Genomic DNA, 57,671 nt, shown 5'->3' on the forward strand with positions numbered 1-57,671 from the left:
GCGGCAATTAATTTTTGCGCTAAACGGGTAAAAAACTGTTGGTTGTCTAAGCTACGTCGGCAGCCCTTGGTTTCTCCGCTATAAGGATAAACAAAAATTAAGTCGATGTCAGACGAGAAGTTAAGCTCTTTTCCGCCCAGTTTGCCCATACCATAAACAAGTAACTGTTGAGGTTGGTCGTCATTACTGGTTGGTACGCCCCACTTTTCTTGGCAAAATTCGGTTAACCAATGCAAACTTGTTTGAATAAGAGCATCTGCCAGTAACGACAATCTTTCTAACGATTTTTCAAGATCAATGTTTAGTACTAAGTCTGCAACAGCAATATTAACCATTTGCTGTAATCGAAAGTTTCTTAAAATCTTATGTAGTTGCTCTTCACTTTTACAGTCTACTAATAAATCTTGCAGTAACGTTTCGTAGGCTGGTGTGGTGGTAAGGTAAACACTTTTACTTACAAATAATTCGAACACTAATTCAGGCGCTTGCAATGCACTTGCTAATATAAAGTCGCTTAAGGTAATTGCGATTTTAAAGTGTTCAAGCTGCTGTTGTGTTAGTATTTGATAACTGTCAGCGTGCTGCTGGCTAAACTGCTGCCAACTTTTATGTTGCTGCTGTTCAAGTAACTTATTATCATTAAGTTGAGACAAGGTGAGAAGTGACAAAAGTGTTCCTTTTTATTTAGTTAAGTTAAGATAAACAACCAAGACAATAGACATAATATGTCGTTAGTGCTATTAATACGACATTAACTATTAACTTAAGAATAACATAGCACTTTATGGAGATGATGGCAGTAATGCAAAAGCTAATATACTCTTTTCCTCAGCAGTTTTTTAAAAATATGTGTACTAAATCAATATTTATAGTCACTATTTTATTCTTGTCTGCTTGTGGAGATCCAATTAAAGAACAAGCTTTACAACAATTGCCTATTACCGAGCAACGTGTTGCACAGTTGGGCGATGCCCTAGCAAGTGGCCAAGTTCGTAATGCCGTTTTAATTCAGCAATATGCACAGAAGGTGTTGGCGATAAAGCCAAACTTATCGACATTAATTAATGAATTTAAAAAAGATGCCACGGTACAAGGGCCAATGTACTTATCCTTACTTGATCGGGTTAATACAACAAAAAATAATCCGCAAATGTTTGCGTCAAGCCAAGCACTTTATGATGAATTACTTAATATTTATCAAGCAGCTGATCCTACTTTATTTTCTGAAGCATTAAGTGATCCACTCAATGTTTTAGCTGATATGTCTGATGGACAACTACCGCGTGTTAATTCGTTGTCGAAAGCACAAAGCCAAAGTGCCAATAATGCACAAGATTTTGGTACCGGTGAACAGCTAATTGGTAACCCAAGTTATGGTAGTTGGCAAACAGGCAGTAATGGCATGTCGTTTTGGGCATGGTATGGCATGTATTCAATGATGGGTGATTTACTTGGTCGTCGTACTTCGTACAATGACTGGGGCAGAAGTCGTAATTACAGCTATTACAATGATTATGGTAGAACCCGTTATAGCTCGCCTAGCCAGTTAAATAATCAAACTAAACTTGATGAACGTACTAAAAAGTCATTTGCTAGCAAGGGACAAAAATACTCAAGTCCTTATAGTAAAAACCGTACTGGCTCTTCGAGCTTATCAAGTAAGAGTAAAACCGCACAAACTAGCGCTAATCGCTTTCGCAGTAATACTGCTAAAAAAAGCAGCTTTGCCAGTAAAAGTAGCTATTCAAACAAAAGCAAAAGCTCAAGTTTTAGAAATTCAAATACCAACACTTCACGCAGTTTTCGACGTGGCAAGTAACCAGTAATAGGAACCAAATATATTATGAATACATTAATTGAGCTTGTTGGTGTAAATCAAGAACTACTCATTTATTTAGCTATAGATATCACGATTGCCATTGCGCTTTTAGGTGCTATGCGCTTTTTATTAGGATTAACGAGCAAAGTTAATACCACTGAAGAATTAGCCCATAAAGATAATTTTGCTTTTGGTGTAAGTGTTGCGGGTAGTATTTTAGCGTTAGGTATTGTGCTAACTGGCGCAATCACTGGTGAAAATGCCCCAAGTTACTTGATGGAAATAATAGGCATGCTTGCCTACGGTACTTATGGTTTAGTTTTAATTAAAGTTGGCCGAATTGTTCAAGACAAAATTGCATTACAACATTTAAATAAAACTGAGTTAATAAAAGAGCAAAACCTTAGCATTGGTATTATTGATGCAGCAGGTGCTATTGCAACAGCAATTATTATTCGCTCGGTACTGCTTTGGGTGGACGGTTTAAGTATAGCTACCTTTATCGCCATTACTAGTGGCTTCATTGTTGCTCAAGCGGTGCTGGTATTAGTGACGCGTATTCGCGAAGGTAAATATGCTAAAAACAATCAAGAAGATTGTTTGCAAGAAGCGTTAAGTGAAGGTCAATTAGCACTTGCGATACGCTATAGTGGTCAAGTTATTAGTACAGCGCTTGCGGTTACAGCTGCTAGCCACTTCCTTATTTACAGTCCGGACACCTTGATAGTAAACCTGCTTGGCTGGTTAGTATTCGGGCTTATTATGACGGTATTAGTATCGCTGTTAACATCGCTCGCAAAACGCATTGTATTATGGGGTATTAATTTAGTAGAAGAAGTTGATCAACAACATAATATTGGTGTTGCTAGTATTGAAATGGCTACCAGTATTTCTATTGCCTTAATTTTAACGGCGTTAATGGCTTAGTTAGTTATCTGTACTAACTTATGAATGCTAAAGAGCCTTGACGTGTTAGTTAGTTAACACTGTAAGTAGCGAGTATTTTAATCACAAGTACTCGCTACTTTTTCGTTGTGAACTCACCTTTATTCTCATTTATTTTACTGAATTTTCTTATATGCTTTCAAAAGACTCACGCCTGCTTGACGATATACTACTGATTTTAACTATGGCTATTCTCGCTGGCTGTGGATTAATTTATGAATACCTTCTTTCTCACTATGCCGGTAGAGTGCTTGGTGTAATGGAGAGCACTATTTATACTATGATTGGTTTAATGATAGTGTCGATGGGTTTAGGTGCCTTTGCTGCGCGTAAGGTACGTTGTGCGTTTAATGGCTTTGTTTATTTAGAATTAATTATCGCCTTACTTGGCTCAAGCGCTATTTTATTTATCGGCGGGTTAATCGCCGTTACCCAAACGTTACCCCATCTTATTGCCGATATGTTCGCCCTACCGCCTGATATGTTACCGCAAGGTGGCCTTTTTAATACTCTAAGCTTCCTCGCTATTAAAAGTCCTTATTTTTTTGGTGTTGTTATAGGCTTTTTCATTGGTATGGAAATTCCATTAATTGCCCGCATACGTGAGCAAATTCATGGTCAACACCTTGCTAATAATCTAGGTACTATTTATGGCGCTGATTATATTGGTGCTGGTTTAGGTGCTGCTATTTGGGTTTTATTTCTATTGAGTATTGATATAAGTAAAGCTGCTGCTTTAACGGCTAGTTTAAACTTAATTGCGGGTGCATTTTTTATTATGCGCTATTGGCGACACTTACATTGGCCAAAAATGTTTGTTGTGGGTCATGTGTTTTTAGCTTTGCTTATCGTTGTGATGTTTAATTATGGTAATCAATGGCTCAACCAAATGAATAGCCTACTCTATTTAGATAAAGTTGTTCATGTACAAAAAACAAATTATCAACAGCTTACTTTTACTGAACGAGAAATGGGATTAAATACCACAGATTCAGCGTTAGGTAACACACAAAGTACAATTATTAACTTTTATATTAATGGCCGTTTGCAGTTTTCTTCTATTGATGAACATATCTATCACGACTATTTAGTTGCGCCTGTTTTAGCAGGCTCAGCGCGCCATGATAATATTTTAATTATTGGTGGTGGCGATGGTTTAGCGTTACGCGATGTACTGAAATATTCCCCGAAGAATGTCACCTTGATTGATTTAGATAGTGAACTAATTGATATATTTCAAAACCCAGAAGATCACTTAAATGCAGACTTGGCGCGAAAAATAGCTTATTTGAATAAAAGTAGTTTACAAGATGAGCGCGTAACTGTTTTACGCAGTGATGCCTTTCTGACCATTAATACCTTACTTAAATCTGGTCAAATATTCGATGCTATTATTGTAGATTTGCCTGATCCTAGCCATCCTGATTTAAATAAGCTCTATACCGTTAATTTTTATGCTCGATTAAAACAATTACTTTCGGGTGATGGCATAATCGCGATCCAATCTACAAGTCCGTATCATGCAAAAGAATCCTTTATTTCTATAGGTAAAACCTTAAAAGCAGCCGACTATAATCATGTACAGCAATATCATGATAACGTACCAAGCTTTGGCGAATGGGGTTGGACTATTGCAACCAAAATGGGAGCGAGCCCTTTAGCGCGACTTAATAAGTTGGATAAACTACCGGTAGAGCATACTTGGCTTAATTTAGAAATATTGAAAGCGGCCTTTATTTTTCCAAATGACTTCTATAAAAATGAAGAGAATATTGATATAAACACTCTAGGCAGCCACACCTTATATCAGCTTCATCAAAAAGCCTGGACTAATCAACAAGGTGTTCAGTAATGGATAGTACTTAGATTAATGTTTAAGTTAATGCTCAGGTAATGTTTAAGTATCGACCTAGAGATTAAAAAGTAAGTTAAGTAAAAAATTATTAATAGTAAATAAAATAACTTGACATAATATGTCAAAGTGATAAATTAAACCTCGTTGACATAATATGTCAACCGAAAGAAAATAAATTGAGGATAGGAAATACATGAATATTCATACTATAGCCGATCATTTAAATGGTTTAGGCGACAACTCAGAAACTGGAATGAACTTTGATTGTCAACCAATTTCAGGTGAAGTCGATGTACTACAGATTACTATTTTAGGTAGAGAAGAGTTACCAATTTTTGTTTCAGTAACTGATGACCAAGTATTATGCATTAGCTACCTTTGGGGCGTTGATGAAGTAAAACCTGATAGCATTCCAGCAATGCATGAGAGTATGTTAGAAATGAACATTCCTATGCCATTGTCATCTTTTTCGAAAATAGGTGATAAATATGTGGTTTTTGGCGCGCTTTCTATCGGCTCAAGTTTTAACGATATAGAACACGAATTGGCGGTATTAAGTAATAACGCTGTTGAAGTTATTGATGATATGAGTGACTACCTACTTTAACCAACTATTGAAGTTGATATTAATTGTAGAGTTACCTTATTTAGGAGAGAAAAAATGAGTATATTTAAAAAAATTATGACCGCAATTCGTGGTGGCGCTTCAGAAGCTGGTGAAGCAATTATTGATGCGAATGCAACCCGTATTTTTGAACAAGAAATTCGTGATGCTGAAAATCATTTAACGAAAGCTAAACGTGATTTAACGGGTGTTATGGCTGAACAAATGGCAGCACAACGTGAAGTAACACGTTTAGAAAAAGAAATTACTGAGCATGAAGGTTATGTAGCTCAAGCACTAGAAAAAGGTGATGAAACATTAGCATTAGCCGTTGCTGAAAAAATCTCAACCTTAGAAAGTGATTTAACAGCACAACAACAAGCACATGACAGCTTTGCGGGTAATGCTGAAAGATTAAAAGAATTAGTTAAGAAAAGTGAACGTCAAGTAAATGAGCATAAGCGCCAATTGTCTATGGTGAAAACCACAGAAAGTGTGCAAAAAGCAACGTCTGCTATTACTGATAACTTTTCGTCAAGTAATTCTAAACTGTTAAGTGCTAAAGATTCTTTAGAGCGTATTAAAGCTAAACAGCAGAAATTTGATGATAAAATGAAAGCTGCTGAAGTACTTGAATCAGAAGATTCTGACACATCATTAGCTGCACAACTTAAAGCTGCAGGTATTGGTTCACAAAATAGCAGTGCTAATTCGGTATTAGACCGCATTAAAGCGAAGCAAAAATAGTAATAAACAATACGTTTATAACAGCGAGTAACGATTAAATACGTTACTCGCTGTTTTGTTATTGTGGCTTTAAATATTGAAGACAATGTTTGAATAAATAGTTAAAGCCATTATTTAACAAGTGATGACTCAACTGATAATGATTTTAAAAGTAGTTATTTAAAAGTAATAATTGAGAAGGTAATATTTGATGAGTTTTTTAAAAAAAATATTCAATAAAGACAAACCCGTACAACGTAAACTAACTCACGTAGATCAATTATTAGTTGGTGATATTATTGTATTAACGGATAGTTTTGCGTTACCTGAGACCTTACGCAATCAACAACTACAAGTAACAGCGGTAAACAGTTACGAATATGAAAATAATATTCAAACAGAATGGACCTTACAGGGAAACGATGATCTACTATTATTTTTGTCTTTAGATGTTGATGACGCGACTGAATTAAAGTTCGCCCTAAAGATTTTACCTGAAGATGTTGAAACATTATTTAATTTAGACGAATTTTCTGAAATTTTTGATGAGCCAGGTGAAGCTTTTTTAACGAAAAAAGCAGATAATAACTTAACAACCAACTGGAGTAGCGAGCAGTATCAACAAAGCACCTTCGCCAAAGTAGGTTATTTTCATCGTAAAGATCATCGTAGCGAAAATATTAGTGAGTATGAAGGTAAAGATAGCGGTGAACAATTTGAGTTTTACGCACTTTACAATGAAGACCAAAGTAAAGGTGTTGATGTTGAAGTTTGGCAAGATGGTGATACCGATGTTTTTCTCACTATTTACCGTCCTTTAACTGACATTATAGATATGTACCCTGCAAGTTAATACGATAGTAATTGATGTAAGTAGAGACTCTTATGACAAATAAAATGCCTGAAAAATGGCAATCATCAATAAAGGCAATAAAAGCAGTTCAAGTCGCTTTTGACATGGATGAAAAAATACAATTGTCCATTAGAAAGCAAGCGCTTGATGCTGGTTTAAGCCCGTCTGATCAAATTCGTGATATTTTAGGACTTTCTATTAATAAACGCCCTAAGCGCCCTCGCCTTACGGTTAGTTTAGCGCCTGAAGATTATCAAGTGTTAGCTGAAAAATACGACCTAAAAGCGGAACAACAACTAGAGATAAAAAGAAAGTTGATGGATGAACTGATTCAACACGTAAAGTTAAGTGATAATCCGTAAGTTCAACAGCTAGACAGCATAACGAGTGGGATTCTGAATCAAGTTCAGAATGACGACTGAAGTCGCCCCTACATACGCCCTAACAAAAACATTGTTAGGCGAAGGTGAACAACATCACCGTAGGGGCGAATTTATTCGCCTAATAATAGGAACAGGCGACTGAAGTCGAACCTACATTCACCCTACATATGCACTAACAAAAACATTGTTAGGCGAAGGTGATCAACATCACCGTAGGGGCGAATTTATTCGCCTAATAATAAGAACAGGCGACTGAAGTCGAACCTACATTCACCCTACATACGCCCTAACAAAAAACATTGTTAGGCGAAGGTGAACGACCTCACCGTAGGGGCGAATTTATTCGCCTAACAATAGGAACAGGCGACTGAAGTCGAACCTACATTCACCCTACATATGCACTAACAAAAACATTGTTAGGCGAAGGTGATCAACATCACCGTAGGGGCGAATTTATTCGCCTAATAATAAGAACAGGCGACTGAAGTCGAACCTACATTCACCCTACATACGCCCTAACAAAAAACATTGTTAGGCGAAGGTGAACGACCTCACCGTAGGGGCGAATTTATTCGCCGAATAATAGGAACAGGCGACTGAAGTCGCCCCTACATACGCCCTAACAAAAAACATTGTTAGGCGAAGGTGACCGACATCACCGTAGGTCACTTAATACGGAATCCCATGCGTATGGTTGTTCAGTGTGATGCATAGTTTTCAGGGTGAAAAATATTACTTCTAAAGACAAAAAACCTACTATTACTTAGGTTTGTTTATTTTATCGTAATATAAAGCATACCCACGTGCAGCTTTGCTTATATCAGAAGGTTGCATTGACACAATATTTAACAATTGTTTTGCTAAGGTAAATAACGCTTCTTTATCACCCTTCACTAATTCAATTTCAATCTCGTTAATCACGAAACTAGGTTGCTCTGGTGTAGTCAAAATATCACCACTGTCTAAGGCTAATTCAATAATATTTTCATCTTGAGAAATAAGCCAAGTGTGTCGTGAGAAGTTAGTTGAGAATAGTACCTGTAAACTCTGTTGTAATGCCAGAACATCGACATTTTCAGGCCAGATATGAGATGGAAACAATGCTAGGTTTACTATTCTGCTTTCAATATCAACATTATATTCTGGTCGTTGATGCAAGCCATCTTTAACTATCCCAGCGGTTTTAATGGTTTGTTCATGTTTAGAGCCCTTCGTTCGAATTCTCAAACCAAAGTCCATTTTTCTTAAATCTAAAGTATCATTATCATAGTAATCATTGATGAGTTGATTTTGATTTGTTTCAAAAGTAATGTTTTTAGTATTAAGCATATCGGTTATAGCGGTAACAATTTCACTATTGTCTTTATACTTACTTGATAGCTGGTATTTTAATTCTATTTCTGTTGTCATTTTCTCAAACTTTTATTTTGTTCAATACTCAATAGAATACACTTTGTTTATCAAGAGACCAAAGGATTCTTAATCTTAACTTGATATAAATACGCCAAACACATAATATCTACTTTTCAATGATTTAATTTTACTTAATGGCTGCTCAATGAACTCTCCTATACTACATTTAAAAAAACTAATTAAGCATAATACTATTAGTTTTATCATGGCTTTTCTTGCTGTTTTTTCAGCTCAAGCACAAGAAAATCAACAAGGTTATATTATTGATGACTTAAGCATTTTTATGCATGCAGGCCCTGGTACTAACTATCGTATTTTAGGTTCAATAAATGCAGGGGCTCAACTAAAAACAACCGGTAACACCTCGAACGATTATAGTGAAATAATTGATGACAAAGATAGAGTGACTTGGGTGGAAACGAAATATATTACTCGCCAACCTGGATTAAGTTTTGTTGTTACAGATATCAAAGAAAAACTAGTAAATGGTAATGACTACACTGCTCAACTTGATGGTGAGGTTAATGAATTAAAAAGTAGTATTGATTTAATTAACGAAGAAAAAAATCAGTTACAGACGGAACTTAAACAAGTAAAAACTGAGCTAGTAAAAACACAAAACAAATTAAAAGGCCAAGACACAGCCATTAAGAAAGAATGGTTTTTTAACGGCGCTATTGTTCTAGGTTTGGGCTTAATTTTAGGTCTTGTGTTACCTAAACTATTTACTCGTCGCAGAGCTTCAATGGATAACTGGGGATAAGACTTAATTCATATAGACTTAGTTTATATACTAAGTCTATAAAGCACTAGCTTATCAAGACTTACAAAGTTACTAAAAAATGGTAAATAATCACGGATGATATTACACATAAAGTAGAGATCTGCTCTCTATTACTCGATAATAATCACTAATTAAGAATCGAACTAGTTAATGAAAACAACCAAGACTTTCGCACCAAACTGGTATAACACTTATGCCATACATTTTTTTCGCTTAATTCTGAAGCATATATTACCTGCTTCTTGGTTTCGCTCGGCCCTACCAAAAATTGAAGAACGCACAGCTGTTGATGGCTTTTTCAAGTTAGAAATTGTTAGTCATTGTTGGGGCTATTCCAACATGCTTGCTTATCAATTGAGTTCTTTTGTTAATTATCCACCAACAAAATGTGCATTAACCGTTACTATTTTTTATGCTAAGGAAGACACTAAATGCCAAGCGGTTTTAGACTTTTTTGGTCAAAAAAATGTAGATAATGTAACGTGGAATTTTCAAGCCCTTTCTAAAGAGAAGTTATTTAGACGTGCTATCGGCCGAAATATGGTAGCGCGCTCTACCGATGCCGATTGGTTATGGTTTACTGACTGCGATATTATTTTTCATGAAAATTGTTTAGATTCGTTAGCTGAACAGCTACAAGGAAAACAAGAAGCCTTATACTATCCAAAACAAGAACGTACTACTGAAATGCTAGCACAGGATGATCCTATGTTACGTAAAGACAGTGAACCACAACTGGTTAATATTGATACCGCAGGTTTTAGCTTACATTCGCGCGATAAAGCAAAAGGCGCTTTTCAAATAGTTCATGGCGATGTAGCTCGTGCTATTGGTTACTGTGACGGTTTATCAATTTATCAAACCCTGTCTGAGCATTGGTGTAAATGTTATGAAGACAGAGAATTTCGTTGGTTACTTGGCTCGGAAGGTGTGCCACTTGATGTAGATGGCGTTTATCAAATTAGACATGTTTATAAAGGTAGATATAAAGAAAATACTTTTCGGTCAAAGTTGCGAAGTAAGATTAGGCGTATGCAAGAGTAAACAAGCGCAATTTCACTTACAATATACATATACCTGAGACTAGATATAGATAGGTATAAACAAAGAGCAATTGAGAGTTTTCAATAATCGTTATGACTAATTATTTTTTTATATCATCACCTTTACATTTTTTCATTGCGACTAATTTAGCTATTTCGCATAAAGGTGATCGCAATATTGCTATCTTCATTAGTAAGAACGAAGAAACAGCACAGCAGTATTCAAAAGCGACTCGACATTGCACCGACATTTTCCAACAAACTTATGAGCTATCGGTTGACGATGAGCAAGCAAAATTTTCTAAGCGAAAAGTACGCTTTGCTCAGTTAAAAGCGTTAATATCGTCAACAACACCTGACCGAATATTTACCGGTAGCGATAGAAGAATGGAATTTCAATTTGCTATGCATCAATCAAGAAAGTTAAATGCTGAGGTGGAAGGCGTTTATATTGATGATGGTACGGTAAGTTATCTTGGCCATAAATCTATCAATAGCATAGTGCATCAATATATAGACCCTACGCTAAAAAAACTCGTTTATGGTTTATGGTGGAAAAATGCATTAACTACAGGTAGCTCAAGTTGGATTTCAAAAGCTTATCTAGCGGTTCCTGAAGAGGCTCACCCGTTATTAAAAACGAAAGAGCTTATAGCACTTGATCAAGATATTTTTTCAAGTCAGGCTTTTCTAGATGTTAATGAGTTTTTAATTCAAAAGTACGACACATTAAATACAATAAACTTCAATGAAATAAAAGCGGTTCTATGTTTGCCTAATGAATCATTTTATTTAAAAAACCCTCAGTTTTTACAACAAATAAAAAATACCATTCTTAAACATTTTCAACCACAGGACATTGCGATAAAAGCACATCCTAAAAGTAAAGATATGGCGTTATTAACACAGATGTTTCCTGAGAGTATTGCCTTACCGAATACATTAGGAATGGAACTTCTTTTACCTAAGCTGTCTAACGACACATCGATTATTGGTGATGTATCAACAGCACTGTTAACCGCAAAGTGGCTTAAGCCCAAAGTAACGGTGCAAGCGTTTGAAGTGAATAGTGATATGTCAAAACAGTTGAAAAATTTATTCCATAGCTTAGGAATAACGTTTCTGTCGCTTGAGCCTGTTTAACGCTTTTTTGTTAAAGAAGTTTTCACTAAAAGCTTTTACTAAAAAGTTTTCACTAAAAATTCCAAAGGAATTAGTAAATGTTTAAAATTTTAGATTGTACCTTACGTGATGGCGGATACTATAATCATTGGGATTTTTCACCTGATGTTGTTCAAGCTTATATTCTTGCGATGGTCGCTGCCAAAATCGACTATGTTGAGTTAGGGTTGAGAAATTTTGCCCAACCGGGTTTCCTTGGCGCTTTTGCTTATACTTCTGAGGATTTCCTTAATCGCTTAGATTTACCTGATGGCCCAACTTATGGCGTAATGATAGACGCTAAAACTATTTTAAATGCCAACCTGTCAGTTGAAGATGCTATTGACGCCCTATTTGTTGACTGTGCTAAAAGTAAAGTCGACTTAGTTCGTATTGCTGCACATTTTCATGAAGTAGAACACTCAGAGCCTATTGTTAAAGCGCTTAAAGATAAAGGCTATATTGTTGGCTATAACTTAATGCAAGCGGGTGGCAAGCCTTCTTCATTGATCGCTGAAAAAGCAAAAATAGCACAAAGCTGGGCGGGTTTAGATGTTTTATATTTTGCCGACTCATTAGGCAATATGGATGGCAACGAAGTTAAACGTATCGTGTCAGCCTTAAGAGAACATTGGCAAGGTGAATTAGGTATTCATACGCATAATAATATGGCAAAAGCGCTCGACAATTGTTTAACCGCACGCAGTGTTGGTGTTAAATGGTTAGATAGTACAATTACCGGTATGGGTCGTGGTGCAGGTAATGCACAAACAGAAAACTTATTAGCTGTAGTTTCTCAAGAAGATAATAATTATGTTGCTGGTCCCGTTTATGAGTTAGCCATTCGTCATTTTGAAAAAATGCAAAAAAAATGTGGCTGGGGTAGTAATTTATTGTACTTTTTAGGTGCTCAAAATAACTTACATCCAACTTATATTCAAAACCTATTGTCTGATAGCCATTTTGGTACTGATGAAGTTATTGGCGCGATTGAGTATTTAAGCCAACAAGAAAATAAATCTTCTTATGTGAGCGATGTTTATCGTTCAGCTCTATCTTTCTCTGGAGAGAAAAAGCCGGTCAGCGGTACATCTGAGTTATGTAATATAGCGACCAATAAAGAAGTATTAATTATTGCCAATGGCCCTGGTTTACATAAATATTTGCCTGATGTCATTGCTTATATTCAGAAGAAAAATCCTATTGTAATCGCGATTAACGTCATTACTGAATTAAGTGATTTTGTTGATTATTATTGTTTATCTCACAACAACAAATTTCTTTCTGAGTCAGCAAGCTATAATACGCTAGTAAAGCCGGTAATTTTACCAAAACATAGATTTAGTAATGAAGAGCTAGCGCTATTTTCACCAAATTGCTCATTAATTGATTATGGTTTAGCAGTACAAACAGGTGAGTTTTATACTGAAGAAAAAAACTGTATTATCCCTTTTGATATAACCGTTGCTTATGCCTTCTCGGTTGCTGAAAACATGAAAGCCAATAACGTAACACTCGTTGGTTTTAATGGCTATGATAGCAATGATACACGTCAGTTAGAAATGCTTGAAACACTCAATTTAATGCATAAATTTCAAATTAATAATCATTTATTGGCATTAACACCAACAACCTACCCTATTGCTCAAGGATCAATTTATGCGCCCGTTTAGTGATTACAATCTACTTATCTTTGATTGTGATGGGGTAATACTTGATTCGAATACATTAAAAATTGACGCGATGAGAAGTGCGTTAACTGAATTTGATATAACAACCGATGAAGTAAACCGCTGTGCGCTATTTTTTGCTGAAAATTTTGGTAAGTCTAGGTTCTACCATGTTGATTATTTTGTAGAAAAGTTACTCAATATTAATGCATCAATGGCTGAGCAATTTAAAGCTGATTTATTAGCCTCTTATTCAAAGAAATGTAAAAGCTTATATTTACTGGCTAGCAGCACACCATTTGTCAATGATGTATTTGTAAAAAGCAGCGCAATAAAATATGTGGCGAGTGGGTCTGAGCAACAAGAGTTAAGAGATGTTTTTCAACAACGAGCATTAAACAATCACTTTAAAGAGATACTTGGTTCACCTGAAAAAAAGGTTAATCACGTTACTCAGATTTTAGCTAATCACCCAGCATCAACAGCGGTAATGATAGGCGATGCAGCATCTGATCTTGAAGCAGCAAAAGATAATAATATCGATTTTATATTTTACAGCCCATTATCAAACGTTGAAGATAAAATGCGTGCCTTATGCTTAAAATATAATTATAGAATAATTGACTCCTTTGAAGAGGTTTTAAAAGAACTATGAATACACAAAACTTTGCCGTTGTTATTCCAGCAAGATTTCAATCTTCTCGCTTTCCAGGAAAACCATTAATTGATCTTTGTGGTAAACCTATGATTCAGCATGTATGGGAGCGTTGTTGTGAAGCAGTAGGCACCGAAAAAGTCTATGTTGCAACCGATAGTGATGATATTGAAAATGTTGTTGCAAGCTTTGGCGGCGCGGTAATAAGAACAAGCAGTGATTGTTTAACCGGCACAGACAGACTCGCCGAAGCAAACCAAACCCTTGATTGTGATTTTATCATCAATGTACAAGGAGATGAGCCTTTAATAAGTCCTGACGATATTAATACCGTAGTTAGCGCTTATTTAGCCGGTGATGGTGCTGTTGTTAATGCCATGTGCGAAATTACCGATGAACGTGAATTCAATTCAACCACTGTACCTAAAGTAGTTTGCGATCAATCAGGCAAACTTTTGTATATGAGTCGTGCAGGCATTCCATTAACAAAAAATGGTGAATTCAAGTTTGCGCATAAACAAGTGTGTATTTACGCCTTTTCTAAGGCGCATCTTAAATTCTTTTTAGCCAACCAGAAAAAAACACCATTAGAGTTAGTTGAAGACATTGAGATATTAAGGTTTCTAGAATCAAACTACAGCGTACAAATGATAAAAGTTGATAGCGGCTCCATGGCTATTGATATTCCTGAAGACGTTGACCGTGTTGTTGAAGCCCTTCAACGCTTGAGCTAATAGCATAACGTTAAACAGGTTAACCTTATTTTTCAGCCTTGGATACGTCAATATACAGGTAAGTTTTGCCTTTATTAAAGTTCAGTTAAGCACGTTTATATCCTTTGTTATAGCGCTTTGTTATAGCGCTAAACAATTAAATCATTGACACTAATTAGGTAAATGCGTTATTAATAGCGTATTGAATAGTTTTTACTTAAAAGAGAATACTTATTAGCTTTTTTTACATTTTTAAACAAATAGAAATAATGAATGCTAATAACAAGAAAGAAATGATTAAATTAATTAAGCACAATAAAATTAACCTCCTCCTCCTCGCACTCAAAGTGCGCGGCTAGGTTTTATTGCTTATTAATTAACATTTTCAGAGATTACTCGCTAAGAGGTTACTCTAAAAATAAAAACAGATAATAAATAATTAAAACCCGCGCTAACTAACGCGGGTTTTTTTACGTCTATGCGTTGGTTAGTTTTTAAATAATACCAGTTTCATTAATTAGGTGAACAATTTTATACGTAGAAAGAGTTGCCAAATACAAGGCATTTATTTCAATAACTAGTTGTTCTAATTATTAAATAAATAACGATGTAGTTGGTGATTTTAACAAGTAGAAATGATCACATAGTTAGTGAGATTGGTATAATATTAGCAAACAGTATTAGTAACAATATTAGGCATACAAGGATACAAACATGAGCAATATCACATCAACCTCAAACCATTCGTCTTCAACAGATAATGTGATTATTTTTGACACCACCTTGCGCGATGGTGAACAAGCATTAAATGCTAGCTTATCTGTGCATGAAAAATTACAAATTGCACTATCGCTTGAACGTTTAGGCGTCGACATTATGGAAGTAGGTTTTCCTGTTTCTTCTCCTGGTGACTTTGAGTCTGTTCAACAAATAGCACGTACAATAAAAAATGCCCGTGTTTGTGGTTTAGCTCGTGCGGTAGAAGGCGATATCGACGCTTGTGCGCAGTCATTAAAAGTAGCAGATCAATTTCGTATTCATACGTTCATTTCTACGTCAGATGTTCATGTACAACAAAAATTGAAAAAAGAGTTTGCTGATGTTCAAGCTATGGCTGTACATGCAGTAAAATATGCTCGAAGATTTACTGATGATGTTGAATTTTCTTGTGAAGATGCCGGCCGTACACCTATTGATAATTTATGTCGTATGGTTGAGGCTGCGATTACTGCAGGTGCTACAACAGTCAATATTCCTGATACGGTTGGCTACACGCTACCTTTTGAGTTTCAAGGTATTATTACTGACTTATTTAACCGTGTACCAAATATTGATAAAGCGGTTATATCAGTACATTGTCATAACGATTTAGGTTTAGCCGTTGCTAACTCAATGGCAGCGATACAAGCTGGCGCTCGTCAAATTGAATGTACTATTAATGGTATTGGTGAACGTGCCGGTAATTGCTCATTAGAAGAAGTGGCGATGATCATGCAAACACGCCAAGCGTTATTAGGTGTACACACTAATATTAACCATCAAGAAATTGCCCGTACGTCTAAGTTAGTTAGCACGCTTTGTAATATGCCAGTGCAATTAAACAAAGCAATTGTTGGCGGTAACGCATTCAGTCATTCGTCAGGCATTCATCAAGATGGCATGTTAAAAGCCAGCAATACCTATGAAATAATGACGCCTGAAAGTGTCGGGATTGCAAAAACAAAATTAAACTTAACTTCTCGTAGTGGTCGTCATGTAATTAAACATCGCATGGAAAGTTTAGGCTATCAAGAATCTGACTATGAAATTGAAGAGCTTTATGCTGACTTCTTAGCGTTAGCAGATAAAAAAGGCCAAGTTTTCGATGATGATTTAGAAGCGTTAGTATTTAAATTACAACAAAAAGACTTGAAAGACTTTTTCAGGCTAGAACGAATCAATGTACAATGTGGCGATGGAGATTTTGCGACTGCCAGCATTAAATTGATCTCTGGTGAAGAGTCAATTGAAGGTGAAGCGAATAACAGTAAATTGCACGCCGCTACAGGTAACGGTCCGGTAGATGCGCTTTATCAAGCAATTAAACAAAGTGTTGATATAGAATTTGAGGTTAGTGATTACACTATTTCAAATAAAGGCTCAGGTGAAGATGGCTTAGGGCAAGCAGATTTAGTAATTACCTGGCAAGGCAGAAACTTTCATGGCTATGGTTTAGAAACTGATGTTATTGAAGCCTCTGGCCAAGCATTGATTCATGCACTAAATAGCATCCATCGCGCCATGACTATTGCCGATTTAAAATCAGCCAAAAAGTAACATTAAGCCATTAGAAATAAGACAGTAAACGCTAAACACTGTCGCAAACGTTAGAGTAATTTAGCGTTTGCTAGATACATTAAAATTTGAGGTTAAATTCAATATTTAACCTGCTTTCTTATTGAAGATGCATCATCGAAGCGCAATTTAAACCGTAATTCAAAAATTTAAAGAGAAATACAAATGTCTAACATAGCAATTTTAGCCGGTGACGGTATCGGCCCAGAAGTCATGGTTGAAGCTAAAAAAGTATTAACGACCATTGCAAAGAAATTTGATTTAGAAATAAACACTAAAGATTATGACATTGGCGGCGCAGCCATTGATAATCACGGTAATGCCCTACCCGACTCAACAATGAAAGGTTGTGAAGCTAGCGATGCTATATTATTTGGTAGCGTTGGTGGTCCTAAATGGGCAAACTTACCGCCAACTGAACAACCTGAGCGTTGTGCTTTATTAGGCCTTCGTGGCCATTTCGATTTATTTTGTAATATGCGTCCCGCAACTTTACAGCCAGCCTTATCATCGTTATCTACTTTACGTAGCGATATCTCTTCTCAAGGTTTTGATGTATTAATTATCCGTGAATTAACGGGTGATATTTATTTTGGTGAGCCAAAAGGACGTAAAGGCGAAGGCGAAGATGAAACAGGTTTTGATTCAATGTTTTACTCTCGTCGTGAAATAAAGCGTATTGCTCACCTTGCTTTTCAAGCGGCTAAAAAACGTAATAATAAAGTAACATCAGTAGATAAAGCCAATGTACTTGCAACCAGCCAATTATGGCGTCAAGTGGTTGAAGAAGTTGCGGTGGAATACCCAGAAGTTGAATTAGAGCATCTTTATGTTGATAACGCAGCAATGCAGTTAGTACGCGATCCTAATCAATTTGACGTAATGCTTTGTCCTAATTTATTTGGTGATATTTTATCTGATATATGCGCGATGATTACAGGCTCTATGGGCTTGTTACCTTCAGCTAGCTTAAACGAAAAAAGTTTTGGTATGTATGAGCCCGCTGGCGGCAGTGCACCAGATATCGCAGGTATGGGCATCGCTAACCCTATAGCACAAATTTTATCTGCCGCATTAATGCTACGTTATAGCTTAAATGAAGAAAAAGCAGCTAAAGCTATTGAAGATGCAGTAAGTAGTGCTTTAGATAACGGTGTACTTACCGCCGATTTATTACCAGCAGATGAACGAGAAAAAGCAAAATCGACCAGTGAAGTAGGTGATTATATTTGCCAACAAATTGTTGCCCAAAAATCTATTTAAGAAAAAGAGAGCGCTTAAAATGACTACGTCTACCCCGAAAACTATGTATGAAAAATTATGGCAAAGCCACTTAGTTCAAGACACTAAAGGCGAGACACCATTACTTTATGTTGATCGTCATTTAATTCATGAAGTAACATCTCCGCAAGCCTTTGCAAATTTGCGTTTTCATAACCGCCCGGTACGTCATCCTGAACGTACTATTGCGACTATGGACCACAACATTTCAACACGTTCAATTAAAATTGATGCTGCTGGCGAAGGCGCTGCTAATCAATTACGTGCACTAGAAAAAAACTGTAAAGAATTTGGTATCGAACTTTTCGGTATGGGTCATAAAAACCAAGGTATTGCCCACGTTATGGGTCCTGAACTAGGATTAACTTTACCTGGTACTATTATTGTTTGTGGTGACTCTCATACCGCAACACATGGCGCTTTTGGCGCACTTGCTTTTGGTATTGGTACTTCTGAAGTAGAGCACGTTTTTGCTACTCAGACATTACGTCAAAATAAAGCAAAAACTATGAAAATAGAAGTAAAAGGCAATGTTGGTGCTGGTATCAGTGCAAAAGATATTATCTTAGCTATTATCGGTAAAACAGGTAGTGCTGGTGCAACAGGTTATGTTGTTGAATACTGTGGTGATGCTATTGAAGCGCTTAGCATGGAAGAGCGCATGACTGTATGTAACATGAGTATTGAATTTGGCGCTAAAGCGGGTTTAATTGCACCAGATCAAACGACATTTGATTACGTTGAAGGCAAAGAATACGCGCCTAAAGGTGAAGTATTTGAACAAGCTGTTGTTGATTGGACTAACTTAAAGTCTGATGACGGTGCTGAATTTGACGCAGTAGTAACATTAGATGCAAAAGATATTAAAGCACAAGTAACTTGGGGTACTAACCCTGGGCAAGTAATTAGTGTTGATGGTGCTGTGCCTTCACCTGAAGACTTTAATGATCCTGTTGAAAAAGAGTCTTGTATTAATGCACTAAAATACATGGATTTAACCGCTGGTACTAAGATGGTTGATATTCAAGTAAATAAAGTGTTTATTGGCTCTTGTACTAACTCACGTATTGAAGATTTACGCGCTGCTGCAGACATTGTTCAACGCTACGAAGGACAAAAAGTAGTGGATAGTGTGGATGCGATTATTGTTCCTGGATCTTACCGCGTAAAAGAACTTGCTGAAAAGGAAGGTTTAGACAAAATATTTACCGACGCAGGTTTTGAGTGGCGCTTACCGGGTTGTTCAATGTGCTTAGGCATGAATGATGATGTATTAGAAGCGGGTGATCGTTGTGCTTCAACAAGTAATCGTAACTTTGAAGGTCGTCAAGGTCGTGGTAGCAGAACTCACTTAGTGAGCCCTGAAATGGCAGCAGCTGCAGCCATCACTGGTCACTTTGTTGATTTAAATGCCTAACTGCCAACAAGCTTATTGAGGATTAGAAAATGGAAAAATTTAACACACACACTGGCTTGGTTGCACCTTTAGATGTTGCCAACGTAGATACCGATCAAATTATACCAAAGCAATTTCTACAAAAAACCGAACGTGTAGGATTCGGCGTACATTTATTTCACGATAGTCGCTATCTTGATCATGCTGGTACACAAGAAAACCCTGAGTTTGTTATTAACAAACCAGAATATAAAGGCGCAAGCATTTTATTAGCTGGTGAGAATTTTGGTTGTGGTTCAAGTCGTGAACATGCGCCCTGGGCTCTACAAGAATTTGGTTTTCAAGTTATTATTTCATCAAGCTTTGCTGATATTTTTTATGGTAATTGTATTAACATCGGTATTTTACCAATACAATTAACAGAAGCAGAAGTAGAACAGCTATTTAAGCTATCTACAGAGTCAGTATTAACCATCACGGTAGATTTGCCTAATAACACGGTTACTTGCGGTGATTTAGTCTTTAAATTTAGCTTAAGCGAATTTCAACAATACAGTTTAGAAAATGGTGTTGATAGCGTTGGTTGGACGTTAAATAAATTAGATGCGATTAAAGCGTTTGAAGATAAAATGCCAGCTTGGCAGTAAGCTTCAAATTTGTAGGCAGTAATTTAGATATTATTTATTACTGCCTACATCAATAACCAATTAGCATCGACAACTTTCTTTTCAATAACGGTAAATAAACTTCATGGGATTCCGTATTAAGCCACTTATGGAATGACGCATTATTTGTCATATTGAGCTTCAAAGTCGTTATCCTGAACTTGATTGACGATCTTAATAACGATGGATAAACTTAATTTTACCAATTAGTCAGCGCGGGCAAACTAAATTTCTCACCACGATAAGTTAAAATGACTTGTTGAGGTAATATTTTCTCAATAATAACGCCATTAGCAATACTGTCACCTTCATAGCGATCTCGTCCATTAACGTTGACCCAGCCTTCACCATCAGACGCATAAATATGTTGTTCAAAGCGCAAACTCGGTACGCCTTCTTGTACCCATGCAGGCATCTTGGTTAATGACTTTATTTCACTATCTGTCGACTTCCCCTGCTTAATTGCTAATGAAGTTGACTGCTCTTCGCCCTTATTAGTTTCGGTTTCTTCAATAGCCGCTTGAAAACGTGCTAATAAATCGTCTGACACACCATCAACCGCTTCTATTTGATAGTTAGGTACTTCAACTTCTGGCTTCGTTGTGGGTTTTAATACTGGTTTCAGCCCCGGTTTTTCGGCGAGAATAGGTTGTTCAACAGGTATTTTAGCCTGTGGTTTAGGTGGCTCAATAACTTGCTGCTGTGGCTTTGTTTTTTCTGACATGTTTCCTGGGGCATCACCGCTAACAATAATTTGTTCAACTTCTTGTTCTTGCGGATGTTCTGTTTTGTCAGCAACTATTTTTGTTGACTCTTCTACAGTTTCTTCTAGGTCTTTTATAACTGTTGGTAGTGTTTTATTATTCAATGATTGCGATGGGTCTTCTTGAAGCAATACAGGGATTTCACTACTGACTAGAGCTGAGTTTTGCGATTGCCCTAGCCAAAAACCAGCAACCAATACTAAAATGAATGCACTAGCCGCTGATGCTATTTGAATATTTTTATTTTGCCACCAAGGAGTTTGTTCAAAATCATCACCTAACGCATGGCTGGCCGCTTTGAGAACAATTTTTTTATTAACAATAGCATTATTACTATTATAAGCTTCCATTAAGGCACTATGGCAAAGCAAGTTAATAAGCCGTGGTATTCCTTGAGATAATTTGTGAATTGTTGCAATTGCACCTTTATCAAACAGCGCTCTGTGGCAATCAGCTACCGATAACCTATGCTTGATATAAGATGCCAACTCTTGAGGGTTTAATGGTAATAAGTGATATCTAGCGGTAATACGTTGTGCTAATTGGCGTAAGTCACGACGTTTTAATAATTGTTGTAATTCGGGCTGACCAATTAATATCACTTGTAATAACTTTTTAGTATTCGTTTCTAAGTTGGTTAACAAACGAAGCTGCTCTAACACTTGCGCCTCTAAGTGCTGAGCTTCATCAATGATCAATATAGTATTGATATTAGCCACATGATTTTTTACTAATTTTTCAGAAATTTTATCTGTTAACGTTTTTAACGTCGCCCCCGTTTTACGATAACGCACTTTTAATTGATCACAGATGGTTGCTAACAATTCTTCGCGCGATAATGTTGGGTTTAGAATAAAAGCTAATTGAGTGTTTTTAGGTAAATCATCCATCAAACAGCGACTTACTGTTGTTTTTCCAGTACCAACCTCTCCCGTTAGTAGTACGAAGCCACCATTATCACTTGCCCCTACGCCACCCAAACCATGGCTTAAATGCGTAAGCGCCTCACGATGCCTATCACTCATAAATAAGTATTTAGGATTAGGTGCAATAGAAAAAGGTAATTCACTTAACGAAAAGAAGTTTGTGTACATAAAACGTTGCTGCTACTTAAGAAGATAATAATTAAAGGTGATAGCGAAAAAGCTCAATCATCTGAACTTGGCTTAGTATACTACGAAAGCTTAATATACTACTAAAACTGAATATACTGATAAAGCCTAATATGCAAACAAGCTTAATATACTAGCAAAATTACTCTTTTAACGGGGTGATGTCTACGAATATTATGGTAAACTTTATGTATCATCTATAGGGGGTATCCTTTGACAACGCATAACAACACTATTCCAAACATACCTGAGCTTGACATTTATCTTGTGGGTGGTGCGGTACGCGATCAATTGTTAAATAGACCCATTAAAGATCACGACTATTTAGTCGTTGGTACTACGGTAGAACAAATGTTATCACTTGGTTTTCATCAAGTGGGTAAAGACTTTCCGGTATTCCTACATCCAAAAACTAAAGAAGAATTTGCCCTTGCACGTACCGAACGTAAACAAGGACAAGGTTATACCGGCTTTGCTTGTTATGCTGAGCCTGATGTCACAATAGAACAAGATTTATTACGCCGAGATTTAACCGTTAATGCGATGGCAAGAAATACTTATGGTGAAATAATTGACCCTTATAACGGTCAACAAGATCTGAATAACCGAGTGTTACGCCATGTTAGCGAAGCTTTTATTGAAGATCCTTTAAGAGTACTCCGTGTCGCTCGTTTTGCTGCTCGTTATCATGAATTCGGTTTTACTATTGCAGATGAAACGATGCGTTTAATGCAAAAAATTAGTGAAAGTGGTGAACTTAATAGTTTATCTGCGGAACGCGTTTGGCAAGAAATGCAACGTAGTTTAACTGAAGATAATCCCGAAGTGTTTTTTAACGTATTACGTGAATGTAAAGCATTAAGTGTATTATGGCCTGACCTAGATAATTTATGGGGGATACCTAACCCAGCTGAATGGCACCCTGAAATTTGCAGTGGCATTCATACCATGATGGTATTACAACAAGCCGTTTTACTAACAAAAGATAGTGAAAATAAAACTGCCATTCGTTTTGCTGCTTTATGCCATGATTTAGGTAAAGGGTTAACAGTAAGTGAGCTTTGGCCAAGCCATAAAGGCCATGAAAAGTCGGGACTACCCTTGGTAGAAGATATCGCAAAAAAACTTAGAGTGCCTAACTATTACAAGCAATTAGCCTTAAAAGTATGTGAACATCATTTACATTGTCATAAAGCTTTTCAGTTGAAGCCTAGCACCTTATTAAAAATATTTGATCAACTTGACGTTTGGCGAAAGCCTACTGAGTTTGATGATTTTATTATTGCTTGTAAAAGTGACTTTTTAGGACGCCTTAACTTTGAAGATCGCTCCTACCCTCAAGCAAAATATCTAAAAGAAGCTATGTTCTCGGCGTTACAAGTCAACGCTAAAACCTTCGTTGAAAAAGGGCTAAAAGGTCTCGAAATAAAAGAAGCTATGGCAAACGCCCGGTTAGCTGCCATCAAAATAGTGAAAGATAAGTATAAAATAGATTAATATCCAATTCATTGCGTTATTGTTATTTGGATATCACTTATACATTACTTATATATTACTTAATCATAGGTTCAAAAATACTTTCTAAGCCGTTCAACTTTATCTCATAAATAAAAGCTAATTGCTCGCCAATCTTTCCTTCAGGAAAACCTTTTGAATGAAACCACACTAAGTAGGGTTCAGGTAAATGTAATAATTTTCTGCCGGCATACTTTCCAAAAGGCATTTTCATATTAACCGTGGCAATAATTTGTTCGTTGCTTAAGTTCATTTTTTTTCGCTAAATGTGTAGCTTCTAAAATAATAATAGAAGTATTTCTAAAAAGGTGTACTATAAATGCCCAAAATAATATGAAGGGGGATTTCAAATATGTACATCAATAAAAATTTGATTAATAACCTGATTATATTCTTAATGATCTTTAGTGCCAATATTCAAGCAAAAGAATTAACGATTCTTACTGAACATTTAGCCCCTTTTCAAATAGTAGATAAAAACAAAATTTCCGGAATATCAACAGAGATAGTAGAAGCAACGTTAAATAATTCACCGTTTGATTACAATATTGAAGCTTATCCTTGGTCGCTTTCCTACAATAGAGCCCTGTATGAAGAGGATACCTGCATTTATTCATTAGGCCGTATTCAAGAGCGTGAGCTTTTATTTAACTGGGTAGGCCGAATAATTAGCAGTACAGTGTCTATGTACTCATTAGCTTCAAGCAACATCAATATTCCTACCTTAAATGATGCAAAGAAATATAAAACGGCTGTAATACGTGATGATGTAACGCACCATTTTCTTTTATCAAAAGGCTTTATTGAAAATAAAAACCTGTATGTGATGGATAATTATGATTCTTTATTACAATTACTTGAAACGCCTAGCCGTAATATTGATTTAGTTGTGCTTAATGATGATCTTATCTTCCATAGAGTAAAAAGCACTGAAGCAGCATCAAAATATAAAAGCGTTTATAGTGTACAAGATCTGACCTTAGATTTTCACTTAGCTTGCAGTATTAATACTGATGAAAATATCGTTGTAGAGCTAAAAGCAATAATGAAAAAATTGGAGCAAGAAGGAGTATTACCCGCCATTAGAAAAAAATGGACGCCAACCATGTTTAATACCATTTAATCATATCAACAAGCTAAGCAAAGTCTAAATAGCACTAAAGCCCGCTTGCCAAAATAACTATCTAAATATATGGTTAGATGTATACCTAATTTTATACCTAAAGGAAACTGAGAAGGTGATTCTAATTAATTTCATCTCATAGTCGCTAATACCAATCATTCCTCCCCCGTCGAAATACTTCTGATCACATTGTCTTCAATTTGCAATCTAAGTGACATAAAAATGTCATTAAAAAAACCTACACTTAGCGCAATAACTTAGCTCTCTACATAACCTGAATTCAGGTTAAATAAGGAAATACAATGTCTATTATGAGAAAACGAAATGCAGATCATAAAAGCTATATTCCTAATAATGCACGTGATAACCAATACATATTAGCCGAATTTACAATCACAGATGAACTTATTCAACAATTTTCAAAATATCCTTTTCAACCAGGTGTTCAACAAGAAAATTTTTATAATTTTTATCAAGCTTTAGCAAAGATATTATTCGATTTATCTGATTTATTTGAAGTAGAAAATTGCCAATTTATTGCAAATGATAAAATAGCACGTGTTAGGTTTGGTCAAGAAATGCATCAATGGCAGACAAATCAACAAATTCTATTTTACTATAATCCCGAAAATCATCACTTACAAAAAACCTTTTTTGATGCCAATAAACGCGCTAAGAAAATATCATTACTTTTTCTCACCTCTGGTACAAAGATCAGGGAGAATTCAGCACTTTTTCATACTAAAATTTCCCAGTTAGTACGTGCGTATGCCAAAGAGATATCATTAGATGAAAGTGAAGTTCGTTTACGAGATCATCAACATATTACTTATGATTTATTTGCGCAAAGTAAGCCCAATAATATAGATAATTCTTTAACAACACGGGCACATAAACTGCGTCCCATTAATCATCGATATGCAAGTCAGGATGTTGAAGTACCCAAATATCACTCAGCAATGACATATGCTATTGTAAATATTCCTATCTCAAATAGGTTACTCAATATGGTTGATATTGATCCAACATCAACTGATCCATATAATCCACTTTATACCTTTTTAACCGATACTTTTACGCAAGCTTCAATGCAATTTAATTTAAATAATGGTGCTTTAATTGCCAATGGCTTAGTGCCGATTGTACGCTACAGTATTCATGATATTGTCTCCCGTATTGGTGAGTTGCAAATGCTAGGTTACAATCCTGAGCAAAACCCTTGCGGAATAGTGAGTAAGTGGGATGCGAGTGAACTAGTTGACAATGTACAACTTATTTTTGTTGCCACTGATAAAAATAAAACTGACCATGGTTTTGCGCGTTTTTTAAATCAAATAGAGAAAACCTTAAAGCTTATGGCTACTGGATTAAAGATGGAGCCAAATAAGGATGAGGTTGTTATTAGGTTCCATCAGCATATCGCTTATAACTTTTAACTTTTAACTTTTAACATTGCGATAAAATATAGGCTTAGTCTAACTAACTTTTTACAGTATCACCCTGAGGCTTTTTTTGAAGCTTTCGCTGCAAGGTGCGTCTATGCATAGATAGTTGGCGAGCGGTTGCAGAAATATTACCGTTATTTGCTTTTAATACTTGCTGAATATATTGCCACTGTGCCTGTTCAGCAGAAAGTGTTTCCCCTTCTAGTTCGGTATCTGTTGAAATAGTTGATACTTTACTTTCATTAAGAGCCGCTAATAATGTTTGTGTGTCTAGCGGTTTAGATAAGTAATCATCAGCTCCTAACTTGATTGCATCAACAGCGGTAGCAATACTGGCAAATCCGGTCAGTAAAATTATACGACTGTGGGGTCTCACCTTTCTTAGCGGTGCAATAATTCCCAAGGTAGTTTCCTGCGCTAATTTCATATCAAGTAATATATATTCGGGCGCATGTCGATGGCACGCTAATAAGGCTTCTGAGTTGCTGTCTACATGTAAGCAATTAAAACCATGTTTAGTTAACCGACGCATAACTGTATTAGCAAATATGGTGTCATCTTCTACCAGTAGTAATTCTTTAGTCATGTTATTCCATTTTTCGGTGTAGTCTTTATTAAGCTAAATAAGTAAAAGTTTGTATTAAGTTCAGTAAAATTTTTAACTAATTATTGCACAGGTAAAGTCAAGATAACTAAAGCGCCGCCTTGATGGTGGTTAGTTAACAGCAATTTTCCACCCAGGCGCTCAAGCGTTGCATGACTTAAAAAAACAGCCATACCTAAACCTTGCTCACTACTTACCGGCTTCACGCCTAATTCTTTTAATTTTTCTAATGTAAACCCAGGACCATAATCTCTGATAATAAATTGCCAACTTCCCTTATGCACTTTACTCGTTAACGTTATTTCATGAATAGCATTCGCTTTTGTTGCTTGTATAGCATTATTAATTAAATTAAGTATTGCTGGTAATAATGTCGCATCGGCCATAATAGTAACATCACCTTGATGCTCTTTTATTAGCTCAACATCAATATCAGGGTAATTCACGCGTAAATTTTCTAATATTTCATCAAGTAAGTTATCCACGGTACTCACTGTACGAGTTTGCTCTTTAATAGAAAGTACCATCGAACGAAATGCATCTAAACTATCACTACAACGTTTTAACTGACTTTGCATATCGGTAATAATACTATTATCAGCAAAGTCTTCCTCAAGCTCATCTGCCAATAATTGTATGGTTGCAATAGGCGTTGCCAGTTGATGAGTCACTTGTGCTGAAGCAACACCAAGAGAAGTCACTTGCTCTTGCTTTAATAAGTTCTCTCGATAAGCGGCAATAGCAAGTTCTCGTTGGTTAATGCTGCGCGCCATTTTTCCAACAACAAGTGCAACCACTAAAGTAGAAAATAAAAAATTTATTCCCATAGCAATAAAGTGCCCTTCCATATTGCCATGCATAACACTCATCGGTAAAAACCATAATAAAATGCTATAAGAGCCAATCGCTAAAAAGGCAACTAATGCGAGTAAGGTTGGTGGTAATGTCACAGCAGCAATAGCGATCGGTATTAGCAAGAGTGAAACAAAAGCATTGGTTGCGCCACCACTAAAAAATAATAACAGCGACATAAATAAGATGTCTGAGCAAACTTGTATTAATAAAGCCAGTTGACTGACTTGCAATTTTTTTTGATAAAATACAAAACTAATAAAGGTATAAATTAGCTCTAATGCAATTACGCCAAATAAAGGGGCCCATGGCAGTTGATAATTTAAAACTAAATTAACGAAAAGTATTAACAATAATTGAATAACAATGGCGACGCTACGTAAAGCAAGTACCATTTGAATTGGGTTGCCGGACTTAAACGTTACTGAAAAATTAGTAATTTTAAAAAGTGGAAACATAAATGACGAACAACATAAGGTTAACAAATCTGAGCTAAGCTTAATAAGCTTTCGTTTAGCTAACTTTGCAAATGAATATTTGTCTCATATTATCTTTATTTTTGATCTATGTAATGAGTAAAATCAAAAAACAGTACAATAATTTGGTAATAAGCAACTTGCTCTAAAGACACTGTTCAAAAGTGGCTATTAGCTATTGCTCTTGAAATTTTGATAAAACTTAAAACGATGGCTTATCATGATAAGTAGAAGAGTAGAAAGTTACAGAGCGATGCTGGTTATTCATGATAAATTATTACTGTGTACTACTTGAGATAAACGGTTATCAGTAATCATCAAGATGTCTAGCTTTTGTCTTCTGCAGATGAATAGGTTATTACCGGTTTTCTTTTCAGCTACTGATTTAGCTTTAGAGACTAAGTCAGCAATTTTATGGTATGAATTATAACAAGTTGGATCACGCCAATAGCCAAACTCACTAAAGGATAAAATAATAAGTTTACTGCTAACGCGGCTTAGCTTTTTCATTTAAGTACTTGATATAAAAATAATAGACTGTAATTAATGGCAGAATAACAAGATATTATGACGGTAATATTGCCGTCGTATTACAGATATATTTCGCAGTATATGGTCTACTGTTTTAAAGAGTATGTTCACTGATGTTAGTTTAACTACGCTATTTATTGTTGTAATATGTACGGCTAAATGAATATATTAATATTTCAATTTACGCATTAATTAAGGCCTAAGTTAAACCTTAATTTAAACCTTAAGTTAGGCCTTAATTTAATTGAAGTAATAATTCGCAATTAATAGTGAATAGAAACCCTATGACAAAAACGACAACGACTGATGTTAACAACACTCAAAGTGATAACACTGCACAACTTGCTACCTTAGCTGGAGGGTGCTTTTGGTGTATTGAAGGGGCTTTCACGCAAGTTAAAGGCATATTTTCAGCAACATCTGGATATATGGGCGGACAAACAGTTTCACCAACTTATGAAGAAATATGTACGGGTGAAACTGGACATGCTGAAGTAGTACAACTTAGCTTTGATTCTGCTTTAATTACTTACCAAGAAATACTGGAAATATTTTTTACCTTGCATGATCCTACGCAATTAAATCGACAAGGTAACGATATAGGAACTCAATATCGTTCAGCTATTTTTTATCATGATGACTCTCAGAAACAAATAGCTGAAAAAATCATTCAAGAGATGACTGACGAAAAAACCTTTGATCAAGAGATTGTTACGCAAGTGTGTGCCATTGAAGTCTTTTATTCTGGTGAAGAGTATCATCAAGATTATGTTAATAATAATCCTGAAAATCAATACTGCCAAGCAATTGTATCACCTAAATTAGCCAAATTTAGACAAACATTTGTTAATAAACTGAAATAGCTAAACGTATACAATTTATACATACCATAACCTGAAGAAGTGTTTGGACGCTCTAAATATCGATAACGAGCATAAAAATACTTCTTTTGGTTTTGCCGCTACTAGATGAATAATGAATTATTCAAACGCGCTGAATATTACTTGTTTCAATATTTTACCAACCAACCAACGCAACTACCTACTCCATTAAAGCTATAAACTTGTGAACGGTTAGGCTAATTAGTTTTATTTGAACGTGTCCATTAAGCTTAAATCACTCAACATAGTTACTCGAAAAGTACAGTTTAAAAGTGATTACACAAAATAACGACTTAAATAATTACTGAAAACGCATGGATAAATCGACAGCTTGCACGTGTTTAGTCAATGCACCGCTAGAAATAAAATCAACGCCAGCTTTAGTGTATTCTTGTAAAATTTCTATCGTCATATTACCCGAGACTTCTAATTTAGCTTTACCACGTGTCGCAGCAACCGCTTCTTCAATCATGGTAGGAGTAAAATTATCTAACATAATAATATCAGCGCCTGCCGTTAGTGCTTGTTGAAGTTCATCCATCGACTCCACTTCTACTTCCACGGTTTTATCACTGTGATTTTGTTTTGCTGTAGCAACCGCTTGTGCAATACCACCGCAAGCAGCAATGTGATTTTCTTTAATTAGGAAAGCATCGAACAAGCCTATTCGATGATTTACACCACCACCCGATAATACTGCGTATTTTTGTGCGCTGCGTAAACCTGGTAATGTTTTGCGAGTATCTAATAACTTAGTATTAGAGCCAACTAATTCTTGTACATACTGGCTTGTTAATGTTGCAGTACCTGACAGGGTTTGCAGAAAATTAAGCGCTGTACGTTCGCCGGTTAACAAAGTGCGTGCATTACCTTCAAGTTGAAATAAGGTTGTGTTTGCTTTAACTTTTTCTCCGTCACTAACAAACCAAGTGATCTTGGTTTTTGCTAGCTCTGGCTGTGAATTATCTAATTGTGCAAATACTTCATTAACCCAAGAAGTACCACAAACAACACAATCTTCACGTGTAATAACGGTTGCTACTGCTTGTTCATTGGCAGGAATTAACATTGCGGTAATATCTTGCTCTACATTGGGTGTTTGTCCATTAATAACACCTAAATCTTCTTTCAGTGCCCAAGTAACCGTTGCGGTGACATCTTGTTCTAGCTTGGTCATTTCAGCAGAAAGGACAGCAGTAAGTTTTTCAGAAGTATGCATTTTTCATTCCTGTTAGCGGTATTCACGTAAAGTAAGTTGTTTGCCTTTTTGGCTAAACTCTACTTCTTTTAAGGCACTCATTCCCAACAAAATAGCATCACTTTTCATTGCCGGGTTGATATGTGCGGCGACATTATATAGGAAAATATTACCAATGCTAAGTTGATCTATTTGGGTTTTATAAACAGTTACTGTGCCATTTGCTGTTCGAACAGGGTAACTGCCAAAACTTTCTAGCTGTAATTCATCAGCAATATGAGCAGGGATTGACACTTGCGTTGCCCCGGTATCAAGTAAAAAAGTTACGGGGGATTCATTAATGCTACCTAACGTAACATAATGACCCTGCTTATTTTGCTGTAAAACAACTTCTGCTTGTCCTGCACTATTTAAGCTAACTTGTGGCTGACTATTTGGGTTATATTGTTTATCAAGTACACCTTGAAAAAAGTACATTAATAATGCAATAGCAATAATCCATGCAAGCCAAACAAATAGCTTACCTATTTTGTTTGTTGAGTCATCTTCAGTCATAATAAAGAAATTCTCACATAAGCGTTAAAATAAAAGTTATTGTATGTCGTTAAGCAAACAGAAAAAAGTGATAAAGCGTAATAATTTGCGACCAAACTACAACATAGAAGATGGTTGGCTATCAGATATGCCTCAACAGAGGTCGCCTTTTTTCACGCCTAGATGTCAAGATGTGCCTGTTTCGTTACTGGTCGTTCACAATATATCCTTACCTGCAGGCGAGTTTGGCAATAATTATATAACTGAGCTCTTTCTTGGAAAAATAGATGCAAATGCTCACCCTAGCTTTGCTGATATAGCTGAATTACAAGTATCTGCCCATTGCTTGGTTAAGCGTGATGGCAGTATTATTCAGTATGTATCTTTTGATGATAAAGCATGGCATGCGGGCGTATCTAATTTTAATGGCATAGAAAAGTGTAATGACTTTTCTATCGGTATTGAGCTTGAAGGTACGGATGATATACCTTATGAAGAAGCACAATACCAAGCATTAGTAGCATTAACGGTGATGATACAAAAAAACTACCCACTTGTTAGTAATAAAAATATTGCCGGACATTGTGATATTGCTAATGGCAGAAAAACAGATCCTGGGCCAGCATTTGATTGGGCCTATTTTCATCAGTGTTTACAACAACGAAAAGTTAGCGAATAATCCTTTTAATTTATCGCAATAAAAAATACAACTATGCTTTAAATCACTGGATTTTATCAAACAGAAAAGTACCGTATTGACGTTAATCAATACATATAATTAATTGATCCTTGCGGAAAATGGATTCTATTTATTAATAAATAAGGTTACACATGAGTTTACTAAGTTTACTAATCGCCTTAATGGCTGAAAAAACACTTTCTTCATCCATATGGCGCTTCGATTTCTACTATCAAAAATATATAAGTTTTTTCCAAAATAACGGCGTTTTATCCCGTATTAAAGCGACGAGTATTCGTTATACCCTGTTTTTGTTAGTACCTGTCGTTATTATTTATGGCGTTTTAGCAATAGTAGATAACGGGTTATTACACTTAATCATTTCAACCTTAATTCTTATTGTCACCTTGGGTTGTTCCAAAACAAGAAACAGCTACAAACAATATTTACTTGCCGCTTTTAAAGGTGATGACACCACCTCTAATTTACATCATCAGCAATTATTGGAAGATAAAAACCTACCTGCTGTTGGCTTTGGGCAAGCACTTATTTGGTTAAATTATCGTTATTATATTGCCATTATGATTTTTTTCATTTTTTTCGGTGCCGCCGGCGCGGTATTCTATCGTTTATTAACGACAGTTATAGAGCAAGAGAATGGCTGTACCTTGAATAAAAAAACAGAAAATGAAACGGCTGAGATTAAAAATAACGAAGTACAAGAGGTTGTTGAAGAAACTACAGATTCATCAATAGAAAGCTCCTTCGATGAGGGTATTAAAAATGAGCCAGTACTAAGCTGTAATAATTATCACAAAATTCTTTTTTATATTGATTGGTTACCAGTGCGGATTACTTCATTTGGCTACATGTTCGTCGGTCATTTTTCAAAAGCCTTTCCGATGTGGCTAGAAAGTTTGTTTGATACAAAGAAGCTCACTCATGAAGTTCTTATTGATGTAGCACAAAAATCTGAAGATATAATGCTTGAAGATGGTGACTGTACAGCAGAGCCTTGCTTACTAGTGCGTTTAGCAAAACGAAACCTTCTGCTAATGTTAGCGCTTATAGCCTTACTAACATTAATAGGCATAGTTAGTTAGTTAGTTAGTTAGTTACGACTGTAATAACAATAATTTAATCAAATTTAATTTCAGAGAAAAATACTTTTTCTAAATGCTCTTCTCTGAAATTATTCTACTTCACCTCTCGTTAAAACCTACTTTATTTCTTTTTTTAATTGGTATTACCAATATTCAAGACACAAAAATCAAACGATTGTTTTGAGCTTTTACTCTATTTTTTATTCCGTACTTCGACGTGATCTTTCTTGCTTTACGGGCAAACTTCAACTAAATTACATTGCAAACAACAGGCATCTTTGTTATTTTACTAACATAAAAACGAATGGTAATACCAATTTACCAAGAGATATTTATTAAGGTTTAACACTTAATGCAACAGCCATTAAAACAAAAAAAGCTATCTGACATTATTTTAGTGCAACTAGAAAACATGATTTTAGAGGGTGGTTTACTACCCGGTGAAAAATTATTACCTGAACGTGAGCTAGCAAAAAAGTTCGATGTTTCTAGACCTTCACTTCGTGAAGCGGTGCAAAAGTTAGAAGCTAAAGGATTAGTTACACGTAAACAAGGCGGTGGTACCTTCGTATCTAAAGCGATTATGAAGTCTTTTTCTGATCCATTATTTGATTTGATGGCAGAAAATAATGAATCACAATTTGATCTATTAGAGTTTCGCCATGGTATAGAAGGAATGGCTTCTTATTATGCTGCGATGCGTGGAACAAGCGCTGACTTTGAGAATATACAAGCCAAACACGACAATATAGGGAATTGTCAATTAGAGAACGACTATAGTATAGAAGCTAATGCCGTTTATGAGTTTTATGTTGCTATATGCACGGCATCACATAATGCCGTGATATTACATACAGCTAGAAGTATGTCAGCACTGTTAGTAGATAACATAGAGCGAAATTTAACAATGTTAGCAAAACGTCCTGATATTTTTAGTAAGATAACAGACTATAGAAGAAATTTACTTGATGCTATTACTAGTGGGCAGCCAAAAAAAGCTTGGGGTGCAAGTCACCGTCACCTTGCTTTTATTGAAGAAGTTCTGCTAAAGCTAACACACGAACACAGCCGTATGGAACGTTCCATGAGGCGAATGTAATCACTGCTTTAAAGCTAAAGTAGATAAATGCATAGATTGCCTATGCCAAATATGTAAAAAATTATTAAATAAACAAATAATATTGGAGACAACACAATATGTCAGATCTACCAAACATTGATATCGATTCATTAGAAACCCAAGAGTGGTTAGAGTCGATGGAATCAGTATTAGAAAATGAAGGCCCAGAACGCGCACACTTTTTACTTGAAGCGTTAATTGAACGTGCCCGTCGCGGTGGTACTCATTTACCTTTTGAAGCAACAACAGCTTATGTAAATACTATTCCTCCTGGGCAAGAGCCTCATATGCCTGCGGATCAAACAATAGAATCACGTATTCGTGCTGCTATTCGTTGGAATGCGTTAGTACTAGTATTACGTGCCTCTAAAAAAGATTTAGAGCTTGGTGGTCATATTGGTAGTTTTGCTTCTTCTTCTACACTTTATGATGTAGGTTTTAACCATTTCTTCAAAGCCGCTTCAGAAAAAGATGGTGGTGACTTTATTTTTGCTCAGGGTCATATCTCTCCAGGTATATACTCTCGTGCATTTATGGAAGGTCGTTTAACTGAAGAACAGATGAACAACTTCCGTCAAGAATGTGATGGTGAAGGTCTATCTTCATACCCTCACCCTCATTTAATGAAAGATTTTTGGCAGTTCCCAACGGTTTCTATGGGTCTTGGTCCATTACAAGCTATTTATACTGCTCGTTTCTTAAAATATCTTACCGATCGTGGTATTAAAGATTGCTCTGGCCAACGTGTTTACTGTTTCTTAGGTGATGGCGAAACTGATGAGCCAGAATCATTAGGTGCTATTGGTTTAGCCTCTCGTGAAGGTTTAGACAACTTAACATTCGTTATTAACTGTAACTTACAACGTTTAGATGGTCCTGTTCGTGGTAATGGAAAGATTATCCAAGAGCTTGAAGGTACATTCCGTGGCGCTGGCTGGGAAGTAGTTAAAGTTATTTGGGGTAGCTACTGGGATCCATTACTTGCACGTGATACATCAGGTAAGTTATTACAATTAATGAATGAAACCGTTGATGGTGAATATCAGAACTGTAAAGCAAAAGGCGGTAAATATACGCGCGAAAAATTCTTTAACAAATACCCAGAAACAGAAGCGATGGTTGCTAACATGTCTGATAAAGACATTTGGCGTTTAAACCGTGGTGGTCATGACCCAGTTAAAGTGTATGCAGCTTACGAAAAAGCAATGAATACTAAAGGTCGTCCAACCGTTATCTTAGCTAAAACAGTTAAAGGTTTTGGTTTAGGTGCTTCAGGCGAAGCATTAAATATTGCGCATAACGTTAAGAAAATGGACGTTGAATCAATTAAACATTACCGTGACCGTTTTAATATTCCGGTAAGTGATGACGAGATTGCTGATTTACCTTTCTACAGATTCCCTGAAGATAGCGATGAATTTAAGTACATGAAAGCGCGTCGTGAAGCACTAGGTGGTTCATTACCAGCGCGTCGTTTACAAGCAGAAGAACAACTTGAAATTCCTTCACTTAAAATCTTTGAACCGATATTAAAAGGCTCAGGTGATCGTCAAGTATCGTCAACAATGACGTTTGTACGTGTACTGAACAGCTTATTAAAAGATAAGAAAATAGGTAAACGTGTTGTTCCTATTATTCCTGATGAAGCACGTACTTTTGGTATGGAAGGTTTATTCCGCCAAGTAGGTATCTATGCAAGTGAAGGTCAAAAATATATCCCACAAGATGCTGATCAAGTAGCTTATTACCGTGAAGATAAAAAAGGCCAAGTACTGCAAGAAGGCATAAACGAACTAGGTGCTATGGCATCTTGGGTTGCTGCGGGTACTTCTTACTCAACATGTAACGCGACCACTATTCCATTCTACATTTACTACTCAATGTTTGGTTTCCAACGTGTTGGTGATTTAGCATGGGCAGCGGGTGATAGCCAAGCGCGTGGTTTCTTATTAGGTGCTACTGCTGGTAGAACAACACTTAACGGTGAAGGTCTTCAACATCAAGATGGTCATTCACACGTTCAAGCAGGCTTAATCCCTAACTGTGTAACTTACGATCCAACATACGGTTATGAAATTGCGGTTATCGTGCGTGAAGGTTTACGTCGTATGTATGAAGAAAATGAAAATATCTTCTTCTACTTAACATTAATGAATGAAAACTATCAACATCCGGCAATGCCTGAAAGTAAAACTGTTGAAGAAGAAATCATTAAAGGTATTTATCAACTTGAGCAAGTTGCCCCAGCTAAAGGCAAAGTAATTGCTAATGTTCAATTATTAGGTTCAGGTACTATTTTAGAAAAAGTACGTGAAGCTGCGCAAATTCTTGCCAATGATTACAACATATCAAGTGATGTTTACTCAGTAACGTCATTCAATGAATTAGGCCGAGATGGTCAAGATGTAACACGTTGGAATATGCTTCACCCTGAAAGTAAGCCACGTGTACCTTACATCACTCAAGTAATTACCAAAGAAGCAGGTCCAGCAATTTCTGCAACTGATTATATTAAAAATTATTCGGACCAAGTACGTGCTTACATCGATACTGAATACCGTTGTTTAGGTACTGATGGTTTTGGCCGTAGTGATAGCCGTGCAAACTTACGTACGCATTTTGAAGTAAGTGCTGCATATGTTGTTGTTGCTTCGTTATTTGAATTAGCGAACCGTGGTGATATTGAAAGCTCAGTTGTTTCAGAGGCGATTAAACGCTTTGATATAAACACTGAAAAACTTAACCCACTTTACGCATAATTAGTGACTAGAGAAGGAAAATATAATGTCTATTGAAAAAATTCTAGTCCCTGATGTAGGTGGCGACGAAGTTGAAATTATCGAAATTTGTTTTGCTGTTGGCGACAAAATCGAAGCTGATGAAGGTATTATTACCGTTGAAACTGACAAAGCTTCTATGGATATCCCTGCCCCATTTGCAGGTAAGCTTGTTAGCTTAACTGTAAACGTTGGTGACAAAATTAAAGAAGGCGATATTATTGCCGAAATGGAAAGTGCTGAATCAGAAAGCGCTGAAACCGAAAGTGAACCAGCGCCAGCGACTGAAGAAGCTCAGGCTCCTGAAGCACCTGCTGAAGAGCCTGCGGTTGAAGAAGCACCAGTAGCAGCTGCTGCATCGTCAGGTGCATCAGAAATTATTGATATAGCGGTACCTGATATAGGTGAAGACGGCGAAGTTGATGTAATAGATGTATTAGTAAGTGTAGGTGATGTTGTTGAAGCAGAAGACGGTTTAATCACTGTCGAAACTGACAAAGCAACAATGGATGTACCTTCAACACATGCAGGTACAGTTAAAGAAGTTTACATTTCTAATGGCGATAAAGTTAAACAAGGTTCACTTGTTATTAAACTTGAAATTGCAGGCAGTACTTCCGTTGAAGCGCCAGTAGTAGAAGCACCTGTTGCTGAAACTAGCGCACCTAAAGAAGCGCCAGCTAAAGTTGCACCAACAACAGCACCAACTAGCTCACCTGTACCGCATCACCCACAGTCAGGCGTTGTGAATAAAGGAACTATTTATACCTCTCCTTCTATTCGACGTATTGCCCGTGAATTTGGTGTTGATTTAACCTTGGTTAAAGGCACAGGTAATAAAGGCCGTATTTTAAAAGAAGATGTTCAATCTTACGTTAAATATGAACTTTCTCGTCCGAAAGCTAATGCAGGTAGTTCTGTCGCTGCCGGTGAAGGTGGATTACAAGTTGTTAGTGCTAAAGCTATCGATTTCTCAAAATTTGGTGAAATTGAAACGAAAGCATTAACACGCATTCAAAAAATATCAGGTCCATTCTTACATCGTAACTGGGTTACTATTCCTCACGTTACTCAGTTTGATGAAGCTGACATCACCAATGTTGAAGCATTCCGTAAAGAACAAAATGTTGTTTGTGAAAAGCAAAAGTTAGGCTTTAAAATTACTCCCTTAGTGTTTATTTTAAAAGCCGTGGCTGACGCATTGCGCACATACCCAACCTTTAACTCAAGCTTGAGTGAAGATGGTGAAAGCTTAATTTTGAAAAAATACATCCACATTGGTGTTGCAGTTGATACACCTAATGGTTTAGTTGTACCAGTAGTGCGTGACGTTGATCAAAAAGGTATTCATCAATTATCTCGTGAATTACTTGAAATCAGCATGAAAGCACGTGATGGCAAATTGAAAGCAGCTGATATGCAAGGTGGTTGTTTTACTATCTCTAGTCTTGGTGGTATTGGTGGTACTGCATTTACACCAATCGTTAACGCACCTGAAGTTGCTATTTTAGGTGTGTCGAAATCAGAAATGAAGCCGAAATGGAATGGTAAAGATTTTGAACCTAAGCTGATGTTGCCATTATCTATGTCTTATGACCATCGCGTAATTGATGGTGCACTTGCTGCTCGATTTACCATGCATTTAGCCAGTGTAATGTCTGACATTCGTAAATTAATACTTTAGTTAGAATTTTCTGAATTAATATTGGCGAAATTCAACAGATAAGCGTAGAATTTCGCTATTAATGCCAATATTATTAACTTGGTATAATATATTTACACAAATTAAAACTTTCATAGTTTATTGAGGATTGTATGAGTAACGAGATAAAAACTCAGGTTGTTATTTTAGGTGGTGGCCCTGGCGGTTATTCTGCTGCTTTTCGCGCTGCAGATTTAGGTTTAGATGTTGTATTAGTTGAGAGCCGCTCAACGTTAGGTGGCGTATGCTTAAATGTAGGTTGTATTCCATCTAAAGCATTATTACATGTGGCTAAAGTTATTGATGATGCTGCTGCAATGGCTTCACACGGTGTAACATTTGGTAAGCCAGAAATTAACTTAGACAAAATTCGTAGCTGGAAAGAAGATGTTATCGGCCAACTTACGGGTGGTTTAGGCGGAATGTCAAAAGCACGTAAAGTTAATACTGTTACTGGCTTAGGTAAATTCACATCAGATAAAACAATTGAAGTTGAAGGTGCTGACGGTAAAACAACTATCACTTTTGATAATGCTATTATTGCCTGTGGTTCTTCAGTTATCGATTTACCATTTATTCCTAACGATGACCCTCGCGTTATCGACTCTACTGGAGCACTTGAACTTCAAGATATTCCTGGAGAGATGTTAGTACTAGGTGGCGGTATTATTGGATTAGAAATGGGCACTGTTTATGCAGCTCTTGGTTCTAATGTAAGTGTTGTTGAATTTGCTGATCAATTAGTGCCAGCGGCTGATAAAGACATTGTTAAGATTTACACTAACTACAACAAAAACAAGTTCAACATCATGTTGTCTACTAAAGTTGTTGCTGTTGAAGCTAAAGACGATGGTTTATACGTTACTTTTGAAGGTAAGAATGCTCCTGAAGGTCAAGTTCGTTACGACAAAATTTTAGTTGCTGTAGGTCGTAAGCCAAATGGTCACTTAGTTGGCGCAGATAAGGCTGGCGTAAATGTTGATGAGCGTGGTTTTATCAATGTATCTAAAGAACTTCGTACGAATGTTCCACATATCTTCGCCGTTGGTGATGTTGTAGGACAACCTATGCTTGCGCATAAAGCTGTACATGAAGCGCATTGTGCTGCTGAAGTTATATCAGGCAAAAAACATGAGTTTGATCCTCGTTGTATCCCTTCAATTGCCTATACTGATCCAGAAATGGCTTGGGTTGGTGTAACTGAACGTGAAGCAAAAGAGCAAGGTTTAAATATTGAAGTTGCTAATTTCCCATGGGCCGCTTCTGGTCGTGCTATCGCTTCAGCACGTACTGAAGGTAAAACTAAGATGATTTTCGAAAAAGAAACTGGTCGTGTTTTAGGTGGTGCTATTGTAGGTATCAATGCCGGCGAAATGCTTGGTGAAATTTGTTTAGCCGTAGAAATGGGCGCTGATGCAGAAGATGTTGGTTTAACTATTCATGCTCACCCAACGTTAAACGAATCAATTGGTTTAGCGGCAGAAATCTTTGAAGGTTCAATCACTGATTTACCAAATGCTAAAGCTGTTAAAAAGAAAAAATAATTATCTCCAAATAATTATTTAATAACGCTTTCAAAACTATAATCCGATGTCCCCATGGACATCGGATTTTTTTACCTCAAAAATAGCCTTCATTACATTTCAATATTCCAATCTCGCTCAACATTAAACCGAATAAAGCAGAACTTATACCAATATCACTAACTATGTGATCATTTCTACTGGCTAAAATCACCAACTACATCGTTATTTATTTAATAATTAGAACAACTAGTTATTGAAATAAACGCCTTGTATTTGGCAATCTTTTCTACGTATGAAACTGGTATTAGGTAACTTAATTTTCTTTTTAAAATAAAAAATATGAATTTAGCGAAATAAAAACACTCAATAGCCTATCTTATAAGTAGTTATTTATTTACTAGTAAGGAATATCAAGATGTCTTTAGTTAAAAGATCAGTTCAAGCGGCTATGATGATGATCATGTTTTTCAGTTTCTCAGCTTTCGCAGTTGATGATGCAGTTAACACTGGCCGCTTTAATAGTGTTGCTATTGATGGTTACGATACAGTGGCATATTTCACTCAAAATAAAGCAGTAGAAGGCGATAAAGCGTTTAAAGTTAAATGGCGTGATGCTTACTGGTATTTTAACAGTAAAGAAAATAAAGCATTATTTGAAGCTGAGCCAGAGAAGTATGCTCCGCAGTATGGCGGTTGGTGTGCTTATGCAATGGCTGATGAAGGAAGTACAGCCCGAATTGATCCTGATGCTTTTCATATTTATGAAAATAAGCTTTATTTAAACTACAGTAAAAGTATTAATGAGAAATGGCTAAAAGATAAATTAACTATGATCAAAGATGCTGATCACTATTATCCTTTAGAAACTGATGTAAATAGTTTTATTCAAAAGTAATTACTCCTAAAAAACTAAAAAAGCCATTAATTCACATGAATATAATGGCTTTTTATTACTTTTTAAGCGAAGTTTATTTTCTCGAATATTATGCCTCAAGCCTAATTATCTCTAGCTAACTACCTCAGAGTTCATGGGTGTTAATTAGACTCGCTGTTTCCCCTGCTTTACAAATCACCTCTCAATGTATTTACTAAACTAGCAAGAGTCTTTTTACTCTTATCGTTCTGTTTTATAATGTAATGACTCCCAACACAATGAGAATCCTCTTGAAATTTATTACCTTGAATAAATCTATTTTGGCTACATCAACACTGATAGCCACATTATTACTAAGTGCTTGCTCTGTCACTGACCAAGTAAAAAACAAAACGACTGCTTCAAGCAAACTATCAAACAAAGCGGCAGGCTTTTCTCCTAGAGCAGAAGATAAGTACTTAAGCCAAGAACAGGCATTTAAACGTTCAAAACGTGTTTCCAATGTTAACTATAAACTAAACTTTAGCTTAACTGGCGAAGAAAGCTTCTCAGCCAGTTCTACTATTAACTTTGATTTATCGAATAATAGTACCCCACTAACGATAGATTTAAGTGAAGCAAAAATTAACAATATAGTCATTAACGGCAAAGAAATGACAAGTAAACAATTGCTCAAAAGCTATAACAGTTGGTTTATTACCTTGCCAGCGAAAACGCTAAAACAAGGAAAAAATACAGTTACGGTCGAATTTACACGTAAACATAGTACGAATGGTGAAGGCTTACATCGTTTTAAAGACCCCGTTGACGACAAGGTTTACCTTTATTCTCACTTTGAGCCTGCAGCCGCTCAACAAATGTTTGCCCTATTCGATCAGCCTGATTTAAAGGCGACATTTGAATTAACCGTATCTGCACCCAAAGATTGGACTGTTTTTTCAGCGACAAGAGAAGCGACAACCACACAACAAGGTGATTTAACTCTTTGGCATTTCCCAAAAAGCTTAACACTAAGTCCTTATAATTTTTCAATGCACGCTGGTCCATATACCATGTGGCAAGATAACAGTGGTAAATACCCACTACGTTTATTTGCTCGTCAGTCTGTTGCTAAACAAATAACACCAAAGCATTGGTTTACCTATACCAAACAAGGTTTTGAATTTTTCGATGATTATTTTGGCATAAACTACCCTTTCAAAAAGTATGATCAAGTACTAGTACCTGACTTCTTATATGGCGCAATGGAAAATTCAGCAGCCGTTACTTTTGCTGAAGGTTCATTTTTGACCAATGGTGAAATGAGCCAAAGTCGCCGAGAACGACTGGCCAACGTGATAATGCATGAAATGGCACATCAATGGTTTGGTAATTTAGCCACGATGAAATGGTGGAATGGTTTATGGTTAAATGAAAGTTTTGCAGCCTTTATGGCAACACTTGCAACAAGTGAAGCAACTGAGTTTGATAATGCATGGCGTACTTTCTACGCCGGTGGTAAACAAAGTGCTTATCGTGCCGATCAGCAAGTAACGACTCACCCTATTGAAGTACCCGTTCCATCTACCGCAAACGCTTTTGATAATATTGATGCCATTACCTACTCAAAAGGTGCTTCAGTATTAAACCAATTGCGTTATTTATTGGGTGAAAAAACATTCCAACAAGGTATTCATAATTATTTAAAAAATAATGCTTATCAAAATGCTGTCTTAGAAGACTTTCTTGATAGCTTAGCCAACGCTAGTGGTAAAGATTTAGGTCAATGGCAGCAAGACTGGTTGTATAAAGCGGGTGTAAATACTATTGAAGCAAAATACCAATGTGAGCAAGGTAAAATATCTTCTTTTAAACTGTTACAAACAGCCGATAAAAGTCAGCCAACGTTACGTGAACAAAAGGTTCAGTTAGCACTATTTAAAACAACGAGCCCAGGCTTTAATTTAACGAAGAAAATATCGGTAATTTATCAAGGTGAAACAACGGATGTAAATGCGCTAATTGGCGTTTCATGTCCTGATTTAGTTTATCCTAATTATCAAGATTGGGCATTTGTAAAAGTTAATTTGGATAAGCGTTCATTTGAAACGACCAAACTTTATTTAGCTCAGATTCAAGATCCTCTTTTACGTTCAATGTTATGGCAAAGTTTATGGGACAGTGTACGCGATGGTAAATTACCATTGAATGACTATTTAACTGTTGCTTTAGCTAATGCACCATTTGAACAAGATTACACTACGTTAGGGCAAGTATTAGGGCAAGTATCGGCAGCTAAAGCTTACCTAAATAAAGGCTTAGGCAGCCAAAATGATTATGTAAAAAGTGTCGCATTAGAGCTAGAAGAAATCACTTGGCATAGTACCTTAGCTAACAGCGATGATAAAAATATGCAACGTCGTTGGTTTAGCAGTTACTTAAACTTTGCACATTCAGAAACCGCTTTAGATAATTTATATAAATTATTAACCGGTCAACATTCACTAGAAAACTTAACGATTAACCAAGATATACGTTGGGACATCATTGCTCAGTTGAGCCGTTATAAATATAGTAAAGCGAATGACTTAATTACGAAAGAATTAACGTTAGATAGCTCTGATACCGGCGAAAAGTCAGCATTGTATGCACGTGTTATTACGCCGAATAGTCAAGTTAAGGCTGAGTGGCTTGCTAATATTCAACAAGAAGAGAGTAAAATAGCGTTTTCTAAACTGCGTACAGCTATGTCAGCACTCTACCCTAGTGAACAAAATAACTTTAACGAACAAAGCGCAGAGCAACGTATTCAGTCATTAAGTGATATAGATGAAAAAAATGGTCCTGTTTTCATGCGTAGTTATAATCAGTTAATCCCTACAACTTGTAGTGAAGTAAGTGTTGCTCGCTTAAATAAAGCGGTAGCAGAGTTAACAAGCTTATCGTCAGGTACTAAACGTAGTTTATTGATTAAACAACAAGAAGATAAACGTTGTTTAATGATGAAAAATGCAATAAAGCTTTAAGCCAATTGTGTATTAATGTATTGCGCGTTAACCCAAGATTACGTTAACGCGCTATACTAATAGAGTGGACACCTAGCTTGTTTACTCTGTTAGTACCGAATTTTAATACCTAATTTTAGTGTCGAATTTAGTACCGACTTTCTGTTTTTTGCTTTCCAAGCACTTTTCTGAACTACATGGAGTATATAGAAATGAAAAAAGTAACATCAATAATACTCTATCTTATTATTTTAAATAGCATTGTTGCTTGTACTAGCTTAACAAGCGAGGCATATCAAAATGCACCTCAATGGGACTTTGATCATCAGGTACAATTTATACAAACTGAATTAGCAGTAAATAACTATCAACTTGAGATAATTCAAAATAACAAAGTAAAGTTTCAACAATTATCTGCTCTGTTATTACGTAAAAGTTATTCAATTTGTGGGCGGTATGGATATAAGCTAACGATGATTAAAGGGGTTGAAAGTGTTGACTATAAAAAGGCTTCACCTAATTTAATTAGATCAAACTTAGTTGCAACACTTGAGTGTCCACTCGATATTAAAAAGAAAAATTAATTGCTTGATTTAATCTAAATACTTAAAGCATATAAAACAAAAAACGCCTTAACTTATACAAGTTAAGGCGTTTTTATTTCGATTTACGTCGTTGTAAACTTATAACTTAGCTCGGATCTGCGATTTTAACTGCAAAAGTACCTGGCGTAGTCATTGATTCAACTGGTGGAGCAAAGTCTGTTAAATGAATACCGGCTACCGCGGCTTTGTACTCTTCAATTGTAGGGAAGCGACCCAACATAGTAGAAAGCACAACTAATGGTGTAGAACCAAGTAGTGACTCACCTTTCTTCTCTGCTGTATCCGCTACAACACGACCTTGGAACAAGCGAGTTGATGTAGCAATAACAGTATCACCTGGTTCAGCTTTCTCTTGGTTACCCATACATAAGTTACAACCAGGACGTTCTAAGTACATAATGTTTTCATACTTAGTACGTGCAGATGCTTTAGGATTAGCATCGTCGAATTCAAAACCAGAGTACTTCTCAAGAATTGCCCAGTCGCCTTCGGCTTTAAGCTCATCAACGATGTTGTATGTTGGTGGCGCTACAACCAATGGTGCTTTAAATTCAATCTTAGTACCTTGCGCTTCCATATTACGGAACATTTGCGCGATAATTTGCATATCACCCTTATGAACCATACAAGAACCAACAAAACCTAAATCAACAGGCTTATCACTGTAATATGAAACAGGACGGATAACGTCGTGCGTATAACGCTTAGATACATCATCGTTATTTACATCAGGATCCGCAATCATTGGCTCGTCAATTAAGTCTAAATCAACAACAACTTCTGCGAAGTAGCTAGCATTTGCATCTGGCGTTAATGCAGGTGTAGTACCTGACTTAACTTCATCAATGCGTTTATCTGCTAAAGCAATTAAACCATGAAGCGTTTTCGCTGGGTTTTCCATACCTTTATCGATCATTATTTGAATACGGCTTTTCGCTAATTCAAGTGATCCGATCAAAGTTTCGTCTTGAGAAATACAAATTGACGCTTTTGCTTTCATCTCAGCAGACCAATCAGTAAACGTAAACGCTTGGTCAGCTAATAAGGTACCAATATGTACTTCAATTACACGGCCTTGGAAAACGTTTTCACCACCAAATTGCTTAAGCATTTGCGCTTGTGTTGAATGAACAACATCACGGAAATCCATGTGCTTTTTCATGTGACCTTTAAACGTCACTTTCACTGACTCAGGGATTGGCATTGCTGACTCACCCGTTGCTAATGCAATTGCTACAGTACCTGAGTCGGCACCAAAGGCAACACCCTTAGACATACGCGTATGAGAATCACCACCAATGATGATAGCGCGATCGTCAACAGTGATATCATTCAATACTTTGTGAATAACATCAGTCATTGCCGGGTAAACACCTTTAGGATCACGTGCTGTGATTAAACCAAACGCGTTCATAAAGCTCATTAACTTAGGCGTATTCGCTTTTGCTTTGCTATCCCAAACAGAGGCTGTGTGACAACCTGATTGGAATGCACCGTCAACAAGTGGCGAAATAGTAGAAGCAGCCATCGCTTCTAATTCCTGGCATGTCATAGGGCCAGTTGTATCTTGCGAGCCAACAATATTTACTTTAACACGAACATTTGAGCCTGCGTGTAGTGGTGAGTCAGATAAAACACCAACAGCATTACGGTTGAATATTTTCTCAACAGCCGTTAAGCCTTGACCTTCATTTGAAATTTCTTTTGCCGCTGCATATACATTTAAAGGTTCAACACCTAAAGCTTCCGCTGCAAATGTTTGTAGTTTTTTACCGAACGTTACCGCATATGAGCCGCCAGCTTTCATGAATTCCACTTTTTGTGGTGTAAAGGCTGATGATATATCAGAAAGCTCTTCATTACCGTTATATAGCTTCTTCGCTTTTGTATCGATAGTTAACACTGTGCCTGTAGCAACTGAGTAGGCTTCTTCTAATACAGCATCGCCATTTTTATCAACAACAGTATTACCGCTTGCGTCTACTTTTTTAACCCAATTTTTAAGGTCAAGACCAATACCACCAGTTACATCAACCGTTGTAAGGAAGATTGGCGCAATACCATTCGTACCAGCAACAATCGGTGCGATGTTAATAAATGGAACATACGGACTTGCTTTCTTACCCGTCCAAAGTGCCACGTTATTCACACCAGACATACGAGATGAACCTACACCCATAGTGCCTTTTTCAGCAATCAACATTACTTGCATGTCAGGATGCTGAACTTGTAATGCTTTTATTTCTGCTTGGGCTTCTGGTGAACTCATGCACTGGCCGTGTAATTCACGATCGGCACGAGAGTGAGATTGATGACCTGGCGATAATAAATCAGTTGAGATATCACCTTCACCAGCAATATAACTAACTACATCAATTTTTTCAGCAATATCTGGTAATTTAGTGAAAAATTCAGCTTTTGCGTAGCTTTCTAAAATACCTTTAGCAATACTGTTTCCTGCTTTAAAAGCAGCGTCAAGACGAGCTGTATCAGCTTCATATAAAAACACTTGTGTTTTTAATACGTCTGAGGCTTGAGTAGCTAAGCCTGTATCGTCACCTAATGCAAGATCAAGTAATACTTCAATTGAAGGACCACCTTTCATATGTGAAAGTAATTCAAACGCGAATTCAGTTGATATCTCAGGAACAGAAGCTTCACCAAGAATGATTTTTTTCAAAAACGCAGCTTTTTCACCTGCAGCACTTGTTGTGCCTGGCAATGTGTTATAGATGAAGAAGTTAAGAGAGTCTGCGCGGTACTCATTTCCTTCATCTTTAATTTGTTCAATAATTTCAGCTAATAACTCAGCACCATCAATTGGTTTAGGCGCTAATCCTAATTCCTTTTTACGACTTTCAATTTCTGCTATATATTCTAAGTACAGGCTCATTTGATTCACTCTCTAGCTATGGAACGCCAATAACATTGTTATCAGCAAGATAAATATTTTATCTATTTTAGCATGTTTTTGACTCACTACTAATCACTTGCTTAAATAAGGATTATTCATGTAAGTTATAGGAGTTAGAAGTATTAGTTATAGTAGTTCTATTAGATTACCTATTACATTGCAATACACCTTAATAAGGATATTTTAGGTACTAAAACACTATTGTCTATATAAATTAACGACGAAAACACACTTCTTTACTAAAAGGAGAGTGCACTTTGTCACTAGATATTGCTTTATCTTTTACCATTCATACAACTTATTTAACTAACCTACTATTTCTGCACAATAGGCTTAGAGCGAAACTAACACCAAACACAAGAGAAAATAGACTTGTCTATTCTCCTCCTGTTAGAATATGCACCCCAAATATAAGTGACACAATTTTTGGATTAATCTTTCAATCTATAGCACTGGATTTACGTTCCAGCTAGTTCAATGGAGTACATATGAGTTCATCAAATAAAGAATTATCGACACCTGTAACCGTAAAACAAACCTCATCAACAATTACTATTTGTGCATTATATAAATTTGTTCGTTTAGACGCATTTGAAGCATTACGCGAACCGTTATCAAATAAAATGACCAGTGTTAATGTCAGAGGAACATTATTATTAGCCGCAGAAGGCATTAATGGCACAATTGCAGGACCACAAGCAGGTATTGATACGGTATTAGCTTTTCTCGATGAACAACCTGGCTTAGATAATATTTCTCATAAAGAGTCTTACAGTGAAGAAAACCCTTTTCACCGTACTAAAGTAAAATTAAAAAAAGAAATTGTTACTATGGGTGTTGAGGGAATTGACCCTAATCAAGTAGTGGGTACTTACGTCAAACCAAAAGATTGGAACGCCTTAATTTCTGATCCAGAGGTTTTATTAGTAGATACTCGTAATGATTACGAGGTAGAGATAGGTACTTTTAAGGGAGCAGTTAACCCGAACACTGAAACCTTTCGTGAGTTTCCTGAATACGTAGAAAAAAATCTCGATAAAAATAAACACAAAAAAGTAGCCATGTATTGTACTGGTGGTATTCGTTGTGAAAAGTCGACAGCTTATTTAAAAGAACAAGGCTTTGAAGAGGTTTATCATCTTGAGGGCGGTATTTTAAAATACCTTGAAGAAGTACCTAGCACTGAAACAATGTGGGAAGGTGAATGTTTTGTATTTGACGGCCGTGTTGCTGTTAATCATGATTTAGAACAAGGTCAATATGATCAATGCTTTGCTTGTCGTTTTCCGTTAACAGAAGATGAAAAACAAAGTGAGCATTATGTTAAAGGCGTTAGTTGCCACCGTTGTCACGATAAAGTAACGGAAGAGCAGCGTAATCGTTACGCTGAACGTCAGCGTCAAATTTCATTAGCGGAAGCCCGTGGTGAAAGTCATATTGGTGGTGAAATACAATCGATAATTGAAGAACGCCGTCAAGCAAAGTCAAATAAGAAACAAGATCAATCAAAGAAATAAGATAAAGAAATAGGCGTGTAAACAGCTGAATAACTTAGCCTCATCCATTGAGGCTTTTAACTTTACTTAGCCATCTGCCCTGAAACATTTAAAGTAAACATTACTTTGATAACGACTCTAGCTTTTTTTCAAGTTCCTCAAGTTTTTTGTAAATAGCCAGATTTTGTACATATATATCTGCATTTTGCTTTCTTAACTCTCTGTTTTTAATGCTAGTATCGGCAAAGCCAAGTAACTTATTAGCAAAAATAGCACCTACTCCGCCCAATATACCCACACCTAGAATAAACATAATAAAAACGGCGGCCCTACCAATAAAAGTAATAGGGTATACATCACCAAAACCGATGGTAGTAGAAGACATTAACATCAACCAAAATGCATCAGCATAGGTTTTTACCGGCGAACCTAAAACACTTGTTTCAGCTAAAAACGCAACATATCCTAAGCTAATATTTAATACACAAAAAACAATTAAGGAAAGAGATCCCAATATTCCATAGTTATAGTTCTTAACACCAAACTCGTCCACTTTATAAAGTTGGCTTTTTTCCATGGCACTTTGTAATACAATCATAATTCACTCTATTATTTTTGTTGGTTTGTTACATTCATTAAAATATTATTTATTGTGTTATTGGTGATTAATTTTTGTAGTGCTTTTGATAAGCGCTCTTCATAGTGTTTAATATTTGAATGCTTTGAAATAGCAATATAAGCGTTAATGGCGGTATTATGTTGATAGTTTGCTAGTGAAAATTTTTGTTGAACATTCTCTAAAGATGAAAATGCTAAAATAGAATTCTCTCGATCTATAAAAGCATCAATCCTATTATGTAAAAGCATTTGAACTAACTGTTTATGAGAGGTTAATTCAACTTTTGTTATTGTTTTATTCTGATCAAATGCATCAAAGTAGCGAGCCCCCCTAAGTGTACCGACAATTAAGTCATTGAGATCAACAAAATCATTTATTGTTATTTTTCTGGAAGCTAAGGTGAAAAAACGTAAGGGATCATGCTGCGTCATATAAGAAGGATGAAGAAATATTAAGTCATTTTCACGCTCTGGTAATTTCTTAAGGGACAATATCATATCCGCCTCCCCTTGTTGAACCATACTCAAACAACGCGCAAAAGGACAAGGAATAAAAGTCGGTTTAAGGTTAATAGATTCTGCCAATAATGTCGATATTTCTATATTAGGGCCAACAAATTCATTATCAATAATGTCTGAGAAAGGAAGCCCTTGCACAGTCGCTATTTTAATATCTTTTTTATGAGCTAACGCCCAAGAACTATAAAATAATAAAAGTATAAGTAGTTTAGGTATATATTTCATAATTATTATAAAGCAATAAAGAAACAAGTATTCATGATTATAACGCATGTATTCTTAAATACTTTTAAGCCTCGATTGCATTGAATTTAGCAGTGTAATACTCTTATACTAACTCTATAACTTATTAGTATCAAAGGAATATTATGCCTCTTATTAGTCTAGCCTTTATCATATTGAGTTTTATTACTTTTGTTAGCTCGAGTGTCTTAGCAAAGGATATCCCCATCTACCGTTGGGTAGACGAAAACAATGTGGTTCATTTTAGCCAAAATCAACCTAAAGATAGTCATTACTCTGAATTAACAGCTAACTCTTCATATAAAACTAAAGAAATAGCCCCTGAAAATAAGACGAAAAAACAACATCAGATACCCAAATGAGTCAATTCGAGAAAAGTAAAAGAGAAATGTTAGCTAAAAATGAAAAGATAGCAGAACAAAATTGTCAATCAGCTCAGCTTAATGAAAAAATGTTGAGTACGCTAGATACAGTGATGATAGTCGACGCTAATGGAAAAAATAAAGCACTGTCTGATAAAGAAAAGAAAGCACAGCTTACACTCAGTCAAGAGAATATCAGCTTGTACTGTAAACCTGATAAGATAAAAGAATAAATAACCTTAACTTGGGCTTGAGCTTGAATTAAATACGCAATAGATAAATACACATTAGTAAAAAAGCATTAGTTAAAAAACTGAGCCCGCAATAAAGTCTATTACAGGCTCAATAATTTAATGAAACTCAGCACTCTTAATTATTTCCAACAAAAAATTTAACTAATCGTGCTCTATACCAGGTTTAAGACAAAGGCTAGGTTTTAAGAAAAAGCTAACTCTCCGCCTTCTACGGTAACTTTTATAGTTGAGCCTTGTGCAAAATCTCCAGCTAATAACCTTTGTGCTAACGGGTTTTCAATTCCTTGTTGAATCGCACGTTTTAACGGTCTAGCACCAAAAATAGGATCAAACCCAACCTCAGCAATTAAGGCTAATGCTTCGCTACTAACAGACAAGCTTAATTCTTGCTCTGCTAATCGGTCAGACAGTAATTGAATTTGAATTTCAGCAATTTTCTCTATTTGGCTTGCACCTAATGTATGGAATACTACTGATTCATCAATTCGATTAATGAACTCTGGTTTGAAGTGTTGACTCACCTCATTCATCACCTGTGTTTTCATTTGTTGATATTGGCTATCATCACCGAATGCTTGGATAATGTCAGAGCCAATATTTGAGGTCATAATAATAACGGTATTTTTAAAATCAACTGTTCGACCTTGTCCATCAGTTAAGCGTCCATCATCAAGAACTTGCAGTAAAATATTAAAAACGTCAGGGTGTGCTTTCTCAACTTCATCTAATAAAATGACTGAATAAGGTTTACGGCGAACAGCTTCGGTTAAATAGCCGCCCTCTTCATAACCTACATATCCTGGAGGTGCTCCAACTAATCGCGCCACTGAATGTTTTTCCATAAACTCAGACATATCAATACGAATAAGCGACTCTTCACTATCGAATAAAAAGTAGGCTAATGCTTTTGTTAATTCTGTTTTACCGACACCTGTAGGCCCTAAGAATAAAAAGGATCCTATTGGTTGGTTTGGATCAGCTAAGCCTGCACGCGATCGTCTTATAGCATTAGATACTGATGCTACGGCTTCGCCTTGTCCGATCACTCGTTGATGTAATTCTTCTTCCATGTTGAGTAATTTGTCACGCTCTTGCTCTAACATTTTAGCAATAGGGATACCCGTCGCACGACTAAGTACTTCAGCAATCTCAACTTCAGTAACCTTGTTTGCTAATAAGCTCATTTCTTGCATTTCAGCTTGGCTAGCTAAATCAAGTTGTTTTTCAAGCTCTGGTAACTTACCGTATTGCAGCTCAGACATGCGATTAAGATCACCTGCTCGTCTTGCCGCTTCTAATTCAATACGTGCTTGTTCTAAATCTTCTTTAATCGTTTGTGTACCATATAGAGCTGCTTTTTCGGTAGTCCAAACCTCGTCTAATTCATCGTACTCTGCTTGTTTCTCATTTATTTGCTCTGAGATGTCAGCAAGACGCTTTATTGTTGCATCATCAGAATCTTTTTCTAATGCTTTTTGCTCTAATTTAAGCTGAATCAACTTTCGCTCAAGACGATCTAAATCTTCAGGCTTTGAGTCCATCTGTAAACGAATACTTGAAGCCGCTTCATCAATTAAATCAATTGCTTTGTCAGGTAATTGTCGATCACTGATATATCGATGAGACAGTGTAGCCGCAGCGACAATAGCCGGGTCAGTAATATTAACGCTATGGTGAAGTTCATACCGCTCTTTTAAACCACGTAGAATAGCAATGGTATCTTCAACACTAGGCTCTTCTACCAATACTTTTTGAAAACGACGCTCTAATGCTGCATCTTTTTCAATATATTTACGATACTCATCTAACGTTGTTGCGCCAACGCAATGTAAATCACCTCGAGCAAGCGCAGGTTTTAACATATTACCGGCATCCATCGCACCGTCAGTTTTCCCTGCGCCAACCATAGTATGTAATTCATCAATAAATAAGATGATTTTACCTTCTTCTTGAGATAACTCATTTAATACTGCTTTTAAACGCTCTTCAAATTCACCTCTATATTTTGCGCCAGCAATTAAAGCGCCCATATCTAAAGATAATACACGTTTATTTTTTAAACCTTCAGGTACTTCATGATCAACAATTCGTTGTGCTAAACCTTCAACAATCGCTGTTTTACCAACACCTGGTTGGCCAATTAACACCGGATTATTTTTAGTTCTACGTTGTAGTACTTGCAAGGTACGACGAATTTCATCGTCGCGACCAATAACAGGATCTAACTTTCCTTGCTCAGCAAGTTCAGTTAAGTCAACGGTATATTTATTTAGTGCTTGGCGCACGTCTTCAGCATTTGGATCATCAACTTTTTGACCACCTCTCACGTGCTCAATCGCGGCTTTAATGCGTTGTTCATTAGCACCTAATTCTTTTAAAATTTTTCCTAATGTACTTTTATCTTCAAGTGCTGCAAGTAAGAACATTTCAGAAGATATATATTTATCTGACATTTTTTGTGCATGTTTATCACATAAGTTTAATAGCTTACCTGAAGCAGAAGAAAGTTGAACATCACCACCAGCCCCTTCTACCTGTGCTAAAGATGTTAGTCCTTGTTCAATTTTACTTCTTAACGTATGTACATCTACACCCGCACTTTTTAATAGTGGGATAACAGAGTTACCATTTTGATTTAACAACGCCATCATTAAATGAATGGGTTCAATAAATTGATGGTCACGACCTAATGCAAGTGATTGTGCATCCGCAATAGATTCTTGGAATGATTGAGTAAAACGATCTAAACGCATAAATATTCTCCTGCCATATTACTGGACTTATGAATTAGTTAAACCAGATGTAATTACCTATAACATTAGGTCTAGTGTGGTCTTTTTCAATAGCGGGTAAGCATTAGTTTGATCTAGAACAAATAATTAACCTCATTTAGCCTTAAGAGAACGGCTTGGTATTAACTATCAATAATATAAAAGATGTGGATGATGAAGAGATATATTTACAATGGACAAATCAGTGTTGCCATTCTTCCTGTTACAGAATTTTTACGGTATGAATAATATTTATCGGTATTTGAATAAGTACATTCCGCTAATGCACTTATTTGCTTAATACCTGAAACGTTTAATTGTATTTCAGCAATTTTATGTAAATCCGCTAAATATTTTCCCTCTGACGTTGCAATAAAAGCGCTTTTAAAAGACTCGCACTGCTCGACAAATTGAGCTTTAACTTCACTACCTACTTCAAAAACACTTTTAGAAATACAAGGACCAAGCCAAGCATAAAGATCTTTTACAGGCGTTTTCATTTTAGCCATTGTATTTTGGATAATATTAGCAGACAAAGGACGCCAACCACCATGAATAGCAGCTACCTCATCACCTGACTTAGATGCCAATAAAATAGGTAAGCAATCCGCAGTCATTATTGCTAAGCAAATATTTTTTTCACGGGTGATAACAGCATCAGCGGTAATTGGTTCGGGAGATATTGTCGATAGTTCAACAACTTCATTACCATGAACTTGATTAAGCCATTGAATTTGAGCGTTTATAGGTAATAAGGATTGTAAATAACGTCGGTTTTCATTTACTTGTTCAGGACAATCACCAACATGTAAACCTAAATTGAACGCTTGATAAGGTGATGATGAGCCACGAAGAGTATTATTGGGTGTAATTCGTGTTGTTTGTACAGCAAAAACTTTATTATTTGGGGTTGTTTGGCCAATACCTTCATCGATAGATGAATGCATTGGCCATTTAACAAGTTCGATAGCTGAACTTGTTTTTATGCCACTTGAATTATAGGTAATCGTCGACGGCATTAAGTTTAGTATCTTCTTGTAGTAATTCTACTAACTCAACAAAATCATCAGGTAAATCAGCATGCCAAGTCATTAATTCACCGGTTATAGGGTGATATAATGAAAGCATAGCAGCATGTAATGCTTGTCGCTTAAAAGTACGTAATTTTACTAATAATTCAGGTGTTGCATTTTTTGGTGGACGAGGTCGACCACCATAAGTTGGATCACCAACCAACGGATGCGTAATATGTGACATGTGTACACGAATTTGATGTGTTCGCCCTGTTTCAAGACGTAAACGTAAGCGCGTATGCAAACGATACTTTTCCATTACACGATAATGCGTAACTGATGGACGGCCTGAAAATGTCACCGCCATATGCGTACGTTTAGTTGCGTGACGACCGATAGGTTCATCAACAAGCCCACCCGCAGTCATTAAACCATTAGCGACAGCTTCATATTCACGCGTAATTTCTCGTAATTGTAATGCTTCAACTAGATTAGTTTGTGCAGCAATTGTTTTCGCAACAACCATCAAACCAGTAGTATCTTTATCCAAACGATGAACAATACCGGCACGAGGCACAACTTCTATCGCTGGAAAATGATGTAACAAAGCATTTAATACTGTGCCATCAGGATTACCAGCCCCCGGATGAACAACTAAACCTGCTGGTTTATTAATCACTAAAATATCGTCATCTTCATAAATGATATCAAGATCGATTTTTTGTGCTGCAAAACGTTGCTCAGCTTCTACTTCTGCATTGATAGCAATACTCTCACCACCATACATTTTTTCACGCGCTCGGGGTAATACTTCACCATTAACCATCACACTACCGGCTAAGATCCAATCTTTTAGCCTTGAACGTGAATAATCAGGAAACATTATGGCCAAAGTTTGGTCTAATCGTTTACCTAAACACGAATCAGGAACGGTATCTTTATGTTGAATTATTTCAGACATTAAACTCTCTTTAAATTTTTAACGTTGTGCAACTTATGATTGCTAGGTTAGAATGTTAATACGCAAGTATGCACTAGGTATAATAGTTTCATTTTACCCTTTTTATGATAACCATGCTACATGGCTATCAAAGGTTTCATACTTATTTAATTTTAAACAAAGGCGTAATTGCAAATTCCATGGAAAAATTGACCAAAAAAATAGTATTTATCACGCTAGCATTAACTTTAGCAGGTTGCTCATCTTCTAATATCGAGAATGACATTGATAAAGTGCCAGACAAATCAGCTCAGGCTTTATTTGTTGATGCCCGAGCTGCACTGGATAATGGTTTGTATCAAAAATCAATTCAGATTCTTGGAGCAATTGACTCCCGCTTCCCTTTTGGCCCAATATCTCATCAAGTTCAATTAGATTTGATTTATGCCTACTATAAAGTTGGTGACGCCGCTCAAGGTATTGCGCTTACCGATCGATTTTTACGTCTTAATCCAGAAAACCCAAATACAGATTATGTTTATTACATGCGTGCATTAATAAACTTATCAACAGAAGATAATTTATTTCAAGATTTAGCCGGAATAGATCGTTCAGATAGAGATCCTACAGCAGCACGTGAAGCTTTTGACGACTTCAAACGTATAATTACAAATTATCCTGATAGTAAATATGCTGCTGATTCTCAAAAAAGAATGGTTGAAATTAAATCTAGATTAGCTAAATATGAACTTGCTATTGCAAAGTTTTATTTGGAGCGTGAAGCTTATGCTTCAGCTGCAAACAGAGGCCGCTATATTGTCGAGTACTTTTCACCAAGCCCAGAACTAGAGCCAGCATTAGAGATAATGATCGAATGTTACGATAAATTAGGCCTCGATGATTTAAAGACCAATGCATTACAAGTATTAGCAGCTAATTACCCTAATAACTCAATGCTTAGATAATCGCTTATTATTGTCAAAAGATTACAAGTATCGAACGTTACCTAGATAACAGTGGTATGTTCGATACTGATAATTATACCAATCTCACTAGCTATGTGATCATTTCTACGTATGAAATTGTTCACTTAATTAATGAAACTGGTATTATTAAATGAATCTATTACGCTAAACTATGAAAAAATAGCAACTAGATAGCGTCTTGGTTTTCTTCGCCCGTTCTAATACGAATAACACGAGTCACATCGGTAATAAATATTTTACCATCGCCAATCTTACCTGTTTGTGCTGTTTCTAAAATAGCATTTACGCAACGCTCAAGATCTTCTTTTGCAATTACTATCTCTAATTTTACTTTAGGTAGAAAATCAACCATATATTCTGCACCGCGATAAAGCTCTGTATGACCTTTTTGTCTACCAAAACCTTTCACTTCAGAAACTGTCATACCGGTAATACCTATTTCACCTAGCGCTTCTCTTACATCGTCTAACTTGAACGGCTTGATGATTGCTTCAATTTTTTTCATTATTTCTCTCTGTGTAATGGATTTCCATATGACTTTCTGTAATATTACAACGCGTTTATTAGCAAATCACGCTTTTATTTTGTTAAACTGCTAATTAACACTAACTCTATTTATGTTATTCATCAATCAAGGATAATAAATTAAATAGAACTTAGTATAATCAAGCTAATACTCTTACTTAAAGCAGGATAGTCCATGGATCAGCAAACCATAATAGATGAAATGAAAGTTTTACCTGAAATAGACGCTCACTTTGAAGTTCGTCGACGCATTGATTTTATAAAATCTACCTTAAAGAACTCAGGTTTAAAAACATTAGTACTAGGTATTAGTGGCGGAGTAGAC

51 protein-coding genes (2 of these 51 cut by a window edge) are annotated in these 57,671 nt (G+C 36.2%); 35 read left to right on the top strand and 16 right to left on the bottom strand.

What is annotated here, in order from left to right; genetic code table 11:
- A protein-coding gene (gene glnE / locus GQS55_RS15605) for a bifunctional [glutamate--ammonia ligase]-adenylyl-L-tyrosine phosphorylase/[glutamate--ammonia-ligase] adenylyltransferase (RefSeq protein WP_236559665.1) crosses the window boundary here: on the bottom strand, positions 1-668 show its start. Its footprint begins 2,248 nt before the window's first position; 668 of the gene's 2,916 nt are visible here — the first part of the coding sequence; its start codon is at positions 666-668; its stop codon lies off the left edge, out of view.
- Between the two features lie 134 nt (positions 669-802).
- On the opposite strand from glnE, the gene GQS55_RS15610 reads away from it, so the two are divergent.
- The 7 genes from GQS55_RS15610 (at position 803) to GQS55_RS15640 (ending at position 7,164) form a co-directional block, all read left to right on the top strand.
- The gene (locus GQS55_RS15610) at positions 803-1,819 is read left to right on the top strand and encodes a hypothetical protein (protein WP_236559666.1); all 1,017 of its coding nucleotides are present in this window, start codon (positions 803-805) and stop codon (positions 1,817-1,819) included.
- 24 nt (positions 1,820-1,843) lie between these two features.
- A complete protein-coding gene (locus tag GQS55_RS15615) occupies positions 1,844-2,746 on the top strand; it encodes a DUF350 domain-containing protein (protein ID WP_159821372.1) in 903 nt (300 codons plus the stop codon).
- 151 nt (positions 2,747-2,897) lie between these two features.
- Positions 2,898-4,616: a polyamine aminopropyltransferase gene (locus tag GQS55_RS15620; RefSeq protein ID WP_159821373.1), complete on the top strand. Its 1,719-nt coding sequence runs from the start codon at positions 2,898-2,900 to the stop codon at positions 4,614-4,616.
- A gap of 196 nt (positions 4,617-4,812) precedes the next feature.
- On the top strand, positions 4,813-5,226 hold the full coding sequence (locus tag GQS55_RS15625; RefSeq protein ID WP_159821374.1) for a YjfI family protein: 414 nt from the start codon (positions 4,813-4,815) through the stop codon (positions 5,224-5,226).
- Between the two features lie 54 nt (positions 5,227-5,280).
- A complete protein-coding gene (locus GQS55_RS15630; RefSeq protein ID WP_159821375.1) occupies positions 5,281-5,970 on the top strand; it encodes a PspA/IM30 family protein in 690 nt (229 codons plus the stop codon).
- Between the two features lie 190 nt (positions 5,971-6,160).
- Positions 6,161-6,802, top strand: a complete 642-nt coding sequence (locus GQS55_RS15635) for a hypothetical protein (protein WP_159821376.1) — start codon at positions 6,161-6,163, stop codon at positions 6,800-6,802.
- Positions 6,803-6,834: 32 nt separating this feature from the next.
- Entirely contained in the window at positions 6,835-7,164 is a 330-nt protein-coding gene (locus tag GQS55_RS15640) for a hypothetical protein (protein ID WP_159821377.1), read from the top strand.
- A gap of 780 nt (positions 7,165-7,944) precedes the next feature.
- Here the strand turns inward: GQS55_RS15640 and GQS55_RS15645 are convergent.
- Positions 7,945-8,595, bottom strand: a complete 651-nt coding sequence (locus tag GQS55_RS15645) for a CYTH domain-containing protein (RefSeq protein ID WP_159821378.1) — start codon at positions 8,593-8,595, stop codon at positions 7,945-7,947.
- Positions 8,596-8,743: 148 nt separating this feature from the next.
- On the opposite strand from GQS55_RS15645, the gene GQS55_RS15650 reads away from it, so the two are divergent.
- From GQS55_RS15650 to leuD, 10 genes are all read left to right on the top strand, one after another.
- Positions 8,744-9,361, top strand: a complete 618-nt coding sequence (locus GQS55_RS15650) for a TIGR04211 family SH3 domain-containing protein (protein WP_236559667.1) — start codon at positions 8,744-8,746, stop codon at positions 9,359-9,361.
- A 171-nt stretch (positions 9,362-9,532) separates the two neighbouring features.
- Positions 9,533-10,426 (top strand): glycosyltransferase family 2 protein, encoded by an 894-nt coding sequence (locus GQS55_RS15655; protein ID WP_159821379.1) that lies wholly within the window; start codon positions 9,533-9,535, stop codon positions 10,424-10,426.
- A gap of 92 nt (positions 10,427-10,518) precedes the next feature.
- Entirely contained in the window at positions 10,519-11,568 is a 1,050-nt protein-coding gene (locus GQS55_RS15660) for a polysialyltransferase family glycosyltransferase (RefSeq protein WP_159821380.1), read from the top strand.
- Positions 11,569-11,645: 77 nt separating this feature from the next.
- Positions 11,646-13,259, top strand: a complete 1,614-nt coding sequence (locus GQS55_RS15665) for an aldolase catalytic domain-containing protein (RefSeq protein WP_159821381.1) — start codon at positions 11,646-11,648, stop codon at positions 13,257-13,259.
- The gene (locus GQS55_RS15670; RefSeq protein ID WP_159821382.1) at positions 13,246-13,911 is read left to right on the top strand and encodes an HAD family hydrolase; all 666 of its coding nucleotides are present in this window, start codon (positions 13,246-13,248) and stop codon (positions 13,909-13,911) included. The genes GQS55_RS15665 and GQS55_RS15670 overlap by 14 nt, the downstream gene beginning before the upstream one ends.
- Positions 13,908-14,645, top strand: a complete 738-nt coding sequence (gene kdsB / locus GQS55_RS15675; RefSeq protein ID WP_159821383.1) for a 3-deoxy-manno-octulosonate cytidylyltransferase — start codon at positions 13,908-13,910, stop codon at positions 14,643-14,645. Before GQS55_RS15670 ends, kdsB begins: the two co-directional genes overlap by 4 nt.
- Positions 14,646-15,338: 693 nt before the next feature.
- The gene (gene leuA / locus GQS55_RS15680) at positions 15,339-16,940 is read left to right on the top strand and encodes a 2-isopropylmalate synthase (RefSeq protein WP_159821384.1); all 1,602 of its coding nucleotides are present in this window, start codon (positions 15,339-15,341) and stop codon (positions 16,938-16,940) included.
- A gap of 183 nt (positions 16,941-17,123) precedes the next feature.
- Entirely contained in the window at positions 17,124-18,221 is a 1,098-nt protein-coding gene (gene leuB / locus GQS55_RS15685) for a 3-isopropylmalate dehydrogenase (RefSeq protein ID WP_159821385.1), read from the top strand.
- Positions 18,222-18,240: 19 nt separating this feature from the next.
- Complete coding sequence (gene leuC, locus GQS55_RS15690; RefSeq protein ID WP_159821386.1) at positions 18,241-19,656, top strand: 3-isopropylmalate dehydratase large subunit; 1,416 nt, start codon at positions 18,241-18,243, stop codon at positions 19,654-19,656.
- 29 nt (positions 19,657-19,685) lie between these two features.
- Positions 19,686-20,282: a 3-isopropylmalate dehydratase small subunit gene (gene leuD / locus GQS55_RS15695; protein ID WP_159821387.1), complete on the top strand. Its 597-nt coding sequence runs from the start codon at positions 19,686-19,688 to the stop codon at positions 20,280-20,282.
- Between the two features lie 217 nt (positions 20,283-20,499).
- On the opposite strand, the gene GQS55_RS15700 is transcribed toward leuD, so the two are convergent.
- Complete coding sequence (locus GQS55_RS15700) at positions 20,500-22,158, bottom strand: AAA family ATPase (RefSeq protein WP_159821388.1); 1,659 nt, start codon at positions 22,156-22,158, stop codon at positions 20,500-20,502.
- Between the two features lie 231 nt (positions 22,159-22,389).
- Here GQS55_RS15700 and GQS55_RS15705 point away from each other — a divergent pair, with 231 nt between their 5' ends.
- On the top strand, positions 22,390-23,673 hold the full coding sequence (locus tag GQS55_RS15705; RefSeq protein ID WP_236559668.1) for a multifunctional CCA addition/repair protein: 1,284 nt from the start codon (positions 22,390-22,392) through the stop codon (positions 23,671-23,673).
- A gap of 55 nt (positions 23,674-23,728) precedes the next feature.
- On the opposite strand, the gene GQS55_RS15710 is transcribed toward GQS55_RS15705, so the two are convergent.
- Positions 23,729-23,944, bottom strand: a complete 216-nt coding sequence (locus tag GQS55_RS15710; protein WP_159821389.1) for a DUF3820 family protein — start codon at positions 23,942-23,944, stop codon at positions 23,729-23,731.
- Between the two features lie 99 nt (positions 23,945-24,043).
- Between GQS55_RS15710 and GQS55_RS15715 the strand changes: the two genes are divergently transcribed.
- The gene (locus GQS55_RS15715; RefSeq protein WP_159821390.1) at positions 24,044-24,814 is read left to right on the top strand and encodes a substrate-binding periplasmic protein; all 771 of its coding nucleotides are present in this window, start codon (positions 24,044-24,046) and stop codon (positions 24,812-24,814) included.
- A 302-nt stretch (positions 24,815-25,116) separates the two neighbouring features.
- The gene (locus tag GQS55_RS15720; RefSeq protein WP_159821391.1) at positions 25,117-26,250 is read left to right on the top strand and encodes a DUF3083 family protein; all 1,134 of its coding nucleotides are present in this window, start codon (positions 25,117-25,119) and stop codon (positions 26,248-26,250) included.
- Between the two features lie 43 nt (positions 26,251-26,293).
- Here the strand turns inward: GQS55_RS15720 and GQS55_RS15725 are convergent, their stop codons facing one another.
- From GQS55_RS15725 to GQS55_RS15735, 3 genes are all read right to left on the bottom strand, one after another.
- The gene (locus GQS55_RS15725) at positions 26,294-26,845 is read right to left on the bottom strand and encodes a response regulator transcription factor (RefSeq protein WP_159821392.1); all 552 of its coding nucleotides are present in this window, start codon (positions 26,843-26,845) and stop codon (positions 26,294-26,296) included.
- An 80-nt stretch (positions 26,846-26,925) separates the two neighbouring features.
- Positions 26,926-28,173 (bottom strand): sensor histidine kinase, encoded by a 1,248-nt coding sequence (locus GQS55_RS15730; protein ID WP_159821393.1) that lies wholly within the window; start codon positions 28,171-28,173, stop codon positions 26,926-26,928.
- Positions 28,174-28,455: 282 nt separating this feature from the next.
- The gene (locus GQS55_RS15735; protein ID WP_159821394.1) at positions 28,456-28,701 is read right to left on the bottom strand and encodes a hypothetical protein; all 246 of its coding nucleotides are present in this window, start codon (positions 28,699-28,701) and stop codon (positions 28,456-28,458) included.
- Between the two features lie 305 nt (positions 28,702-29,006).
- On the opposite strand from GQS55_RS15735, the gene msrA reads away from it, so the two are divergent.
- Entirely contained in the window at positions 29,007-29,585 is a 579-nt protein-coding gene (gene msrA, locus GQS55_RS15740; protein ID WP_159821395.1) for a peptide-methionine (S)-S-oxide reductase MsrA, read from the top strand.
- Between the two features lie 319 nt (positions 29,586-29,904).
- Here the strand turns inward: msrA and nadC are convergent, their stop codons facing one another.
- Positions 29,905-30,780, bottom strand: a complete 876-nt coding sequence (nadC, locus tag GQS55_RS15745; protein ID WP_159822925.1) for a carboxylating nicotinate-nucleotide diphosphorylase — start codon at positions 30,778-30,780, stop codon at positions 29,905-29,907.
- Between the two features lie 54 nt (positions 30,781-30,834).
- A complete protein-coding gene (locus tag GQS55_RS15750; protein ID WP_159821396.1) occupies positions 30,835-31,356 on the bottom strand; it encodes a retropepsin-like aspartic protease family protein in 522 nt (173 codons plus the stop codon).
- Between the two features lie 43 nt (positions 31,357-31,399).
- Here GQS55_RS15750 and ampD point away from each other — a divergent pair, with 43 nt between their 5' ends.
- The 9 genes from ampD to GQS55_RS15795 all read left to right on the top strand — a co-directional run bounded on the left by ampD (position 31,400) and on the right by GQS55_RS15795 (position 44,684).
- Positions 31,400-32,014, top strand: coding sequence for a 1,6-anhydro-N-acetylmuramyl-L-alanine amidase AmpD (gene ampD / locus GQS55_RS15755; RefSeq protein WP_159821397.1), 615 nt, complete (start codon positions 31,400-31,402; stop codon positions 32,012-32,014).
- A gap of 152 nt (positions 32,015-32,166) precedes the next feature.
- The gene (ampE, locus tag GQS55_RS15760) at positions 32,167-33,117 is read left to right on the top strand and encodes a beta-lactamase regulator AmpE (RefSeq protein WP_159821398.1); all 951 of its coding nucleotides are present in this window, start codon (positions 32,167-32,169) and stop codon (positions 33,115-33,117) included.
- Between the two features lie 352 nt (positions 33,118-33,469).
- Complete coding sequence (gene pdhR, locus GQS55_RS15765) at positions 33,470-34,216, top strand: pyruvate dehydrogenase complex transcriptional repressor PdhR (RefSeq protein ID WP_159821399.1); 747 nt, start codon at positions 33,470-33,472, stop codon at positions 34,214-34,216.
- A gap of 98 nt (positions 34,217-34,314) precedes the next feature.
- Entirely contained in the window at positions 34,315-36,996 is a 2,682-nt protein-coding gene (aceE, locus tag GQS55_RS15770) for a pyruvate dehydrogenase (acetyl-transferring), homodimeric type (protein WP_159821400.1), read from the top strand.
- Positions 36,997-37,021: 25 nt separating this feature from the next.
- Positions 37,022-38,698, top strand: coding sequence for a dihydrolipoyllysine-residue acetyltransferase (gene aceF, locus GQS55_RS15775; RefSeq protein WP_201294524.1), 1,677 nt, complete (start codon positions 37,022-37,024; stop codon positions 38,696-38,698).
- Between the two features lie 131 nt (positions 38,699-38,829).
- Complete coding sequence (gene lpdA / locus GQS55_RS15780) at positions 38,830-40,260, top strand: dihydrolipoyl dehydrogenase (RefSeq protein WP_159821401.1); 1,431 nt, start codon at positions 38,830-38,832, stop codon at positions 40,258-40,260.
- Positions 40,261-40,657: 397 nt separating this feature from the next.
- Positions 40,658-41,137 carry a YHS domain-containing (seleno)protein gene (locus tag GQS55_RS15785; RefSeq protein ID WP_159821402.1) on the top strand — a complete coding sequence of 160 codons (480 nt, stop codon included), beginning with the start codon at positions 40,658-40,660 and terminating at the stop codon, positions 41,135-41,137.
- Positions 41,138-41,406: 269 nt separating this feature from the next.
- Positions 41,407-44,121: an aminopeptidase N gene (pepN, locus tag GQS55_RS15790; protein WP_236559669.1), complete on the top strand. Its 2,715-nt coding sequence runs from the start codon at positions 41,407-41,409 to the stop codon at positions 44,119-44,121.
- A gap of 191 nt (positions 44,122-44,312) precedes the next feature.
- Complete coding sequence (locus GQS55_RS15795) at positions 44,313-44,684, top strand: hypothetical protein (RefSeq protein ID WP_159821404.1); 372 nt, start codon at positions 44,313-44,315, stop codon at positions 44,682-44,684.
- Between the two features lie 106 nt (positions 44,685-44,790).
- Here the strand turns inward: GQS55_RS15795 and GQS55_RS15800 are convergent, their stop codons facing one another.
- Positions 44,791-47,598, bottom strand: a complete 2,808-nt coding sequence (locus GQS55_RS15800; protein WP_159821405.1) for a bifunctional aconitate hydratase 2/2-methylisocitrate dehydratase — start codon at positions 47,596-47,598, stop codon at positions 44,791-44,793.
- Positions 47,599-48,107: 509 nt separating this feature from the next.
- Here GQS55_RS15800 and trhO point away from each other — a divergent pair.
- Positions 48,108-49,136, top strand: a complete 1,029-nt coding sequence (gene trhO / locus GQS55_RS15805) for an oxygen-dependent tRNA uridine(34) hydroxylase TrhO (protein WP_159821406.1) — start codon at positions 48,108-48,110, stop codon at positions 49,134-49,136.
- A gap of 100 nt (positions 49,137-49,236) precedes the next feature.
- Here the strand turns inward: trhO and GQS55_RS15810 are convergent, their stop codons facing one another.
- A complete protein-coding gene (locus GQS55_RS15810; protein WP_236559670.1) occupies positions 49,237-49,713 on the bottom strand; it encodes an ion channel in 477 nt (158 codons plus the stop codon).
- An 11-nt stretch (positions 49,714-49,724) separates the two neighbouring features.
- Positions 49,725-50,525, bottom strand: a complete 801-nt coding sequence (locus GQS55_RS15815) for a substrate-binding periplasmic protein (protein WP_159821407.1) — start codon at positions 50,523-50,525, stop codon at positions 49,725-49,727.
- A 95-nt stretch (positions 50,526-50,620) separates the two neighbouring features.
- On the opposite strand from GQS55_RS15815, the gene GQS55_RS15820 reads away from it, so the two are divergent.
- Together GQS55_RS15820 and GQS55_RS15825 are read left to right on the top strand one after the other, a co-directional pair.
- Positions 50,621-50,857: a DUF4124 domain-containing protein gene (locus GQS55_RS15820; RefSeq protein ID WP_159821408.1), complete on the top strand. Its 237-nt coding sequence runs from the start codon at positions 50,621-50,623 to the stop codon at positions 50,855-50,857.
- Entirely contained in the window at positions 50,854-51,090 is a 237-nt protein-coding gene (locus GQS55_RS15825; protein WP_159821409.1) for a hypothetical protein, read from the top strand. The genes GQS55_RS15820 and GQS55_RS15825 overlap by 4 nt, the downstream gene beginning before the upstream one ends.
- Positions 51,091-51,293: 203 nt before the next feature.
- On the opposite strand, the gene clpB is transcribed toward GQS55_RS15825, so the two are convergent.
- The 3 genes from clpB to rluD all read right to left on the bottom strand — a co-directional run bounded on the left by clpB (position 51,294) and on the right by rluD (position 55,856).
- Positions 51,294-53,864 carry an ATP-dependent chaperone ClpB gene (gene clpB, locus GQS55_RS15830; RefSeq protein WP_159821410.1) on the bottom strand — a complete coding sequence of 857 codons (2,571 nt, stop codon included), beginning with the start codon at positions 53,862-53,864 and terminating at the stop codon, positions 51,294-51,296.
- 206 nt (positions 53,865-54,070) lie between these two features.
- Entirely contained in the window at positions 54,071-54,901 is an 831-nt protein-coding gene (gene pgeF, locus GQS55_RS15835) for a peptidoglycan editing factor PgeF (protein ID WP_159821411.1), read from the bottom strand.
- Positions 54,879-55,856, bottom strand: coding sequence for a 23S rRNA pseudouridine(1911/1915/1917) synthase RluD (gene rluD / locus GQS55_RS15840; protein WP_159821412.1), 978 nt, complete (start codon positions 55,854-55,856; stop codon positions 54,879-54,881). Before rluD ends, pgeF begins: the two co-directional genes overlap by 23 nt.
- Before the next feature lie 179 nt (positions 55,857-56,035).
- Here rluD and GQS55_RS15845 point away from each other — a divergent pair, with 179 nt between their 5' ends.
- A complete protein-coding gene (locus GQS55_RS15845) occupies positions 56,036-56,800 on the top strand; it encodes an outer membrane protein assembly factor BamD (protein ID WP_159821413.1) in 765 nt (254 codons plus the stop codon).
- A 187-nt stretch (positions 56,801-56,987) separates the two neighbouring features.
- Here the strand turns inward: GQS55_RS15845 and glnB are convergent, their stop codons facing one another.
- Positions 56,988-57,326, bottom strand: coding sequence for a nitrogen regulatory protein P-II (glnB, locus tag GQS55_RS15850; protein ID WP_159821414.1), 339 nt, complete (start codon positions 57,324-57,326; stop codon positions 56,988-56,990).
- Positions 57,327-57,521: 195 nt separating this feature from the next.
- Between glnB and nadE the strand changes: the two genes are divergently transcribed.
- Positions 57,522-57,671: the beginning of an ammonia-dependent NAD(+) synthetase gene (nadE, locus tag GQS55_RS15855; protein WP_159821415.1), read on the top strand. The gene runs 705 nt beyond the window's last position; the window shows 150 of its 855 coding nt (coding positions 1-150); the start codon lies at positions 57,522-57,524; its stop codon lies off the right edge, out of view.

The organism is Colwellia sp. 20A7 (assembly GCF_009832865.1).
Lineage (GTDB): Bacteria > Pseudomonadota > Gammaproteobacteria > Enterobacterales > Alteromonadaceae > Colwellia.

Excerpts from the sequence above, each read along its gene's own strand:
- GQS55_RS15610 (WP_236559666.1), top strand. The coding sequence starts at position 803 with ATGCAAAAGCTAATATACTCTTTTCCTCAGCAGTTTTTTAAAAATATG.
- GQS55_RS15615 (WP_159821372.1), top strand. The coding sequence starts at position 1,844 with ATGAATACATTAATTGAGCTTGTTGGTGTAAATCAAGAACTACTCATT.
- GQS55_RS15620 (WP_159821373.1), top strand. The coding sequence starts at position 2,898 with ATGCTTTCAAAAGACTCACGCCTGCTTGACGATATACTACTGATTTTA.
- GQS55_RS15625 (WP_159821374.1), top strand. The coding sequence starts at position 4,813 with ATGAATATTCATACTATAGCCGATCATTTAAATGGTTTAGGCGACAAC.
- GQS55_RS15630 (WP_159821375.1), top strand. The coding sequence starts at position 5,281 with ATGAGTATATTTAAAAAAATTATGACCGCAATTCGTGGTGGCGCTTCA.
- GQS55_RS15635 (WP_159821376.1), top strand. The coding sequence starts at position 6,161 with ATGAGTTTTTTAAAAAAAATATTCAATAAAGACAAACCCGTACAACGT.
- GQS55_RS15640 (WP_159821377.1), top strand. The coding sequence starts at position 6,835 with ATGACAAATAAAATGCCTGAAAAATGGCAATCATCAATAAAGGCAATA.
- GQS55_RS15645 (WP_159821378.1), bottom strand. The coding sequence starts at position 8,595 with ATGACAACAGAAATAGAATTAAAATACCAGCTATCAAGTAAGTATAAA.
- GQS55_RS15650 (WP_236559667.1), top strand. The coding sequence starts at position 8,744 with ATGAACTCTCCTATACTACATTTAAAAAAACTAATTAAGCATAATACT.
- GQS55_RS15655 (WP_159821379.1), top strand. The coding sequence starts at position 9,533 with ATGAAAACAACCAAGACTTTCGCACCAAACTGGTATAACACTTATGCC.
- GQS55_RS15660 (WP_159821380.1), top strand. The coding sequence starts at position 10,519 with ATGACTAATTATTTTTTTATATCATCACCTTTACATTTTTTCATTGCG.
- GQS55_RS15665 (WP_159821381.1), top strand. The coding sequence starts at position 11,646 with ATGTTTAAAATTTTAGATTGTACCTTACGTGATGGCGGATACTATAAT.
- GQS55_RS15670 (WP_159821382.1), top strand. The coding sequence starts at position 13,246 with ATGCGCCCGTTTAGTGATTACAATCTACTTATCTTTGATTGTGATGGG.
- kdsB (WP_159821383.1), top strand. The coding sequence starts at position 13,908 with ATGAATACACAAAACTTTGCCGTTGTTATTCCAGCAAGATTTCAATCT.
- leuA (WP_159821384.1), top strand. The coding sequence starts at position 15,339 with ATGAGCAATATCACATCAACCTCAAACCATTCGTCTTCAACAGATAAT.
- leuB (WP_159821385.1), top strand. The coding sequence starts at position 17,124 with ATGTCTAACATAGCAATTTTAGCCGGTGACGGTATCGGCCCAGAAGTC.
- leuC (WP_159821386.1), top strand. The coding sequence starts at position 18,241 with ATGACTACGTCTACCCCGAAAACTATGTATGAAAAATTATGGCAAAGC.
- leuD (WP_159821387.1), top strand. The coding sequence starts at position 19,686 with ATGGAAAAATTTAACACACACACTGGCTTGGTTGCACCTTTAGATGTT.
- GQS55_RS15700 (WP_159821388.1), bottom strand. The coding sequence starts at position 22,158 with ATGTACACAAACTTCTTTTCGTTAAGTGAATTACCTTTTTCTATTGCA.
- GQS55_RS15710 (WP_159821389.1), bottom strand. The coding sequence starts at position 23,944 with ATGAACTTAAGCAACGAACAAATTATTGCCACGGTTAATATGAAAATG.
- GQS55_RS15715 (WP_159821390.1), top strand. The coding sequence starts at position 24,044 with ATGTACATCAATAAAAATTTGATTAATAACCTGATTATATTCTTAATG.
- GQS55_RS15720 (WP_159821391.1), top strand. The coding sequence starts at position 25,117 with ATGTCTATTATGAGAAAACGAAATGCAGATCATAAAAGCTATATTCCT.
- GQS55_RS15725 (WP_159821392.1), bottom strand. The coding sequence starts at position 26,845 with ATGACTAAAGAATTACTACTGGTAGAAGATGACACCATATTTGCTAAT.
- GQS55_RS15730 (WP_159821393.1), bottom strand. The coding sequence starts at position 28,173 with ATGTTTCCACTTTTTAAAATTACTAATTTTTCAGTAACGTTTAAGTCC.
- GQS55_RS15735 (WP_159821394.1), bottom strand. The coding sequence starts at position 28,701 with ATGAAAAAGCTAAGCCGCGTTAGCAGTAAACTTATTATTTTATCCTTT.
- msrA (WP_159821395.1), top strand. The coding sequence starts at position 29,007 with ATGACAAAAACGACAACGACTGATGTTAACAACACTCAAAGTGATAAC.
- nadC (WP_159822925.1), bottom strand. The coding sequence starts at position 30,780 with ATGACCAAGCTAGAACAAGATGTCACCGCAACGGTTACTTGGGCACTG.
- GQS55_RS15750 (WP_159821396.1), bottom strand. The coding sequence starts at position 31,356 with ATGACTGAAGATGACTCAACAAACAAAATAGGTAAGCTATTTGTTTGG.
- ampD (WP_159821397.1), top strand. The coding sequence starts at position 31,400 with ATGTCGTTAAGCAAACAGAAAAAAGTGATAAAGCGTAATAATTTGCGA.
- ampE (WP_159821398.1), top strand. The coding sequence starts at position 32,167 with ATGAGTTTACTAAGTTTACTAATCGCCTTAATGGCTGAAAAAACACTT.
- pdhR (WP_159821399.1), top strand. The coding sequence starts at position 33,470 with ATGCAACAGCCATTAAAACAAAAAAAGCTATCTGACATTATTTTAGTG.
- aceE (WP_159821400.1), top strand. The coding sequence starts at position 34,315 with ATGTCAGATCTACCAAACATTGATATCGATTCATTAGAAACCCAAGAG.
- aceF (WP_201294524.1), top strand. The coding sequence starts at position 37,022 with ATGTCTATTGAAAAAATTCTAGTCCCTGATGTAGGTGGCGACGAAGTT.
- lpdA (WP_159821401.1), top strand. The coding sequence starts at position 38,830 with ATGAGTAACGAGATAAAAACTCAGGTTGTTATTTTAGGTGGTGGCCCT.
- GQS55_RS15785 (WP_159821402.1), top strand. The coding sequence starts at position 40,658 with ATGTCTTTAGTTAAAAGATCAGTTCAAGCGGCTATGATGATGATCATG.
- GQS55_RS15795 (WP_159821404.1), top strand. The coding sequence starts at position 44,313 with ATGAAAAAAGTAACATCAATAATACTCTATCTTATTATTTTAAATAGC.
- GQS55_RS15800 (WP_159821405.1), bottom strand. The coding sequence starts at position 47,598 with ATGAGCCTGTACTTAGAATATATAGCAGAAATTGAAAGTCGTAAAAAG.
- trhO (WP_159821406.1), top strand. The coding sequence starts at position 48,108 with ATGAGTTCATCAAATAAAGAATTATCGACACCTGTAACCGTAAAACAA.
- GQS55_RS15810 (WP_236559670.1), bottom strand. The coding sequence starts at position 49,713 with ATGATTGTATTACAAAGTGCCATGGAAAAAAGCCAACTTTATAAAGTG.
- GQS55_RS15815 (WP_159821407.1), bottom strand. The coding sequence starts at position 50,525 with ATGCGTTATAATCATGAATACTTGTTTCTTTATTGCTTTATAATAATT.
- GQS55_RS15820 (WP_159821408.1), top strand. The coding sequence starts at position 50,621 with ATGCCTCTTATTAGTCTAGCCTTTATCATATTGAGTTTTATTACTTTT.
- GQS55_RS15825 (WP_159821409.1), top strand. The coding sequence starts at position 50,854 with ATGAGTCAATTCGAGAAAAGTAAAAGAGAAATGTTAGCTAAAAATGAA.
- clpB (WP_159821410.1), bottom strand. The coding sequence starts at position 53,864 with ATGCGTTTAGATCGTTTTACTCAATCATTCCAAGAATCTATTGCGGAT.
- pgeF (WP_159821411.1), bottom strand. The coding sequence starts at position 54,901 with ATGCCGTCGACGATTACCTATAATTCAAGTGGCATAAAAACAAGTTCA.
- rluD (WP_159821412.1), bottom strand. The coding sequence starts at position 55,856 with ATGTCTGAAATAATTCAACATAAAGATACCGTTCCTGATTCGTGTTTA.
- GQS55_RS15845 (WP_159821413.1), top strand. The coding sequence starts at position 56,036 with ATGGAAAAATTGACCAAAAAAATAGTATTTATCACGCTAGCATTAACT.
- glnB (WP_159821414.1), bottom strand. The coding sequence starts at position 57,326 with ATGAAAAAAATTGAAGCAATCATCAAGCCGTTCAAGTTAGACGATGTA.